General features: G+C 37.3%; 37 protein-coding genes and 4 pseudogenes. 35 read left to right on the top strand and 6 right to left on the bottom strand.

Translation table 11 applies throughout. The annotated features are described in order from the left end of the window. Positions 1 to 88 precede the first annotated feature (88 nt). Positions 89 to 1,318: a tRNA epoxyqueuosine(34) reductase QueG gene (gene queG / locus MT390_RS09405; protein ID WP_166372344.1), complete on the bottom strand. Its 1,230-nt coding sequence runs from the start codon at positions 1,316 to 1,318 to the stop codon at positions 89 to 91. A 555-nt stretch (positions 1,319 to 1,873) separates the two neighbouring features. On the opposite strand from queG, the gene tsaE reads away from it, so the two are divergent. The 13 genes and pseudogenes from tsaE to treC all read left to right on the top strand — a co-directional run bounded on the left by tsaE (position 1,874) and on the right by treC (position 18,170). Further along, positions 1,874 to 2,332 carry a tRNA (adenosine(37)-N6)-threonylcarbamoyltransferase complex ATPase subunit type 1 TsaE gene (gene tsaE / locus MT390_RS09400; protein ID WP_499440808.1) on the top strand — a complete coding sequence of 153 codons (459 nt, stop codon included), beginning with the start codon at positions 1,874 to 1,876 and terminating at the stop codon, positions 2,330 to 2,332. After that, positions 2,329 to 3,495 (top strand): annotated as a pseudogene (locus MT390_RS09395) (N-acetylmuramoyl-L-alanine amidase); the annotation flags it as partial. The gene tsaE and the pseudogene MT390_RS09395, both read left to right, overlap by 4 nt. A gap of 1,563 nt (positions 3,496 to 5,058) precedes the next feature. After that, positions 5,059 to 5,193, top strand: a pseudogene (locus tag MT390_RS09390) (LysM peptidoglycan-binding domain-containing protein); the annotation flags it as partial. A gap of 27 nt (positions 5,194 to 5,220) precedes the next feature. Continuing rightward, positions 5,221 to 7,191 carry a DNA mismatch repair endonuclease MutL gene (mutL, locus tag MT390_RS09385; protein WP_499440806.1) on the top strand — a complete coding sequence of 657 codons (1,971 nt, stop codon included), beginning with the start codon at positions 5,221 to 5,223 and terminating at the stop codon, positions 7,189 to 7,191. A 1-nt stretch (position 7,192) separates the two neighbouring features. After that, positions 7,193 to 8,146, top strand: coding sequence for a tRNA (adenosine(37)-N6)-dimethylallyltransferase MiaA (miaA, locus tag MT390_RS09380; RefSeq protein WP_499440804.1), 954 nt, complete (start codon positions 7,193 to 7,195; stop codon positions 8,144 to 8,146). Between the two features lie 147 nt (positions 8,147 to 8,293). Further along, positions 8,294 to 8,521: an RNA chaperone Hfq gene (gene hfq, locus MT390_RS09375; RefSeq protein ID WP_025565420.1), complete on the top strand. Its 228-nt coding sequence runs from the start codon at positions 8,294 to 8,296 to the stop codon at positions 8,519 to 8,521. Between the two features lie 130 nt (positions 8,522 to 8,651). Then, positions 8,652 to 9,983 carry a ribosome rescue GTPase HflX gene (hflX, locus tag MT390_RS09370; RefSeq protein ID WP_499440802.1) on the top strand — a complete coding sequence of 444 codons (1,332 nt, stop codon included), beginning with the start codon at positions 8,652 to 8,654 and terminating at the stop codon, positions 9,981 to 9,983. Positions 9,984 to 10,120: 137 nt separating this feature from the next. After that, on the top strand, positions 10,121 to 11,299 hold the full coding sequence (hflK, locus tag MT390_RS09365; protein WP_166372350.1) for an FtsH protease activity modulator HflK: 1,179 nt from the start codon (positions 10,121 to 10,123) through the stop codon (positions 11,297 to 11,299). A 2-nt stretch (positions 11,300 to 11,301) separates the two neighbouring features. After that, positions 11,302 to 12,168 carry a protease modulator HflC gene (gene hflC, locus MT390_RS09360; protein ID WP_166372351.1) on the top strand — a complete coding sequence of 289 codons (867 nt, stop codon included), beginning with the start codon at positions 11,302 to 11,304 and terminating at the stop codon, positions 12,166 to 12,168. A gap of 199 nt (positions 12,169 to 12,367) precedes the next feature. After that, complete coding sequence (locus MT390_RS09355) at positions 12,368 to 13,681, top strand: adenylosuccinate synthase (RefSeq protein WP_499440800.1); 1,314 nt, start codon at positions 12,368 to 12,370, stop codon at positions 13,679 to 13,681. Positions 13,682 to 13,769: 88 nt separating this feature from the next. Beyond that, positions 13,770 to 14,735 carry a trehalose operon repressor TreR gene (gene treR, locus MT390_RS09350; protein ID WP_499440799.1) on the top strand — a complete coding sequence of 322 codons (966 nt, stop codon included), beginning with the start codon at positions 13,770 to 13,772 and terminating at the stop codon, positions 14,733 to 14,735. 186 nt (positions 14,736 to 14,921) lie between these two features. Further along, positions 14,922 to 16,361 (top strand): PTS trehalose transporter subunit IIBC, encoded by a 1,440-nt coding sequence (gene treB, locus MT390_RS09345; RefSeq protein ID WP_299661528.1) that lies wholly within the window; start codon positions 14,922 to 14,924, stop codon positions 16,359 to 16,361. Positions 16,362 to 16,469: 108 nt separating this feature from the next. Next, on the top strand, positions 16,470 to 18,170 hold the full coding sequence (gene treC, locus MT390_RS09340) for an alpha,alpha-phosphotrehalase (RefSeq protein ID WP_499440796.1): 1,701 nt from the start codon (positions 16,470 to 16,472) through the stop codon (positions 18,168 to 18,170). A 161-nt stretch (positions 18,171 to 18,331) separates the two neighbouring features. Here treC and ispB read toward each other — a convergent pair whose 3' ends face one another. Beyond that, positions 18,332 to 19,303: an octaprenyl diphosphate synthase gene (gene ispB / locus MT390_RS09335; protein WP_499440794.1), complete on the bottom strand. Its 972-nt coding sequence runs from the start codon at positions 19,301 to 19,303 to the stop codon at positions 18,332 to 18,334. Positions 19,304 to 19,660: 357 nt separating this feature from the next. Between ispB and rplU the strand changes: the two genes are divergently transcribed. From rplU to MT390_RS09310, 5 genes are all read left to right on the top strand, one after another. Beyond that, positions 19,661 to 19,972 (top strand): 50S ribosomal protein L21, encoded by a 312-nt coding sequence (gene rplU, locus MT390_RS09330; RefSeq protein ID WP_025563511.1) that lies wholly within the window; start codon positions 19,661 to 19,663, stop codon positions 19,970 to 19,972. A 16-nt stretch (positions 19,973 to 19,988) separates the two neighbouring features. Continuing rightward, entirely contained in the window at positions 19,989 to 20,246 is a 258-nt protein-coding gene (gene rpmA / locus MT390_RS09325) for a 50S ribosomal protein L27 (RefSeq protein WP_025563510.1), read from the top strand. Positions 20,247 to 20,398: 152 nt separating this feature from the next. Next, positions 20,399 to 21,565, top strand: coding sequence for an Obg family GTPase CgtA (gene cgtA, locus MT390_RS09320; RefSeq protein WP_166372357.1), 1,167 nt, complete (start codon positions 20,399 to 20,401; stop codon positions 21,563 to 21,565). A 309-nt stretch (positions 21,566 to 21,874) separates the two neighbouring features. Next, complete coding sequence (locus tag MT390_RS09315) at positions 21,875 to 22,738, top strand: mechanosensitive ion channel domain-containing protein (protein WP_499440791.1); 864 nt, start codon at positions 21,875 to 21,877, stop codon at positions 22,736 to 22,738. Between the two features lie 241 nt (positions 22,739 to 22,979). After that, positions 22,980 to 24,140: a mechanosensitive ion channel family protein gene (locus MT390_RS09310; RefSeq protein ID WP_499440789.1), complete on the top strand. Its 1,161-nt coding sequence runs from the start codon at positions 22,980 to 22,982 to the stop codon at positions 24,138 to 24,140. 323 nt (positions 24,141 to 24,463) lie between these two features. Here MT390_RS09310 and barA read toward each other — a convergent pair whose 3' ends face one another. After that, positions 24,464 to 27,241, bottom strand: coding sequence for a two-component sensor histidine kinase BarA (barA, locus tag MT390_RS09305; protein ID WP_499440788.1), 2,778 nt, complete (start codon positions 27,239 to 27,241; stop codon positions 24,464 to 24,466). Positions 27,242 to 27,356: 115 nt separating this feature from the next. Between barA and rlmD the strand changes: the two genes are divergently transcribed. Together rlmD and relA are read left to right on the top strand one after the other, a co-directional pair. Further along, positions 27,357 to 28,697, top strand: coding sequence for a 23S rRNA (uracil(1939)-C(5))-methyltransferase RlmD (rlmD, locus tag MT390_RS09300; RefSeq protein WP_499440787.1), 1,341 nt, complete (start codon positions 27,357 to 27,359; stop codon positions 28,695 to 28,697). A 210-nt stretch (positions 28,698 to 28,907) separates the two neighbouring features. Then, positions 28,908 to 31,121 (top strand): GTP diphosphokinase, encoded by a 2,214-nt coding sequence (gene relA, locus MT390_RS09295; RefSeq protein WP_499440785.1) that lies wholly within the window; start codon positions 28,908 to 28,910, stop codon positions 31,119 to 31,121. A gap of 300 nt (positions 31,122 to 31,421) precedes the next feature. Here relA and priA read toward each other — a convergent pair whose 3' ends face one another. Continuing rightward, entirely contained in the window at positions 31,422 to 33,656 is a 2,235-nt protein-coding gene (priA, locus tag MT390_RS09290) for a primosomal protein N' (protein WP_499440784.1), read from the bottom strand. Positions 33,657 to 34,056: 400 nt separating this feature from the next. Here priA and rpmE point away from each other — a divergent pair, with 400 nt between their 5' ends. From rpmE to MT390_RS09265, 5 genes are all read left to right on the top strand, one after another. Continuing rightward, positions 34,057 to 34,272 carry a 50S ribosomal protein L31 gene (gene rpmE / locus MT390_RS09285; protein WP_025563502.1) on the top strand — a complete coding sequence of 72 codons (216 nt, stop codon included), beginning with the start codon at positions 34,057 to 34,059 and terminating at the stop codon, positions 34,270 to 34,272. A 230-nt stretch (positions 34,273 to 34,502) separates the two neighbouring features. Next, positions 34,503 to 35,744 carry a malic enzyme-like NAD(P)-binding protein gene (locus tag MT390_RS09280; protein WP_166372363.1) on the top strand — a complete coding sequence of 414 codons (1,242 nt, stop codon included), beginning with the start codon at positions 34,503 to 34,505 and terminating at the stop codon, positions 35,742 to 35,744. Between the two features lie 225 nt (positions 35,745 to 35,969). Then, entirely contained in the window at positions 35,970 to 40,535 is a 4,566-nt protein-coding gene (locus tag MT390_RS09275; protein ID WP_166372364.1) for an ATP-binding protein, read from the top strand. A 210-nt stretch (positions 40,536 to 40,745) separates the two neighbouring features. Further along, the gene (locus tag MT390_RS09270) at positions 40,746 to 43,940 is read left to right on the top strand and encodes an ABC transporter substrate binding protein (protein WP_499440782.1); all 3,195 of its coding nucleotides are present in this window, start codon (positions 40,746 to 40,748) and stop codon (positions 43,938 to 43,940) included. Next, entirely contained in the window at positions 43,940 to 44,692 is a 753-nt protein-coding gene (locus MT390_RS09265; RefSeq protein WP_499440781.1) for a class I SAM-dependent methyltransferase, read from the top strand. Before MT390_RS09270 ends, MT390_RS09265 begins: the two co-directional genes overlap by 1 nt. Positions 44,693 to 45,019: 327 nt before the next feature. Here the strand turns inward: MT390_RS09265 and MT390_RS09260 are convergent, their stop codons facing one another. After that, positions 45,020 to 46,429: an MFS transporter gene (locus MT390_RS09260; protein WP_499440780.1), complete on the bottom strand. Its 1,410-nt coding sequence runs from the start codon at positions 46,427 to 46,429 to the stop codon at positions 45,020 to 45,022. A gap of 333 nt (positions 46,430 to 46,762) precedes the next feature. On the opposite strand from MT390_RS09260, the gene uhpA reads away from it, so the two are divergent. The 6 genes and pseudogenes from uhpA (at position 46,763) to tnpA (MT390_RS09230) (ending at position 52,780) form a co-directional block, all read left to right on the top strand. Next, a complete protein-coding gene (gene uhpA / locus MT390_RS09255) occupies positions 46,763 to 47,368 on the top strand; it encodes a response regulator transcription factor UhpA (protein ID WP_499440778.1) in 606 nt (201 codons plus the stop codon). Further along, complete coding sequence (gene uhpB / locus MT390_RS09250; RefSeq protein ID WP_499440776.1) at positions 47,368 to 48,882, top strand: signal transduction histidine-protein kinase/phosphatase UhpB; 1,515 nt, start codon at positions 47,368 to 47,370, stop codon at positions 48,880 to 48,882. The genes uhpA and uhpB overlap by 1 nt, the downstream gene beginning before the upstream one ends. A 53-nt stretch (positions 48,883 to 48,935) precedes the next feature. Then, a complete protein-coding gene (gene uhpC, locus MT390_RS09245; RefSeq protein WP_499440775.1) occupies positions 48,936 to 50,276 on the top strand; it encodes an MFS transporter family glucose-6-phosphate receptor UhpC in 1,341 nt (446 codons plus the stop codon). Positions 50,277 to 50,935: 659 nt separating this feature from the next. Next, a pseudogene (gene tnpA / locus MT390_RS09240) lies at positions 50,936 to 51,347 on the top strand (IS200/IS605 family transposase). A gap of 333 nt (positions 51,348 to 51,680) precedes the next feature. After that, positions 51,681 to 52,295 (top strand): HAD family hydrolase, encoded by a 615-nt coding sequence (locus tag MT390_RS09235; protein WP_499440773.1) that lies wholly within the window; start codon positions 51,681 to 51,683, stop codon positions 52,293 to 52,295. A gap of 56 nt (positions 52,296 to 52,351) precedes the next feature. After that, a pseudogene (gene tnpA, locus MT390_RS09230) lies at positions 52,352 to 52,780 on the top strand (IS200/IS605 family transposase). 191 nt (positions 52,781 to 52,971) lie between these two features. On the opposite strand, the gene MT390_RS09225 reads toward tnpA (MT390_RS09230), so the two are convergent. Continuing rightward, positions 52,972 to 53,499: a DUF4136 domain-containing protein gene (locus tag MT390_RS09225; RefSeq protein ID WP_166372368.1), complete on the bottom strand. Its 528-nt coding sequence runs from the start codon at positions 53,497 to 53,499 to the stop codon at positions 52,972 to 52,974. A 371-nt stretch (positions 53,500 to 53,870) separates the two neighbouring features. Here MT390_RS09225 and MT390_RS09220 point away from each other — a divergent pair, with 371 nt between their 5' ends. The 4 genes from MT390_RS09220 (at position 53,871) to MT390_RS09205 (ending at position 57,340) form a co-directional block, all read left to right on the top strand. After that, on the top strand, positions 53,871 to 54,188 hold the full coding sequence (locus MT390_RS09220; RefSeq protein ID WP_166372369.1) for a hypothetical protein: 318 nt from the start codon (positions 53,871 to 53,873) through the stop codon (positions 54,186 to 54,188). 108 nt (positions 54,189 to 54,296) lie between these two features. Next, the gene (locus MT390_RS09215) at positions 54,297 to 55,214 is read left to right on the top strand and encodes a manganese-dependent inorganic pyrophosphatase (protein ID WP_166372370.1); all 918 of its coding nucleotides are present in this window, start codon (positions 54,297 to 54,299) and stop codon (positions 55,212 to 55,214) included. 157 nt (positions 55,215 to 55,371) lie between these two features. Continuing rightward, positions 55,372 to 56,712 (top strand): UDP-N-acetylmuramate:L-alanyl-gamma-D-glutamyl-meso-diaminopimelate ligase, encoded by a 1,341-nt coding sequence (gene mpl, locus MT390_RS09210; protein ID WP_499440771.1) that lies wholly within the window; start codon positions 55,372 to 55,374, stop codon positions 56,710 to 56,712. Between the two features lie 19 nt (positions 56,713 to 56,731). Next, the gene (locus MT390_RS09205) at positions 56,732 to 57,340 is read left to right on the top strand and encodes a flavin prenyltransferase UbiX (protein ID WP_499440940.1); all 609 of its coding nucleotides are present in this window, start codon (positions 56,732 to 56,734) and stop codon (positions 57,338 to 57,340) included. Positions 57,341 to 57,671: the final 331 nt, after the last annotated feature.

The following is a 57,671-nucleotide window of genomic DNA, read 5'->3' as shown; positions in this document are numbered from 1 at the left end:
TTAGCTAACAATAGAAAACCATTTAAACGGTTTTTTATTGTTATTTTATTTGCTGTCTACCATTAAAAATAAGTGCGTTACTTTAATACTAAGCGTCTCTTGGTAACCCTTTTTTTACCGCATTAATTAAACGTTTATTTAAACGGTCAATATTGATTGGCATGTTTTGCTGTTGCTCGGTTAATGCCCATTGAATATGTTCATTAACTATCTCATCATCACTTAATTCAAGTTTATTTTGTAAAGCGGTAATAGTCTCGATACTGCTTGGCGCATTACCTAAAGCAACTGCGATATTTCTTAACCAGCGCTGGTGCCCAATTCTTCGAATTGGCGACCCTTCCGTATTTTTTAAGAAAGTAGTCTCGGACCAATTAAATAAGGTTATTAGTGATTGGTTTTGTAAAAAGTCTTTTGCTTGATAATCCGATTCTTGGGTTGTTTCTGCAAAGCGATTCCAAGGACAAATCAACTGACAGTCATCACAGCCGTAAATACGATTCCCGATCGCTTTACGAAACTCTACTGGGATTACACCATATAATTCAATGGTTAGATAAGAGATACAACGTCTGCCATCAACGACGTAAGGGGCTACAATTGCTTGAGTCGGGCAGATTGTCATGCAGGCGACACATTGCCCGCATTCTGCTGTTTGTGCTTGGTCCGTAGGTAAAGGTAAATCAATTAATAGCTCGCCAATAAAAAACCATGAACCTGCATCTTTATCAAGTAATAGTGAGTGCTTACCTGTCCAGCCTAGCCCCGCTTTTTCTGCCAATGGCCTTTCTAATATCGGTGCGCTATCAACAAAAGGGCGAAAGCCTAAGCCGCTAAATTCACTTTGTATTTTATCGCCGAGTTGTTTTAATTTTTTACGTAGCACCTTATGGTAATCTCTGCCTAGAGCGTAACGGCTGATATAAGCGAGATCTTTATTCTCTAAGTTTGAGGCAAATTGGGCTTCTTCTGGCAAGTAATCCATGCGTACTGAAATAACGCGTAAAGTACCTGGCAATAATTGATCGGGACGGGCACGCATCATGCCATGTTTGGCCATGTAATCCATTTCGCCGTGGTATTGGTTATCTAACCAAGTTTGTAAATTAGCTTCTTGATCTTTTAAGTCAATATCACTAATGCCTACTTTTTGAAAACCCAAATCCTTCCCCCATGATTTAATTTTTTTAGTAAGCGCCCTAAGTTCTGTTTCAGAAAGTTTGGGGTTTTTAGTCGCGGAAACGTCATCTGAAGGAGTCGATGAAATAGCATTTGAGAGTGGCTGCGATGAAGAAGCGCTTGGTTGAGTATTTTTCATGGTTAGCTTTAATCAAAAGGTGAAAAGGATGGGCTAAAATCTTTGTATAAAGGTGAGTTTAACACATTCTGGTAAGTATTTTGATAGCGCACTTAGGTTACTTTGAAATCGTCTAATTATTATTTTATAGTCTTGTTTTATAATGTCTTTATCTGAATAAGCAAGATTGCATTAATATTAATGATGTGGCGCTTAATTGTGTCTATCAGTTTTTATGTATGGGTCCTGTCCTGTTATCGAGTTTAAATGCCTTATTCTGATTATTGTTAAAAGTCTTAGCAATATCGTTAAAGAATATGCAGTTAAGGCGGATGCGGTGAAGAAAATGTAGTTAAAAATAGACATGTTGGTTAGCTTTGTTTAGCACCAAGTGAACTTAAATAGTCTATGATAATAATGTTTTTTAGCTTGTGGTGGCTAGAGGTGGTATGCGGGATATGCTTTCTGGTACTATTGGAAACGGTAGCTTTATGCCATTTATTTATTAAGTGACTCTTTTTAGAGAGATCGTTAATAATGAGAACTATCAACTATATTGGAAGTCAGTAAAAAGAAATGTCTACTTTATTAAAAGAAAAACTACAGGATGCAGAGCAAACGGTTTTGTTTGGTAAGCGTTTAAGTAAAGCCTGTGAACTCGCTACCTGTATTTATTTACATGGAGATTTAGGCGCTGGCAAAACAACATTAACGCGTGGTTTTATTCAAGGCCTAGGTCATCAAGGTAATGTTAAAAGCCCTACCTATACTTTAGTTGAGCCTTATGAATTGGCAGATTGGCAAATTTATCATTTTGACTTGTACCGTTTATCGGACCCTGAAGAGTTAGAGTTTATGGGGATTCGAGATTACTTTGGTGATTCAAGTCATTGTCTAGTTGAATGGCCTGAACGTGGCATTGGTTTTTTGCCGCCTCCAGATTTAGATTTAACATTGACCTATATTGATGACCAACGTGAAGTCACTTTACAAGCGAATACTGAAATTGGATTAAGAGTATTGAAAAATTTATGATAGTGCAGGAAAAAAAGCCCGGTTCAGTTAAGACTTTCTCGTCTTCAATCAGATTAACACGGTTAACATCAGTGTTATGTTTTTTGTGCTTTGTATTTATATTACAAAGCATTAGTTTTAATGCCTTCGCTGCTCAAAAAAATGAGCTCAAAGGGGTACGAACTTGGCCATCTCCTGATAATACGCGTATTGTATTAGATCTTGCTCAAAAACCCGACTATGAAACTCATTATCTGACGCACCCAGACCGTCTAGTGGTGGACTTAAAAACTACTAATAACAAAGCGAACTTAAAAAAGATTAGCAATAAAGGTGTTTTGATCAAGAATATTCGTGAAAGTGCGAGTGGTGAAAGTGGTACATTCCGTCTAGTTGTTGATTTAAAAAAAGCCAGTAAAGCGAAAATTTTTAGTTTACGACCAGCAAAACCCTATGGCCATCGTTTAGTCATCGACCTGCCCACTCTTGTTACTAAGGTACCCAAAAGTATTGCTGCAGTGCCAAATGGTCGCGATATTATTATTGCTGTTGATGCAGGACATGGTGGTGATGACCCTGGTGCATTGGGTAAGTATACCTACGAAAAGAAAGTCACTCTACAAATTGCTAAACGTTTAAAAACCAAAATTGATGCACAAAAAGGGATGCAGTCTTTTTTAATTAGGACCGGTGATTATTTTGTTAATTTGAATAAAAGGTCTGAAATTGCACGCAAAGGAAAAGCCGACTTCCTAGTTTCTATTCATGCCGATGGTTTTACTTCAAGCCAACCTAGAGGGGCATCCGTATGGGTATTATCAAACCGCAGAGCAACCACTGAGTTAGGTCGTTGGATGGAAAAACACGAAGCACATTCTGAATTGTTAGGTGGTGCTGGTGATATTATTCAAGACTCCGATAGTGTGCCATTTTTGAATAAAATGTTATTGGATATGTCGATGGGTAATACCATGGGCGTCGGTTATACGATTGGTGACTTAGTGACGACGGAGCTTTCTAAAGTCACTCAAATGCATAAGAAAAAACCAGTGCATGCAAGTTTAGCCGTGCTTAAATCGCCAGACATTCCTTCTATTTTAGTAGAAGCCGGTTTTATTACTAACCGCACTGAAGAACGTTTATTAAACCAAGCTGAGTTTCAAAATAAAATTGCGAGTGCTGTTTATAAAGGTATTTATAAGCATTTTAATGATAAACCACCTCAAGGCAGTCTATTCGCTCAGAAAAAACGCGCGATTAAACATACCGTAAGAAGCGGAGAGTCTTTATCTGTTTTAGCAAGACGCTATAGCGTAACGAGTAATGAACTTAAATCGTTTAATCATTTAAAATCTAATTCATTACGAATTGGCCAAGTGTTAAGTATTCCACCTAATTATCAAGTTGCTGCAAATGAACCAACGAGTCAACAGAATGCAGCGCCGGTCAGAAGAAAAGCACAAACTCATGTTGTAAAACGTGGTGAGTCATTATCTGTGATTGCAGCCAAATACCAACAAAGCACAAAAACACTAGCTGAATACAATCAATTGCGTTCGACAACCTTAGCTATTGGGCAAAAGATTAACATTCCCGGAGATGTTCAACTTAGTGTTGCATCAACCACCGCAGTGAATGCGCCTAAACCTATGACTCAACGAGTGCTACAAAAAGAGCAACTTCATCAAGTTAAACGGGGAGAGTCTTTGTCTGTGATTGCTAGTCAATATGATAAAAGCATTGCTCAGTTAATGTCTTATAACAAGTTACAACGTTCATCTTTACAAGTTGGACAAAAAATTAAGATACCCGGTGTCTATATTGAAGTCGCAGCGACTGCAACACCTAGTGTACAAGCACCTATTGTTAATACTCCCGAGATACATAAAGTACAGCGTGGTGAGTCGTTGTCTGTGATTGCTAGCCAGTACAATAAAAGTATTGCTGAAATTAAAGATTATAACGACTTAAAAACGACCACCTTGTTTGTTGGCCAGCAGCTAAAACTTTCTAAACAACAGAAACCTGTATTAGCTGTCGCTGAACGAAAACAGTCACAACAAAAAAATAAAGTTGTAAAAGCGCAAACGCATAAAGTGCAACGTGGTGAGTCTTTATCTGCAATCGCACAAAAATATGCATCCACAACGGCGCAACTAATACAATATAACAACCTTAAAAGTACGTCTTTATTGATTGGTCAAAAAATAAAAATTCCAGGTAATCAACAACAAATTACTCAACGACCGGATCTTATTTACCGTGTTAAAAGTGGTGACTCGCTATCGGTGATTGCAAGTCAATATGATATGAGCACAAAAGCATTAAAAGATTATAATCAATTAAGATCTAGTAGTTTACGTGTGGGACAAAAAATTAAGGTACCCGGAACGATGACGACGGCTGCTGTTAAAAAAGTTGTAGTGCCTACTCAGCATAAGGTCAGTAGTGGTGAATCATTGTCTGTGATTGCTGAAAAATATGATCGTACTTCAAAGCAATTTGAAGTCTATAACAATTTAAGTTCTTCACGTTTATTAGTCGGGCAGGTGTTAAAAATTCCAGGTGCGAATTATGTCGCTCCATCTGTACCTGAATCGCATAAGGTGAAAAGTGGTGAATCGCTGTCTGTCATCGCTTATCAATATGGAACAACGTCAGAGCAACTGAAACTGCATAATAAGTTACGCTCAAGTACCTTATTTGTTGGTCAAGTATTAAAAATTCCGACACAAAAAGTACAACAAACAGAGCACAAAGTGCGAAGTGGAGAATCTTTATCGGTTATTGCTCAACGCTATGGCACTACGACGACTGCCATTAAATCAACCAATAATCTACGTTCTAATTCACTGGCCGTTGGGCAAGTGCTTACTATCCCTATCAGCTAGTACTGCGAGTGTAAAAGCATGTCTATTCAAATATTACCGGCACGTTTAGCTAACCAAATAGCAGCTGGAGAAGTGGTCGAGCGACCAGCTTCAGTGGTTAAAGAGTTAGTCGAAAATAGTTTAGATGCCGGAGCAACGCGGATTGAAATCGAGATTGAGCAAGGCGGTGCTAAATGTATTCGTATTAAAGATAATGGTAATGGGGTTAGTAAAGACCAACTTACTCTTGCTTTGAGTCGACATGCAACCAGTAAAATAAGCCACCTTGACGACCTAGAAGCGATTGTTAGTTTAGGTTTTAGAGGAGAGGCGTTAGCCAGTGTCAGTTCAGTGGCTCGTTTAACGTTTACTTCAAAACCCGCGGATCAAGATCAAGCTTGGCAAGCCATTGCGGAAGGTCGAGATATGCAAGTAAATGTGCAGCCTGCGGCTCATCCTCAAGGTACTACTGTCGAAGTATTAGATCTGTTTTTTAACACTCCTGCTCGTCGCCGCTTCTTAAAAACTGAAAAGACAGAATTTCAACATATTGATGAATTAATAAAACGTATTGCGCTTAGTCGTTTTGATATTGCAATTAGTTTGAAACACAACAATAAAATGGTACGACAATATCGTGCCGCTCCACAACAAAGTCAGCAAGAAAAACGTATTGCAGCTGTTTGTAGTGAACAATTTATTCAACATGCTGTTTTTTTTGAACATGCAGATCAAGCATTAAAAATTTCAGGTTGGGTATCGGATCGTTTATCGCCAAGAGCTTTAGCCGACGTGCAATATTGTTATATTAATGGGCGTATGATCCGCGACAAATTAGTTAACCATGCAATCAAACAAGTTTATGCTCACTTCTTACCGCCGGGTATGTTTCCTGGGTACATTATTTATATTGAATGTGATGCAAAAGAGGTCGACGTTAATGTCCATCCTGCTAAGCATGAGGTCAGGTTCCATCAAGCGCGTTGGGTGCATGATTTTATTAGTAGTACGCTGAATAGCACACTAAATGATAGCTCGTTATTAAGCCATCAGAATGACTTAACTACATCAGCTGCCGGACATGACTATCAAGCACCTACTAGTATCAGTGATACTCAACCCACAGGTGCAACCAGTAACGCTGCTAGTGTAAGTAATAGCGGTAATAGTCATAACAATTATCACAATCAAAATAACCCTCATTATTTAGATACGGGTACGAATAACCGTGTTGGGCAGGGCAACCAAGGGGCATCAACTGGATCTGCCAATCCTCATTACTCACCTGCAGTGCAGAGGCCTGGACTCGATCACCAACAAGTAGAGGCCTACTGTGATTTTGTTGCTGAAGCTTACCAACAAAATATCGTTTCTCCTGCAACGCATAACTCGTCGTTGAATAAAAACGTAGATGTAAAAGTCGCCAATGTAGTGTCCTCGATCGGTGCAGATTATTTATTGTTACAACCGTTACAACCCGAGTTGATGGCCTTATCTAACAATGGTTTGCTATTAATGTCATTAAAGCAGGCCAATGAGATCGTAGTTAGCGAGCATTTAGTGACTGCTTGGCAAAATGGTGAAGTTATCTCTCAACCTTTATTATTGCCAGTGCGATTTAAATTAGATGAAACAATGCAACAAGTGGCACAACAAGCTGAAACCTTATTAAATCGACTTGGTTTTAGTTATAAATTTCAATCTCAATTTTTGATTGTTAGTCAGGTGCCAGCGCCTTTCAGGCATTCACCTATTGCGGTTATTCTGCCTGCTTTATTTGATTTATTAAAACAAAGCCATGCAGCAGCGATAGATGACAATGATCAACAACAAGTTGAATTAATTTGCCAACAATTAGGGGCATTATTAGTCGCCAATGAAATGGCAATCACTCCTTCATTAACGCAAATAGAAACATTGCTAACGTCGTTAATGCCATTATCCGCAACACATTTACAACGCTGTTTCAAACAACCCGATTTGTCGTTGTTATTACAAGGTATTCAGTAGCATGTCCGATACAAGCATTTCTCCTTTTCCGCTCGCTATTTTTTTAATGGGGCCAACCGCATCTGGCAAAACTGATTTAGCTATTAAGCTTGCACAACAATGCCAATGTGAAATTATCAGTGTAGATTCTGCACTAATTTACAAAGGGATGGATATTGGGACAGCAAAACCAAGTGCCCAGGAGCAGGCGCTCGCACCGCACCTATTAGTTGATATCATTGACCCTAAAGACAGTTATTCCGCCGGTAATTTTCGTGATGACGCGTTACGTTTGATGGGAGAGATTGTCGCGCGTGGTAATACGCCTTTATTAGTCGGTGGAACCATGCTTTATTATAAAGCCTTAGTTGAAGGATTATCTCCTTTGCCTAGTGCAGATATTGAAATTCGAGCGGGTATAGAGCAGCAAGTCAAAGAAACAAGCTGGCAAGCATTACATGATGAATTGCGTACCATCGACCCGGTATCAGCTGAAAGGATCCACGTTAATGACCCACAGCGTTTAGCGAGGGCTATTGAAGTTTATCGTATTAGTGGCAAGAGTATGACTGAGCTGACGGCCATTAAAAGTGATCCTATCCCCTTTAATATTAAACAGTTTGCAATTGCACCTCTAGACAAGTCAGTACTACATCAGCGAATTGAAAAGCGTTTTGATTTAATGCTCGCAGCGGGCTTTGAACAAGAAGTACAAAGTTTATATCAGCGTGGAGATTTGCATTTAGATTTACCTTCAATGCGCTGCGTTGGTTATCGTCAAATGTGGGAGTATATTGAAGGTAAACTGGATTATGAAGAGATGCGTTTTCGTGGTGTAGTGGCGACGCGACAACTCGCTAAAAGACAAATGACTTGGTTGCGAGGTTGGAAGCAAGATATTACTTGGTTAGAAAGTGCTGATGAGAATAACTTTGAAAAAATAAAGTCGGTTTTATTAAAACTTAGATTCAAATAAGAAAAGCATGATTAAAACGTTAGTTATTGAAATAACAAAGAGATAGAAAGAGGTACGGATCAAAATTTTAGGTTTTCAGTCGGTTTTTTTTGATCCCTTCGTTATACTGCAGTTCAGTGATAATAAAAAGAATAATAAGGACTATACATGGCAAAAGGACAATCTCTTCAAGACCCATTCTTGAACACTCTGCGTAAAGAGCGTATTCCGGTCGCTATTTATTTAGTCAACGGCATTAAATTACAAGGTCAAATAGAGTCTTTTGATCAATTTGTTATTCTATTAAAGAACACAGTGAGTCAAATGGTTTATAAGCATGCAATTTCAACTGTCGTTCCTTCTCGCGCCGTTCCTACCATTGCGCACGAAGAATAATTTATCAATTTTGGTAACATTTATGATAATGGCTTGCCTGCAGGCAGGCCATTTTTTTATCTAATCATTTTATAGCTGTGGTAGGATGAAGATCTATTTATAATTCTTACTTAATCTATTGGAGAGTTAATTGTTTGAACGTTACGAAGCCGGTGAACAGGCTGTTTTAGTCCATGTTTCTTTTTCAGATGAAAATAATAAAGAAGATCTTGATGAGTTAAAACTGCTCGTCAGTTCTGCCGGAGTTAATTCAGTTGCAACCATAACTGGCCCACGTAAGTCACCCCATGCACGTTTTTTTGTTGGTACAGGTAAAGCACAAGAAATAGCTGATACTGTACGCACAATGGAAGCTGATATTGTTATCTTCAATCATGCTTTAACACCAGCACAATTACGTAATATGGAAAAGATTTGCGAATGTTTAGTGCTCGATAGAACGGCACTTATTCTTGATATTTTTGCACAACGAGCAAGAACCTATGAAGGTAAGTTACAGGTTGAGCTTGCACAGTTACATTATATGTCGAGTCGCCTGATTCGAGGTTGGTCGCACCTTGATAAACAAAAAGGCGGTGTCGGAATGCGCGGTCCAGGTGAAACTCAGCTGGAAAGTGATAGACGTTTATTAAGCGCGCGTATTACCACTATCAAGTCACGTTTAGAAAAAGTATCTAAACAACGCGAGCAGGGACGTCGTTCTCGCTTACGCAATGAAGTGCCAACGGTTTCATTAGTGGGTTATACCAATGCTGGTAAATCTACATTATTTAATCAAATTACCGCTGCAAAAGTGTATGCCGCTGACCAACTTTTTGCTACCTTAGACCCGACATTGAGAAAGATCTCTGTTGATGATGTAGGGACTTGTATTTTAGCGGATACGGTAGGGTTTATTCGTCACTTACCGCATGATTTAGTTGCTGCTTTTAAAGCCACTTTGCAAGAAACTCGTGAAGCGACATTACTATTACATGTTGTGGATTGCTCAGATGAAAACTATTTAGCGAATATTGATGCCGTTGAACATGTTTTAAATGAAATTGATGCCGGTGAAGTACCGTACTTAATGGTGATGAATAAAATCGATGCATTAGAGCAAGCCGAACCAAGAATTGATTACGACGAAACAGGTCAACCTATTCGAGTTTGGTTATCAGCTCAAAAAGATATTGGCGTTGATCTGTTATTCGATGCATTATCAATGTTGTTATCTGGAAAAATTCGTTCTTTACAGTTATCTATACCGCCTGCACAGGGGAAATTACGCGCTCTATTTTATCAATTAGAGTGTATTGAAAATGAAGAATATGCAGAAAATGGAAATAGTGTTATTAATATCCGTCTTAATAATACCGACTGGCAACGTTTGATCAAACAGGAAGGTAGTTATATCGAAGAGTTTGTAGTGGATAGCAATTACCAAACTGTTGCAGAATTAGATAAGGAAGAGTGGACCTAATATGTCATAAACTCTTTATTATTAGCGTGAACATTGTTACATTGCAGTAACAGTTTGAGTGTTTGGTAAATTCTTTTAAATGATTCATAGTTAAACAGATTTTATTAATTCAATTTATGAGTAAATCAGGAGCTAACATGGCTTGGAATGAACCGGGAAAAGATGATAAAAAAGATCAGGACCCGTGGAACAAAAACGGCAAAAAAAATGAACAAGGTCCTCCCGACCTAGATGTTGTTTTTCAAAAGATATCTGGTGTTTTAGGCGGTTTGTTTGGTAATAAATCAACACAAGGTCCTAGTGGCAGTGGTAATGGCGGAAAATTTATCGCTATTGCTATCTTAAGCATTATCGCTATTGTTTGGTTTGCAAGCGGTTGGTATACGGTTAAGGAATCTGATCGAGGTGTCGTGTTACGTTTTGGTGCTTACCACTCTCAAGTTGATCCTGGTTTACATTGGAATCCAAAATTTGTTGATCAAATTATTCCGATTAACGTTGAGGCTTTCCGTACCATGCCTACAACAGGTTTCATGTTAACTGAAGATGAAAACATCGTACAAGTTTCAATGGAAATTCAGTACCGAATTGTTGCACCTGAAAAGTATCTGTTTAGTGTGACTAATGCTGATAATAGTTTATTACAAGCGTTAGATAGCTCTTTACGTTTCGTTATTGGTCATTCAACCATGGATGATGCATTAACAACGGGTCGTGAAGTGGTTCGTCAAGAAACATGGGAAATGTTGGATAAAATCATCGCTCCTTATGATCTAGGTATCCAAATTGTTGATGTTAACTTACAACAAACGCGTCCACCTGAACAAGTTAAAGATGCCTTTGATGATGCAATTGCAGCACAAGAAGATGAAGAGCGTTTTGTCCGTGAAGCCGAAGCTTATGAGCGTGAGAAAGAACCGATTGCACGTGGTCAAGTGAAACGTATCGAACAACAAGCTCGTTCATATGAAGAAGGTATTATATTACAAGCGCAAGGTGCGGTAGCAAAATTCAATCAATTATTACCAGAATATCAAGCTAACCCTGATGTTACTCGTCAGCGTTTATACATTGAAACGATGGAAAGAGTACTTAGTAATAGCTCTAAAGTCTTAATTGATAACCAAGCTGGCGGCAATTTAACTTTCTTACCTCTTGATAAGTTAATGAGTAATCCTGACAACGGCTCATCTCGTTTACCGGTTGAAACCGAAATTGAAACTCGTTCTCGTGCCGATGAACAAGCAGATCTCGATGAACGCGCAACAAGTAGCGAACGTGCTACGCGTGGCACTCGAACTACTGGGAGAGACTAATCATGAAAAAATTCTTAATACTGCCAGCCATTCTATTTTTGGTTTTTGTAAGCAGTGCATTTGTTGTGACTGAAGGTCAAAACGGTATTGTTTTACAATTTAGTAAAGTGAAGCGTGATAGTGAAGATAAACCGGTTGTATATGGCCCTGGTTTACATTTTAAAGTCCCGTTTATTGATGCTGTTCGTGTGATGGATACGCGTATTCAAACACTTGATGACCAACCTGACCGTTTTGTAACTTCAGAGAAGAAAGATTTAATTATCGATTCTTATGTGAAGTGGCAAATAGACGATTTGGCTGTTTATTACCTAGCAACAGGAGGTAATAAATTACAAGCTGAAGCGTTACTAAAACGTAAAATTAATAATGGTCTACGTAACGAGATTGGTTCACATACGATTAAAGATATTGTATCTGGTAAACGTGGTGAAGTGATGGAAACAGCACTGAAACGTATGGCGCGTTCATCTGAGTTAGGTATTAAAGTTGTTGATGTTCGCATCAAGAAAATTAACTTACCTGATGGTGTAAGTAACAGTATTTACAAACGTATGCGTGCTGAGCGTCAAGCTGTTGCAAGAGAGCATCGTTCAGAAGGTCAAGAGAAGTCTGAAGTGATCCGCGCAAACATCGACCGTAAAGTATCAATTATGTTGGCTCAAGCGAATAAAGAGTCTGCGGAGATACGCGGTCGAGGTGATGCTCATTCATCAAAGATTTACTCTGAAGCTTTCTCTCAAGATCCTGAGTTTTATGCCTTTATGCGTAGTATGCAAGCTTACCAGAAAAGCTTTGCAGACAAACAAGACGTGATGGTGTTAAGCCCTGATTCAGATTTCTTTAAATACATGGGCTCTCAAAAATAAATTTTGATGTGATTCATTTATTAAGGTATTTGATTTAATAAACTTATTGAGATAGTAGTAACTCATTGTAAAAAGGCCGATTTATCGGCCTTTTTTTGTTTTTAAATATATAAATGCGGATTAACTAACAAAGATATTGATTCAACTGTTTAAACTTTGCTAAAATCCCCGTTCAATTCGCTAGAGATATGTGATTCTGATGGGAAAAAATGTAGTAATTCTTGGCACTCAATGGGGTGATGAAGGTAAAGGTAAAGTAGTAGATCTACTTACAGACAAAGCGCAATGGGTTGTTCGCTATCAAGGTGGGCACAATGCGGGTCATACACTAGTAATCGATGGAGAGAAAACAGTACTTCATCTGATTCCATCAGGCATTTTGCGTGAAAACGTAAAATGTGTCATCGGTAATGGTGTGGTATTAGCACCAGATGCATTGTTCAAAGAAATGAACATGCTTATCGAAAGAGGCATTCCTGCTAAAGAACGTCTTTCAATCAGTGAAGGCTGTCCTTTAATCCTTCCTTACCATGTAGCATTAGATGTAGCACGTGAAAAAGCGCGCGGCAATAAAGCAATTGGTACAACTGGTCGTGGTATCGGTCCTGCTTATGAAGATAAAGTTGCTCGTCGTGGTTTACGCGTCGATGACTTATTCGACATGGAAAAATTCGCTGTTAAATTAAAAGAAGTTGTTGAATATCATAACTTCCAATTAGTTAACTACTACAAAGTAGAAGCAGTGAGCTATGAAGATGTATTAGCACAAATGACTGAAATAGCACCGCTATTAATTAGTATGGTTATTGATGTGACAGACGAGCTAGATAAAGCTCGCTTACGTGGTGAGAATATCTTATTTGAAGGTGCTCAAGGTACATTACTTGATATTGACCATGGTACTTACCCGTACGTAACTTCTTCAAACACGACTGCAGGTGGTGTTGCTACTGGTAGTGGTTTTGGCCCAACACATCTTGATTATGTGTTAGGTATTGTTAAGGCTTATACCACTCGTGTTGGTTCTGGCCCTTTCCCTACAGAGCTTTACGATGGGATTGACAAGTTAGATCCTGCTGGTCACCACATGGGTACAATTGGCCATGAGTTTGGTGCAACGACAGGGCGTTTACGTCGTACAGGATGGTTTGACGCCGTTGCTATTAAACGTGCTGTGCAATTAAATAGTATTACTGGTTTTTGTTTAACTAAACTAGATGTTCTAGATGGCTTAGAAGAAGTTAAAATTTGTACTGGTTACACTATGCCTAGCGGTAAAGTAGTTGATGTACCGCCTATGTCGGCAGACGGTTATGAGCAAGCAGTACCTATTTATGAAACAATGCCAGGTTGGTCTGAAGTTTCATTTGGTGTAACAACTTATGATGCATTACCAGCGAATGCTAAAGCTTACATCAAGCGCTTAGAAGAAATTACTGGCGTGCCAATGGATCTTATTTCTACTGGTCCAGATCGTAACGAAACAATTATTCAAGTTAATCCATTTAACTAATTGATTTAGTCAATACAATATTTGTTTTAAAAAGCCCTCTATATTGTAAAATATAGAGGGCTTTTTTGTATTAAGGGAAATAGCAGTCATGGTTAAAAAGTTAACTATCATGGATATTGCTAAACTAGCGGGTGTTGGAAAATCAACGGTATCACGTGTTTTAACAAACGATCCTAAAGTAAAAGTAAGTACACGTGAAAAAGTACAGCGTGTTATTCAAGAGTCTGGGTTTATTCCTTCTAAATCCGCACAAATGATGGGAGGAGGCACTAGCAAGGTGATTGGGATCATTGTCTCTCGATTATCATCTGTCTCTGAAAATCAGGTAGTAAGTGGGTTATTAGACATTATTTATGCGAATGGTTACGACGCTTTAATCATGGAAGGGCAATTCAGTGCAAGTAAAACAGATGAGCACTTACTTGTTCTTCAGAAGCGCCATGTTGACGGGATTATTCTATTTGGCTTTAGTGATTATGATTTAACAGCATTAGAGTTATTAGGTCAGAAAGCGATTGTCATTGCTGTTAATAGTGATGTTATTTCATCGGTTGGTTACGATAATGATGGCATGATCCAGCAAGCGATGATTCACCTTCAGCAATTAGGAAAGCAACACATTAGCTATCTTGGAGTGAACCCTGAAGATAAAACAACAGGTTTAATGCGACTTAATGCTTACTTGGATTATTGCCAAGCGCATCAGTTAGCTAGTCGTTATGAGACCGGTGAGCTGAGCCATCATAGTGCTTATGATTTGACTGATTCAGTGTTAACTGCTGAAACCCAAGCCATTGTATGCGCTAGTGATACCTTAGCGATTGGTGTTGCAAAACGATTACAAGAACTTCAGCGTTATGACGTGATTGTTTCCGGAATAGGCGCATCAGATATGTTACCGTTTATTTTTGAGAATACATTCAGCATTGACCCAGGTTATTTTCAAGCAGGAAAAAGTGCAGCTGAATTATTATTCAAACAGTTATCTGGGGAACAGAAGGTAACGCACCTTGTTCAAGCTGCGACAATACATATGGGCCTAAAGGCTGAATAATTAACGCTCAAAAATAGTATAAACTGATATCACTCGCGCATGTTGGGAGTGTTCCCATTTGTTTCGTGATCATAACCACATTCTAAGTCGGCTCTTATTTTATTTATCTTCTTCATTGGTTATCATTTGACCAGTTAATGGGAGCGCTCCCATTTTGCGTGGTTAATTACTAAAATGGACATCATTATGAGTAAAATTAAAGAACAAGATATCGCCTCCTTGATTGAGTATATAGGTGGAAAAGAAAATATCGCTAGTGTTAGTCACTGTCTTACAAGGCTTCGTTTTGTTTTAAATAACAATGATGCTGCGGATATTAAAAAAATTGAAAGCTTAAAAATGGTAAAAGGTTGTTTTACTAATGCAGGGCAATTTCAGGTTGTGATCGGGACAGAAGTTGATGATGTTTATAAAGTTTTAAATAAACTCATTGGCCACAGTGGTGATACTAAAGAGCAGAGCAAAGTCGCTGCTCGTCAAAATATGAGCCTGTTAGAGCGAAGTATCTCGCATATGGCTGAGATTTTTGTTCCTTTATTACCCGCTATTATTACCGGTGGTTTAATTTTAGGTTTCAGGAATATCATCGGTGATATTCGTATGTTTGATGGGAAAACCTTAGTAGAAATAAGCACTTTCTGGGCTGCAGTACATTCTTTTTTATGGATAATAGGCGAAGCTATTTTCCACTTTCTACCGGTTGCTGTGTGTTGGGCAACGGTTAAAAAGCTAGGTGGAACACCGGTTTTAGGAATCGTTTTAGGTATTACACTGGTCTCTCCGCAATTAATGAATGCTTACAATATTGGGTCTCAAGTCCCAGATGTATGGGACTTTGGTTTCTTTGTAATAGAAAAAGTGGGTTATCAAGCGCAAGTCATACCCGCTATATTTGCAGGGATGGCATTAGCTTATATTGAAGTTAACCTTAAACGTATTATTCCAGCGTATTTATATCTTGTGGTGGTGCCTTTTATCTCTTTGTTGGTCGCGGTTATTCTTGCGCATTCAATCATAGGCCCTATCGGCCGTGAAATTGGTAATTATGTTGGTTATGCCGCCAAAATAGCGATGACTGGCGACTTTGCGGTAATAGGTTCAATGATTTTTGCTTTCTTCTATGCGCCTTTAGTGATCACTGGTATCCATCACACCACTAATGCGGTGGACTTGCAGTTAATGCAAGACATGGGTGGTACGCCAATTTGGCCGCTTATTGCACTATCTAACATTGCTCAAGCTTCAGCCGTTGTTGGCATTATTTGGGTGAGTAAAAAGGCTAATGAACGTGAGATTTCAGTACCTGCTGCTATTTCTGCTTTTCTTGGAGTAACTGAGCCTGCGATGTACGGGATTAATATTAAATATAAATTTCCAATGTTGAGCGCGATGATCGGTGCTGCGGTTGCTGCTGGAATATGTGGTAGTGCGGGTGTGATGGCTAACGGTATCGGTGTGGGCGGTTTACCTGGCATTTTGTCTATACAACCACAGTTCTGGATGGTGTTCTTTGTCGCTATGTTAGCGGCCATTATTGTGCCAATTATATTAACCATCGTGCTTTATAAAAGAGCTGAGAAAAACCATAAGCTTGAAGGGCAAGAAGAAGCGGCGGCGGTGTCTTAATAGTTCTTCTTTAGGTTGATTTGATCTTCAACTTTAGCTTTTTTCTTTAAATAATTAGCAATTTCAAATAATAGTGGATGATTTTTTCATTCACTTAACGAGTACTCTATGAAAAATTTACACAACGAGTGGTGGCGTAAAGCGACTATTTATCAAATCTATCCTAAAAGTTTTTGCGATAGTGGCGGCAAAGGAACAGGCGATATTCAAGGTATCATTAGTAAATTAGATTATTTACAGACTTTAGGCGTTGATGCTATTTGGTTAACACCTATTTATTGTTCTCCAATGATTGATAATGGCTACGATATTTCCGATTATTACAATATTAATCCTGATTTTGGTGATATGGCAGATTTTGATATGCTGCTGTCTACTGCTCACCAAAAAGGGATCCGTATTATTCTTGATATAGTGGTCAATCATACTTCTACTGAGCATCAATGGTTTCAGTCTGCACTCGCAGATAAAAACAGTCCTTACCGTGATTACTATATTTGGCAAGATCCAAAAATGGGTGCCGAGCCTAATAATTGGCAATCTAAGTTTGGCGGTAATGCGTGGAAGTTTGATCAAAAAAGTGGTCAATATTATTTGCATTTATTTGCTGAACAGCAAGCAGACTTGAATTGGGAAAATCCAAAAGTACGTGCAGAAGTTGAGAATATTATTAGCTTTTGGGCTGAAAAAGGTGTCGATGGATTTCGTTTAGATGTGATTAATTTAATTTCTAAGCAACCCTCTTTTCCCGAGGATGAAAGCGATGGCAGAAAATTTTATACCGATGGGCCGCGTGCGCATGAATATCTGCAGCGATTAAGTGAGTCTGTCTTTAATAAGTATGGTTCGGTTACCGTCGGAGAAATGTCTTCAACTAGCCTTGCGCATTGCCAACAATATTCTGCAACCGATGCAACTGAACTGTCCATGGTATTTAACTTTCATCATCTTAAAACAGACTATAAGGATGGTGATAAGTGGACCAATGCACCGTTAGACTTGTTGCAATTAAAACAAATATTTAATTACTGGCAACAGGGAATGCATAATAAGGGGTGGTCTGCTCTTTTTTGGTGTAATCACGATCAGCCGCGTATTGTTAGTCGATTTGGTGATGATAAACAATATCGTGTGCAATCGGCTAAAATGCTAGCCAGTGCCTTACATATGCTGCAGGGAACACCTTATATCTACCAAGGTGAAGAGATTGCGATGACCAACCCAGGGTATCAATCAATTAGCCAGTATCGTGACCTTGAGAGCATTAATATGCATCGAATCATGCTTGAACAGGGGAAAACTGAACAACAAGTGATGGCTATTTTAGCTAATAAATCACGTGACAACTCACGCACACCTATGCAATGGAATAAAAAAGAGCAAGCTGGATTTAGTGATGTGCAGCCGTGGTTAGAAGTGGCGAGTAATTATCTTGAAATTAATGTTGAAGCTGCTCTGCTAGATCAAAATTCGGTCTTTTATCATTACCAAAAATTATTGATATTACGTAAACAGTTAGATGTTATTTGTTGGGGGGATTATCAGGATCTTTGTCCGGAGCATGAACTGCTATTCTGTTATCAGCGCACAACCCCTGAACAAAAACTATTATGCATTAATAATTTCTCCTCAGAGCAAGTGTCTTATGCTTTGCCCGATTCACTTTGTTTGGAAAATACAAAGGTTATTATTGCTAACTATAGCGAATCCGAACAAGTGGACAGTAATGGGCGAGTAATAAATAGTTTGTTAAGTAAAGAGATCACGTTACGTCCTTTCGAAAGTTTAGTGTTGTTGGAGGAAGTATAAGAGAAGTTTAGATCAAGTTTATAAGAGGTTGCTACGGGAGATATCTCTCGTAGCAATTTTTTTACTGCGGTTGGGGTGATAATTACAGTACTTATCTTATTATTGCATCGTGGACGAAGTTAACTTAAATATTATCTACACACTATTTATGTTAATCAGTATCAACTAACTCGGTTTGCAGCTATATGTGCAAGGCTGATCAACGCTTGTTTATATTCGCTTTCAGGTAAGATAGCAATTGCATCAATGGCTTTATCCGCTTCTTGCATTGCACGTTGTTTTGTATATTCAAGTGCCTTCGTTTCATTCAGTGCTTGCATGATTAAATCAAAGTGTTGCATACCATTGGCTTTTTCAATTGCTTCTCTAATCAAAGCTCTTTGAGCTTCTGTACCGTGTTGCATTGCGTACAGTAGTGGTAGAGTTGGTTTGCCTTCTGCTAGGTCATCACCTGTATTTTTACCCATCTCCTGCGCATCAGACGCATAATCCATGACATCATCAGTTAATTGGAAAGCTGTGCCTAAGTAAGTCCCGTAATTAAGTAACGCATCTTCTATCGCTTGAGGTTGTTGGCCTAATACGGCAACTAATTGCGTAGCCGCTTCGAATAGTTTTGCAGTTTTAAAGTAGATCACATCCATGTAGGTTTTTTCAGTGGTATCGGGATTATTACAATTCATTAATTGCAATACTTCTCCTTCAGCAATGACATTGGTCGCGCTGGCTAAAACATTCATGACTTTAAAGTTCTCAAGCTCTGTCATCATTTCAAAAGAACGGCTATATAGAAAGTCCCCGACGAGTACGCTTGCTGCATTACCAAATAAAGCGTTGGCTGTTTTCTCGCCGCGGCGAAGGTCTGACTCATCAACAACATCATCGTGTAATAACGTCGCAGTATGGATGAATTCAATAATAGCCGCTAACTTTGTAATGTTAGGAGAATAGACATTAATCGCTTGTGCCGCTAATACAGTAATAAGTGGGCGAATACGTTTACCACCACTATTAATGATATAGAAGCCGAGTTGATTAATTAACGCAACATCAGAGCTTAACTGTTCAGTAATCAATTGATTCACCTGAGTCATACTTGTTGAAGAAAGCTGCTGAATTTGTTTAATATCCATGCGTAAAAAGTCCCATTGGATGTCTTGAAAATAGTGCGTGTATTATTGCCGTTTATTGAACATATCTCAACACCCGATGGCGATTAACAAAGGCTTAAGCGTAATTTATTAGTGATCGACATGCTTAACGACTATTTAATTGATTTTTAATGTTTTATTTTGCTGATTTTTGATGGTTTTTTGGGCTTTTTTTGAGCGTGTAAATTTAGCAATAAACTAATTGTAATTTTTTAGCCAAAACTGATTGCCAAAGGGCGAATGTCTCTGTAGAATCCGCGTCCATTGTGATTAATTAGTGCGCTCTCGATGTTATGTTTGAAATAAAACAACACGAGATGCCTGAACGGAGTAAGAAACATGTACGCTGTTATCCAGAGTGGTGGCAAGCAACACCGTGTTGCTGTTGAACAAACTCTTCGTTTGGAAAAACTTGATGTTGAAGCTGGTGCAACTGTAGAATTTGATAAAGTTCTATTAGTAGCAAGTGCTGAAGACGTTAAAGTTGGTGTTCCATACGTTGAAGGAAGTAAAGTTACTGCAGAAGTAGTAGCTCACGGTCGTGGTAAAAAAGTTAAAATCGTTAAATTCCGCCGTCGTAAACATTCGCGTAAACAAGCTGGCCATCGTCAGTGGTTTACTGAAATTAAAATTACTGCGATTAACGCTTAATTAGGAGTTATTAAAAATGGCACATAAAAAAGCTGGTGGTAGTACTAATAACGGTCGCGACTCAGAAAGTAAACGTCTAGGCGTTAAACGTTTTGGTGGCGAATCTGTTTTAGCTGGTAATATTTTAGTTCGTCAACGTGGTACTAAATTCCACGCTGGTCTAAATGTTGGCCTAGGTAAAGACCACACACTATTCGCTAAAGCGACTGGTACTGTTAAATTCGAAAAGAAAGGCATGCCTTTACGTTCATTCGTGAGCATTGTTGCTGAATAGTTTTTTCGAAGCAAATTTTAAAAAGCCTCGCAAATGCGAGGTTTTTTTTTGTCTATCTATTTCTATTGAAAATAAAAAATGTGATCTATGATCAATAGAAATGGGTATAATCATCGTTACTTAAGTAGCGAATATGTTTTTTGGAGGTTGTAATGAAGTTTGTTGATGAAGCAAGAATAAAAGTTGATGCTGGAGACGGTGGCAACGGTGTAGTCGGCTTTCGTACTGAAAAATATATTCCTCGTGGCGGCCCTAATGGCGGCGACGGTGGTGACGGTGGTGATGTTTACCTTGAAGCTGATGAAAACCTAAATACTTTAATTGATTTCCGTTTTGTTCGTTTTTATAACGCAGAACGTGGTGAAAATGGTCAAGTTTCTGACTGTACGGGTTCTCGTGGTAAAGATAAAATCATCAAAGTGCCGGTCGGTACACGTTGTCGTGATGATGATACTGGTGAGATTGTTGGTGACTTAACTAAAAATGGTCAAAAGCTAATGGTCGCTAAAGGCGGTTTTCATGGCTTAGGTAATGCACGTTTTAAAACGTCTACTAACCGTGCGCCTCGTCAAAAGACAGAAGGGACAGCTGGTGAAGTACGTAACTTATTATTAGAGTTATTATTACTTGCCGATGTAGGCATGCTAGGTCTACCTAATGCCGGTAAATCGACATTTATTCGAAGTGTTTCTGCTGCAAAACCTAAAGTAGCTGATTATCCATTTACTACGTTAATACCTAACCTAGGTGTGGTGAGTATGGGACATGGTAATAGTTTTGTTATTGCTGATATTCCTGGATTAATTGAAGGTGCTTCTGACGGTGCAGGTTTAGGTACACGTTTCTTACGTCATCTGGAGCGCTGTCGTGTGTTATTACACATGATTGACTTGTTACCGGCTGATGCAAGTGATCCGGCTGAGAATGCCTTAGTTATCTTAGAAGAGCTAAAAAAACACAGCCCTAAACTAGCAGAAAAGCCACGTTGGTTAATCTTTAATAAAACTGATTTGTTATTAGAAGATGAAGCCGAAGAAGTGATGCAACGTGTTAAAGACGCGTTACAGTGGGATGGACCTGTTTATAAAGTAGCTGCTATCTCTAAGACGGGTACTCATGACGTGTGTAAAGAGTTGGTTGCTTACCTTGAAGAGTTACCTACAGAATTCACACCAGAAGAAGAGCGTCAGCAAGTTGAATTCCAATGGGATGATTACCATAAAGCAGCCATTGACGCTGTTGAAGGTGCTGTGCATATTGACGACGATGATGATGACGAGTGGGATGATCATCCAAACATCGTGTATGTTAACGAATAATAATTAATCACTTAATCACTTAATTAACTGATTAATTGAATGACCAATAGTCTGCTATTAAAGCTAGGTTATTGGTCATTTTTGTTTTTGTAACAATAAACCTACCCTATTATTTACCTTATTTACCTTATTTACCTTATTTACCTTATCCATAACATTACCTTCGGTTTTCATTTATAGCTTTGAGCGCATTCATTTTTGTTGAGTATCTATTTGAAAAAAGTCATTCGGCTGTTGTTTCTAATATAGTTATCAGTATTAATGAAGTAAGTGTTTACTGGGTTATCAAATGACATTTTAGGAGTTATCATGTCACTACAAGAGCAACCAATGATAGGCTCGTTAAAATCAGAAACTAGCTTTATTGAACAAAGTATTAACTGGTTTAGCGAGCACCATCAATTGTTTATAAGTTATATTTCTAATATTGTCATCGCAATATTAATTATTATTGTGGGGGTGAAAATAGCGCGAGGGTTGTCAGTTTTTTTAGCAAAAAGGTTAAAAAGCAAAGCAATAGACATGACCATCGTAGATTTTCTGTCCGCAATTACCTATTACGCATTAATTATTATTACATGGATTGCTGCCTTAGGGCATTTAGGTGTTCAAACTGCATCTTTGGTCGCGATCATTGGTGCCGCTAGTTTAGCAATCGGCTTAGCACTTAAAGGTTCATTATCTAATTTTGCTGCTGGTGTGCTGTTAGTGGTGCTTAGGCCTTTCACTGCAGGAAATTTTATTGAAGCTGCTGGTACTGCAGGTACAGTTGAATCTATTCAGCTTTTTAATTGTGTATTAAGAACTGGGGATAATAAACTTATTTTTGTACCAAACTCAGCTATTTTGAAAGGCAATATCGTCAATGTTTCGCGCAAACCTGAACGTCGTATCGATTTAATCATCCGCGTTAGTTATCAGGCCGATTTGAAACAGGTGAAACAGTTACTGGAAACAACAGTACTAGCAAATGAGAAGGTATTAAAAGAGCCAGGCTTACAAGTTGCGGTCTCTGAGCTTGCTAGTTCAAGTGTTAACTTAGTGGTACGTCCTTGGGTGAAATCTGCTGACTATTGGTCTGTTCGTTTTGCTTTAACTGAAAGCATTAAAAATGCGCTATATAGTGCCGAAATTGATATTCCTTATGCGCAGCTATATTTACATAAAAAGTAATCTGAACTGTTCTTGAGACAAGCAGACTAATATGCTCATCGCTCCTAGATGTTATTCTATTGAGGTATTAATATCTGGCTATTTAATATCTGGTTAATTAATATCTAGACAGAATTGAGTCTCAAGGTGAGTTTTCTTTTGTTAACTGTGCATTGCAAGGCATCAAGGGTCGTATCAGGGCTTATTTTTTATCCCCTTATCACCACCATTTATAATAATGTTTTTTCTTTTAAGGAGTCATATGATTGAACAGGCTGAAGTCTATGTAAGTACTTGGTTACTTTCATTAAATATTGGTAACTGGGTTGCTAACTTTGCTTTTATGTTATGTCTTACAATGATATTGCAACTAATTTGGCGTTACTTTGCAAAAAGAACTGAAAATGTAATTTCTAAAACTTCAAATAATTGGGACGATATTGTTTTTTATGGGGTGAATAAACCCATTAATTGGGTGATTTTGTTAATGGGCACCTCTATGTCATTAAGGGTCGTTGCCGAAAGTGAAGAATTGGTTATCTCTGACTACTTACCTGTGGTGCAAAAGGTGGCAATTCTCTTTATAGTGGGGTGGATATTCTGGCGCTTAGTCTATAAAGCAGAACATACCTACGTTGCTGATGATGCAAAAGATACAACCACAGTGACTGCATTGGCTAAATTAGCAAAACTTTCCATTATTACTATTATCACATTATCTATTATTCAAACCTTAGGGGTCAGTATTTCTGGTGTGCTCGCATTTGGTGGAATGGGTGGATTAATAGTTGGTATGGCAGCCAAAGATTTATTATCAAACCTATTTGGTGCGACCATGGTTTATATGGATAAACCCTTTAAAGTTGGTGATTGGATACGTAGCCCAGATAAATCTATTGAAGGGACAGTAGAGGAAATCGGTTGGCGTGTAACGCGTATTCGCACTTTTGATAAACGTCCTATTTATGTGCCAAATAGTCTATTCACTACGATTGTTGTAGAGAACCCATCACGTATGACTAATCGACGCATTAAAGAGAACTTTGGCCTACGTTATAAAGATATTAAACAAATCGAAGAGATCATTAAATCGGTTAGAGAAATGTTGGAAAATCATCCCGATATAGATCAATCTCAAACATTGATTGTTAACTTTGATTTATTTAATAACTCGTCTCTAGACTTCTTTATCTATACGTTTACTAAAACAACGAATTGGGTTTTATTCCATGAGGTTAAGCAGGATGTATTATTAAAGGTTGCAGATATTGTGATACAGCATGATGCTGAGTTTGCTTTCCCTACTCGTCAACTACATCTTAATAAAGACGATCATAAAATGCTTTTTAATGATAACCATAGGCACGAAAGTAGTCAGTACGATAAATATGACAAATATGAGAAGCCTGAAACGGCGAAATAAGGCTGTTAATTAATAGTTTTGCTTGATAGCCAATAGAGGAGCTTAGACTTCTCACTTTTGCTATAAATCTAGCGATAGTGAGTGGTTTACCGATACGTTAACACTATGTGGTAAAGCTAAACTATTGTGGTAAAGCTAAACTATGTTAATAGGGCAAAGGTGTAATAAAGAAAAATGACCGTTTAGATTTAAACGGTCATTTTCTTAACTTACGAGGCTGTAACAAAAACGCTGCAAGCTGCCTTTATCAATGAAATACTATGCACTCTATGCACACTATACTCACAAATAACAGATGTGATTGTTTATCTATTATGTTGATCTTATTTTAAATAGGCCTGCGCTTCTTTTTCAACGTTATCAAGTTCGTCTAGTAGCTCTAATAATTCAGGTTCTAAATGATGTGCTTTAACCCCTTGCTTAAGCTCTTTTTCGATTAACCCAGCAATATTCTTTAATTTGGGTACGCCACTATAGCTACAACCGCCATGAAATTTATGAATGATGGTAACAAACTGCTCATGGTCGCCTTCTTCTTCAATAATTAGGTTTGCGGCGTTTCTGATGTCTGCAAACTCATTCAATAACATACTTAACATCTCTTTGGCTAAATCAGTTTTTCCAGCTGATTGCTGTAATGCAAGTGTCCAATCAAATGATTTTTTTTCTATAATAGGCAATGTTGGAGGAGGTGTTGGTGATGTTTCTTGATCCGATAAAGGATCAATAACTTTAGCATTCGGCGCCCACTTATTAATAATTACCTGTAAAGCCAATTCATCAATTGGTTTAGCTAAACAATCATCCATACCTTTTTGTAGCAGCTGTTCTTTTTCACCTGGTAAAACATGTGCTGTGACGGCAATAATCGGACTTTCTTGATTTAAAGAGTTCTTTTTGATTTCTGCACAGGCACTAACACCATCTAAAATTGGCATCTGGATATCCATGAAGATAATGTCAAAAGGTATTTTCTGTGCTTGTTCTACGGCTTCTCGTCCATTATGACAGGTAGTGACTCGATTAACGCGATCGCTTAGCATCGCTGAAATGAGTTTTAAATTGGCTCGGTTGTCATCAACGGCCATCACGTTGATGTCTTTACGCTGCAATGGCGCTGAAACTTGCAATGTGGTGGGCGTCGTTTCATTAGACACTAAAGCATTGGCAAAGTTTTTATGATTAATCGGTTTACTTAAGCAATGGGTGATACCGGTATTCATTAATTGTTCATATACACTGGGATCACTGGAATTGAGTAACACTATAATATTGTCAGTATATTGCTTCGCTTGTTCTATATGATTTAATAATGGACGTATATCTTGGTTATTGCTGTGCCCGATGACAACGCTGTCATAGCATTTATTGAGTGCTTTTTTCCATTGCAGATCGGTCTCAGTAAGGGTGGCGTTTGTTTTCCATTGCGTTAGTAACTGTGTACAAGCCCTTGCCGCATATTCATTCGATTCATAGGCTAATACACTGCGGTTTGATAATCTAGTCAATGGTAAAGATTCCAATGAGGCTCTTGTATTCTTTTCTATTTCAATAACAAACCAGAAAACTGACCCTTGATCAGGTGCGGACGTAAGATCGATATGGCCTTTCATTTGGCGAACTAGCTTTTGTGTGATCACTAATCCTAAACCGGTACCACCATATTGACGAGTGATACTACTATCTGCCTGTCCAAAGGCTTTAAAGAGTTGTACTTGTTGCTCCTTAGAAATACCGATCCCCGTATCAGAGATAACAAATTTTAGCTTGATGTTGTTCTCTTTACTGCAGTCTTCCTCAATACGTTGAATATTAACGTCAATATTACCTTGTTCAGTAAACTTGACGGCATTACCTATTAAATTGGTTAACACTTGTTGTAAACGCATTGCGTCGCCGATTAACTCTTGCGGTACATTGCTATCAATATACATACTTAGTTCAATATTTTTTTCATGTGCACTTTGTGCCAAGAGATGCATCGTTTCGTTAATGCAATCACGAATATCAAAGGGAATGTTTTCGAGGTCTAACTTGCCTGCTTCTAGTTTAGAAAAGTCTAAAATGTCATTAATGATATTAAGTAAATTACCTGCGGAGCGTTCAATCGTTTGTAAGTAATCAACTTGGTTATTAGTAAGTTGTGTTTTCAGTAATTGCCTTGCAAATCCAATCACTCCATTAAGTGGAGTACGTAATTCATGGCTCATATTGGCCAAGAATTCAGATTTTACTGACGCTGCTTGTTGTGCTTCTTTACGGGTAATATCTAGTTCAATATTTTGTACTTCCATTTGATCTAGCGTTTCTCGCAACTCACTGGTGGCTAAATCAATACTTTCTTGCATCTCTTCGTGATGTTTAGACATGGCCACTGCCATTTCATTGATACCGTGTTGCAATAGACTAATTTCGCCAGTGTACTCACCTTCTACACGTGAGTTTAAACGTCCAAGACTAATTTTTTCAACGACGGAGGCCATTTCTGAAATAGGGGCGGTAATGCGCTTTGCTTGTCTGAAGGCTAAATAAACACTACCTAATATGCCCATTAATACTACCAGCAGGGAGATTGCAGCATCGCGATATAGTAATAATTCAACTTGGTCTCGATTTATCTCTAATGCCACATAGCCGACCACTTTGCGGGGTTGATCAAAGGTTAATTGGTACTCTAAAAAGTTGGTTTCATCAATAATGGGACTATGAATAATAATATTGTTACCGATAGTGCTGATCTGCGGTAAATCTGGAATAGGTTCATCGACGGCTAACCTCAATTGTTTATAATCTCGGTGATAATTACTGATCACAAACAATTCATTGTCAGCGGTAAATATCGCAATGCTCTTGATCATGGGGCTATTTTTACGGTGTGTCGCACCAATTAAACGGCGTAAAATAGTTCTTGTTTCATCTTGCATTCCATATTCACTGGCAATCGATAATGCATCTGCAATATTAAGAGCGCGATTAATTAAGAACTCATCGGCTTGTTGAAAGCGATGAAATGAAAAGTAACCGGCTAATAACCCTCCAATCAATACAGTAGGAAGGATGGTATAAGCAATAACTTGTGCGCGTAGGCCGTATTTAGTCATAGGATAAAGTCTAATTTCAATGGAGTAATGAATGCTTGCATGTTTTATGTGACAATAGTGTACCGATAAACGTAATCGCTATCATGGCATAGCTTACTTCACCTGTGAAATATTTATGGCCCAGTTCTTCAAAGCATCGCGCACAAACAAGCAAAATAACAAAGTAATTAAACATTGTCAGATTGATAAACTCGATCATCAAGGTCGAGGCATGTTATTTCATCAAAACAAACCTCTGTTTGTAGCAGGTGGATTGATCGGGGAAGTATTAGATGTTTCCATTGAGGAAGATAAAAAGCGTTATAAAAAAGCGACTATTCTCAACATACATAAAGCCAGTGAACTGCGTATAAACCCGCATTGTGAACACTATCAAGAATGTGGCGGTTGTCACTTACAACATATTGAGCAAAATGCTCAGATAGAGATAAAACAGCAAGGTGTATTAAGCTTATTTGAACGTTTTGCTAAACATAAACCAGAACAATTAGAAGAAACTTTGCAATCGGATGCCTGGGCCTATCGCCGTTGTGCGCGTTTTGGTGTGCTCTTTGATAAAAAAACTAAAAAAGTACAAATGGGGTTTCGTCGTTCGAAAAGTAGTGAACTGATTAATCAACAAATTTGTCCGGTATTAAAACCTGCATTGTCGCAATTAATTTTACCCATTAAAGCCCTGTTAAATCAATTACAAGGTAAAGCGGCGCTTGGCCATGTTGAGTTAGTAGAAGCAGAAAATACGGTGGCGGTTTTATTGCGCCATCTTAAACCGCTTTCTGAACAAGATGTACAATTGATTGTCGCTTTCTCTGAACAACATCAATTACAGTTTTATGCTCAAAGCAGCCCAACTACAATCACATGCTTAACGACTGAGCAACAATTATGTTACTCATTACCAGAGCAAGATTGCCAGTTTGGATTTAACGTTGATGATTTTCTGCAAGTAAATGCCGTGGTTAACGAAAAAATGGTCAAGCAAGCAATGAATTGGCTTGCATTAAAAGAAACTGATCAGGTATTGGATTTATTTTGTGGGTTGGGTAACTTCACGCTACCTATTGCAAAAATTGCTAAACAAGTGGTTGGAGTGGAAGGTATTCAAAAAATGGTTGACCGTGCCACCGATAACGCCAAACATTGCCAAATAAATAATGCGCAATTTTATCAAGCTGACTTAAGTGACCTGAACGCGTTAAATGCACAATGGTCAAAGCAAGATTATAACAAAGTATTGTTAGATCCTGCGCGAGCAGGTGCTGCGGAATGCATGGAGTTTGTCGCCAATAAAAAACCTACGCATATTGTCTATGTTTCCTGTGATCCGGTGACTTTAGCGAGGGATAGCCAGTTGCTTTTAGATCAGGGCTATAAACTCGATAAATTAGGCTTAATCGATATGTTCCCACAAACTGCACATGTCGAATCGATGGCATTATTTATCAAAAATAAGTAATATTTACAGGGTAATAAAGTTTTGAATCAAATGAGAGCACAAGATTCAGTCTCTTTATCATTGAGTATGTTTTAGTATTATTAGATTCTACTGAGGCCGCATTAAAATTAGTATTTAAAGTCTCAGTTTTCAAGGAACATGTTAACAGTGTTTTAGCTATTCATTGGTTGCTTGTAATCGAAAGATACAGTTGATTTTTTGGAGTATTAGATGGTTTCAGTTCGTGATACACACTTTTACCAAAGTGCATTAAATGACCCTGAGAAATGGGTGACAACCTTTGGTTTAAGTAAACAAGATCAAAATAATTTATTTGATAATTACAATAAAGTCAGTGAATTATGTGACTCTGAACAGCAAATCGTTGCTTTGCAGCTTGGCTGTGAAATGGTTGAAATATTGGTCACTCTAAACATGGACATGGATACTTTAAATGCAGCATTAATCTTTCCTCTACTAGCTCAAGATGTTTTAAGCACTGAAAAAGTGGATGAATTGTGGCCAAAGCGCATTGCCAAATTAGCAAAGGGTGCGATGGAAATGGAAGGTATCCGCGCTTTACAAGATAGAGGTGGCAAAAAAAGTGCTGAGTCTCAAGTTGATAACTTGCGTCATATGTTATTAGCGATGGTAGAAGATGTTCGTGCAGTAGTGATTAAACTTGCTGAACGTATTTGTTATTTGCGCCAGGTTAAAATTGCTGATGAAGAAACAAAAGTACAACTTGCTCACGAAATATCAACTATTTACGCTCCTTTAGCGAACCGTTTAGGAATAGGGCAGTTGAAATGGGAGCTTGAAGATCTCTCTTTCCGTTACCTACAAGCTGAAACCTATAAAAATATTGCTAAACAGCTTGATGAAAAACGTATCGACCGTGAAAACTATATTCAAGATTTTGTTGAAACCGTTAAATCTTCATTACAAGAGATGAACATAACGGGGACTGCTTATGGGCGACCTAAGCATATCTACAGTATTTACCGAAAAATGCAGAAAAAAGACCTTAAGTTTGATGAATTATACGATGTAAGGGCTGTACGAGTTGTGGTGGATAAACTGCAGGATTGTTATGCGGCATTAGGCGCTATTCATACTAAATGGCGACATATCCCTCGTGAATTTGACGATTATATTGCTAACCCTAAGCCTAATGGTTACCAATCTATCCATACGGTTGTTTTAGGCGATAGTGGTAAGCCTGTTGAGGTACAAATACGTACTCAACAAATGCATGAAGACTCTGAAATGGGGGTTGCTGCGCATTGGAAATATAAAGAAGGCAGTGCTGGTGGGAAATCAGCAAGTAATTACGAAGAAAAAATAGCCTGGTTGCGTAAACTCTTAGCATGGCAAGAGGATATGAGTGACGGTGATGATTTAGTTGAGGAAATTCGAAGTCAGGTCTTTGATGACCGTGTGTACGTATTTACACCAAAAGGTGAAGTGATTGATATGCCTGCGGGCTCGACGCCACTCGATTTCGCTTATTATATTCACAGTCAGATTGGACATCGTTGTATCGGTGCGAAAATTGCAAATCACATTGTTCCATTTACTTACCAATTAAAAACCGGTGACCAAGTTGAAATTCTTACTCAAAAAGAAGCGAATCCAAGTAGAGATTGGTTAAATCCACAGCTTGGTTATATTAACGCGCCACGTGCTCGCCATAAAGTAGCGACTTGGTTTAGAAAGCAGGATCGAGATAAAAATATCATTGCAGGACGTGAGTTGTTAGAAGTTGAATTGGTTAAGATCAATTTAAAGCTGGCCGATATCACACCTGCGATCTCACGCTTTAACGTGGGTACTGCTGATGATATTTATGCGGGTATTGGTAATGGTGATTTACGTATTAATCAATTGGTACATTTTTTAGATGGCTTTTATCATCAAAAAACCCTAGAGCAACAAGATGCTGCCGCGTTATTAGAGTTACAAAACCGCAAGACACAAGTTACCCCTAAAAATACCGGCAAAGATATCATTATTGATGGTGTGGGTAACTTAATGCATAACATTGCAAGGTGTTGCCAACCTGTACCTGGCGAGGAAATTGTCGGTTATATAACGCAAGGGCGTGGTATTTCTATTCACAAAAGTAACTGTGAGCAATTAGCTGACCTAGAAGAAGCGCATCCAGAGCGTATTATTAGTGCCAATTGGGGCGATTCACAGTCATCAGGCTATACGCTAACGCTGCGCTTAATTGCAGACGATAGAAACGGGTTGTTAAAAGATATCACCACGGTACTATCCAATGAAAAGGTAAATTTATTGGGTGTACACAGCCAAACTAACACTAAAACATTAACCGCTATTATTGACCTGTCTTTAGAGGTGCAAAATAATAAAGAGATTAATAAATTATTAGTGAAGTTAAAGCAGCTTAAAGATGTATCAGACGCCCATCGTTTATAATGTAAATGGTTAACATGGGAAGTCTGGTGTTTACTGTTACCTCATAATGTTCAGGAAAGGCCATCATGAGGTAATAAGCTTAAAGTGACGCTTAAAATTGCTGAAGAAAGAGTCCTCTTAAGCACTAAACTAAGCCGACGAGCGTAGACGAGATAAGTGCAGCAGCTGCTAGTTAAATGATCAATGCAGATCAGAATTATTGAAAGTAATCTCTATAACATCGTGTATTAATGTGCCAATGAGGAGTCTTCACATTACCAATACAATAATGGTAGCTCTTGATATAAATAGATACTTGGCTTAAATAAAATCAATCGGATCAACATCAATTGACCAACGTACCTTTCGCCCCTCGGGTATTTTTTCAAAATGGGCTAATGCAATATTTAATGTTTTAGTCACCAAAACTCTTTGTTCACTTTGTATCAGTAATTGAAAACGATACTTTCCTGCACGCCTTTCCATTGACGCAGCTATCGGACCTAATATCAGCAAACGGTCACTGACCTTATTATTCAATGCAATCTGATTCAATGTTTGTTTACAGAGCGTTAAAAAGTTCTCTGCCTGTGTTGCATTTAATGATTCAGCTCTGATCAACGCTTGATATGAAAATGGCGGTAACTGTGCCATTTTTCGTTCTTGTAAAGCGCTGCGAGAAAAATCACCATAACCATTATTCACTAACTCTTGTAATAGGTTATGTTCAGGGTGAAAAGTTTGTAATACGACTTGCCCTTTTTTTTCTGCTCGGCCTGCTCGACCTGCTACTTGCGTAAATAACTGGCCCAGCCTTTCACTCGCCCTAAAATCATTACTAAACAGAGCTCCATCGACATCTACCAATGCCACTAACGTAACATCTGGAAAATGATGTCCTTTGGCCAGCATTTGAGTACCCAGTAATATTTTATATTTCCCACTGTTAATATCGTTGAGATATTCGTTAAAGCTATCTTTTTTACGCGTATTATCGCGATCAATTCTTACTGTTTTATGATCTGGAAATAACTGCGTTAATGTTTCTTCCAGTTGCTCTGTCCCTACACCGGTAGAGTGCAAATTGGTAGAGCCACAATCATGGCATTGTTCGGGTACTGGATGTGTCGCCATACAGTGATGACAATGTAGATAGTTTGCACTTTTATGATAAGTGTAAAAAGCATCACACCGCTCACATTTTGCCAACCACCCACATTCATGACACATTAAAACAGGAGCGTAACCACGGCGATTTAAAAATAAAATAACTTGATTGTTTTTATCAAGATGTTGCTGCATCAGTTCGATTAATTGTGGTGATAACCCTGATTTAAGCGGTAAACCGGTCAGATTAATCAAATCATTTCTAGGTGGAGTTGCATTGCCTGCGCGATGTGTCAAAAACAGATGGTGGTAACGCCCTGATAACGCATTATTAAGTGATTCAAAAGCAGGAGTCGCCGACCCGAGTAGAATAGGAATATTTTCTTGAGAGGCGCGTTTGATCGCAAAATCTCGAGCGTGATAACGAAAGCTATCTTGTTGTTTAAAAGAGGCATCATGTTCTTCATCTAAAATAATTAACCCAAGGTTTTTAAAATCACTAAAAATGGCACTTCGAGTCCCAATCACAATCGCAGCACTACCTTGCTTAGCGTGCAGCCAAGTTTCTAGTTGTTGCTGTTCGTTTAATGCGGAATGTTTCAAATAGATGGGGACATTAAAGCGCGCTTTGAAGCGTTTAATGGTCTGTGGTGTTAAGCCAATTTCTGGCACAATAATTAATGCTTGTTGACCTTTTTCTAAGACCGCTTTCAATATATTAAGGTAAACTTCTGTTTTGCCACTGCCAGTGATCCCTTCTAACAAATAGCATTTAAATTGGTTTAATTGTTGCGTCACACTGGTGATCGCAATCGCTTGTTCAGTGCTTAACTGAGGTTTTTGCTGTAGCTCTCGTAATGATTCTGCCCACTCAATATTGCTGGCAGGGATTTCTTCATATCGTGTGACCAGTTGCTTTTCTTGTAGGCTATTTAATGTCGCTCGGCTGACATTGTTCTCTTTTAATTGGTCATAACTGAGTGCTGATACTTGTAATAGTTGTGCGGCTTGATATTGCTTTTTTGCTCTTGTTAGCTGGCTAATATCACTATTAGCTTGTTTCAATTTCCAATATTCTTGCGCTTTAAAGGTGGCGGGTTTTCCTTTGCGTAATAAAGTAGGGATTGCTTGTTGGAATACATCGCCAAAAGGGTGCTGATAATAGACTGCTGCCCAATTTAATAACTTATATAAGCTATCACTTAATAGTGCTTGTTGATCCAATAACTGTGAGATGGATTTTAATTTTTCGATAGCAAAGTCAGATTGCGCAGGTGTCGCAGTGATCACGCCCACTTGTTTCCGATGACCACCACCGAAAGGTACTATCACACGACTGCCAATTAATGAGGTGAGGTCCTCTGGGTAGAGGTAGGCTGGAAGTAAGTAATCAAATTGCTTATGTAAAGGAATTGCCAGTGCCACTCTGCAAATTATTAATTGAGTCATAGAAGATCTGTTTTAAGTGAATACATAATTAGGATTAAACATTGTAACCTGTTTACGAGAAGGGTTCTGTTTAAGTATTCTAAATTAATCAATTTATACTTATCTACATTTTATTTTTATACCTATAATCTATGCTTCTCGTTTATACCTACCATGTACTCTCCTAAGGGCTTGATGGTTTTGTATCTGCATGATAATAATAAGAAAATAATGAATGTCATTAAGCTTTTTTAATGCTGGGAATAAAGTTGTTATTTTTGGTTATTTTAAGTTGTACTTTTATTATCCATTACTATACAATCCGCAACCTGAAATTTAATGAAAATACGTGTGGTACTTTGTTGAGTGAAATAATTCATTCAAGCTGAGCAGCGACACGGCCTAAATAGAGGTTTTCCCAATGAGAAAAGAAATTCACCCAGAATACAAATTAGTTACTGCTACTTGTTCATGTGGTAACGTTATTAAAGTTGGTTCTACGCTTGGTAAAGAAGAGTTAACTTTAGATATTTGTTCAGCTTGTCACCCATTCTACACTGGTACTCAACGCGTTGTTGATACTGGCGGTCGTATTGACAAGTTCAAAAAACGTTTCGGTGCTTTATCTTCTAAATAAGATAACTACCACGTTTTTAAAAAGCACCTTAGGGTGCTTTTTTTGTATCTGTAAACCTGAAATTTACTTTTTTTCTAAAAATTGCCTTCCAATACAACCTTACCCTGTTTGAGCTGCTACAATACTGCTAATTAGCTCTGTGATTTTGGTTAAAATTTGACTATCATCACACTTTTATTTTTATGCTTATCTTTTATAAGCAATTTAGCCTATTCGAATGGAATTTATAGATGTCAGATTTTCGCCAGCAAGCCCTTGATTACCACGCTTTTCCTAAACCAGGAAAAATTAGCGTAGAGCTTACAACTTCAGCTGAAACAGCTGAAGATTTATCATTAGCATATAGTCCAGGTGTTGCCGAGCCGGTGAGAGAGATTGCGGCTAACCCTGATGATGTTTATAAATATACAGCTAAAGGTAATTTAGTTGCTGTGATCACTAATGGTACTGCTATTTTAGGTCTAGGTAATTTAGGCCCGTTAGCTTCAAAGCCTGTAATGGAAGGTAAAGCATTACTCTTTAAACGCTTTGCGAACCTTGATGCGGTTGATATTGAAGTAAAGCATCGCACACCAGAAGAGTTTATTAATACTGTCGCTAATATCGCAGATACCTTTGGTGGTATTAACCTTGAAGATATTAAAGCACCTGAGTGTTTTGAAATTGAAAAAGAGCTAAAGCAACGCTGTAATATTCCTGTTTTCCACGATGACCAGCACGGTACTGCAATTGTAACTGCAGCTGCAATGATCAATGCGTTAGACATTCAAGGTAAAAAAATTGAAGAGTCGAAAATTGTCTGTATGGGCGCTGGCGCAGCAGCCATTGCTTGTATGGAATTATTGATTAAATGTGGCGCATTGCGTGAAAAGATTTACATGTTGGATCGTAAAGGGGTTATCCATACTCGTCGTGACGATATCAATGAATATAAACAACGTTTTGCCAATAATACTGACCAACGCACTTTGCAAGATGTTATTTGTGGTGCAGACGTATTTGTGGGCGTATCTGGCCCGAATGTATTAGGTGCTGACGATGTTAAACTAATGGCTCCGAATCCAGTTATTTTTGCTTGCTCAAATCCAGATCCTGAGATTAACCCTGATTTAGCACACTCAGTACGTGATGATTTAATCATGGCGACAGGACGCAGTGATTACCCTAACCAAGTTAATAATGTACTTTGTTTTCCATTCATCTTCCGTGGTGCTTTAGATGTTCGTGCAACGGATATCAATGATGAAATGAAAGTCGCTGCTGTTAATGCAATTCGTGCGATTGCAAAACTGCCAGTACCAGAGTCTGTACTTAAAGCAAGTGGTTATGAATCACTCGATTTTGGTAAAAATTATATTATTCCTAAACCTATGGATCCTCGTCTATTGAAAAGTGTTGCTGGTGCTGTTGCACGTGCTGCTATCGCAACGGGTGTCGCACAAATCGAACTTCCTGAAGATTATATGCTTTAAGCTTGACTTCACAACTTGACATAACGATTCCTATTTTGTTGTTTTTTTACACCCAATAGAAGAGAATAGTTATATATTCAAGCTAATATCTAGCTCAAGCTTCACAATATGCAACTTATTCGCAAATGATTTATATTGATTAGAGTTCAATAGTGGAATCAAATGCTAATAAGTTGTAAATTACGACATTTATTTTTTCCATCACTTTCTTGTAAGGGTAATTATATGACAGGAAAACCTTCATCTTCTCAGTTTGAAGTGAATAATATTGCAGATCCGCTATTTATTCATGCTGAGCAAATCGCAAAAGACTTTTCTCTATTTCCAGATAATTCATTACCGTCAAATACAGATGGTGTAGAAGGTCTTATTGATAAGCAGCGTATTAAATCAAATCTGGCTACTATCAAAAAATTGGATGTTGATGCTTATATTGCACGTACGGTAACACCGGCTGAGAGTAATAAGCGACCTGGTTCAAAAACTATTATTGAAGGGTTTAACGGTAAAATCATTACCGAACAACTAAACGGAGCCTTTTATTCTGCAGAAATGGAATTGGATTTTGGCGGTTACAGCCGTCGTATTGGTCTAATTGCACAGGAGCGTAGTTCAAATAATGGTGCTTGGATGCCTGAACACCATCTAGCAGCAAGTAAAGCGATCCGTAAGTTTGCAGATATGTCATTACCGATTGTGTACTTAATCGACACGCCGGGAGCTGACGCTGGAGAAGCGGCGAATAGTCAAAACCAAGCGCACAGTATTTCACAAATGATCACTGAAAGTGCCAATGTTGATGTTCCTACTATCGGTATAGTGGTGGGTGTCGGTTATTCTGGTGGCGCTATTCCATTAGCAACGGCTAATATATTGTTATCGGTACGTGATGGTATTTTTAATACTATTCAACCTAAAGGTTTACAAAGTATTGCGCGTAAATACAACTTGTCTTGGCAGGAATGTGCTCAGTCTGTTGGTGTATCACCAGAAGAGCTTTATGAAATGGGCTGTATCGACGGTATTGTTGATTACTCGCCTGTTGACCAAGATGAGCGTCAACACAACCTTCAGAAAGCGATTATTTCTGGTATTTTATCGATTGAGTCAAAATCAGTTGAATTTGTACGTAAGCATCCTGATATTTTAGAACATTATAACCGTAGTCTTTCGCGTTACCTTGAACCTTCAAGCAAGCTACTAGCGATAGAAAATGCAACGGATGCTCAGCTATTAGCTAAAAACCCAACGTCACATAATAATGCATTTGGTACTACTTACCGCTACATGCGTTACTTGACGTTACGCTCTCGTATTAAAGCGATTCAAAAGAACGAATATGGCCGTTTATCTAAATTAACGGTACCAGAAGGTGATTTGAAAGCCCGTATTGAAGCAGATCGTAAGCAAGTATTCTTAAACTGGTTAGAAAACCCAGATAAGTTAATTTACGATGATAGACTGAATAAAAATTGGAAAACATTCCTACAAAAACGTGAAGATAAAGGTGTTGAGCGTAACGTAATTACTAAGCTTATCTTAGGTGAGCCAAAAGCAAACTATGATAACGCACGTAGTACATTAATGATCAACCTAACTTGGTCATTGTATAACCGTTGGAAAACCAGTGCTGAAAATAACTTTCATTCTCTAATTAAACATTTAGAAGATGAAAAAACGATGCCAATGACGGATTCATTTCCTGAATTAGCAGAGCTTGATATCATTGATGTTGTTTCACACACTGAAACGCGTGAATGCTTCATTATACATTGTCGTCATATGCTGGTGTTTAACGCACTTTATGACAATACAATGGGCAACTTAGCCTCTATTGCTAAAGAAGCAATGGCGACAAAAGAACTTTCTCGTCAATCGGTTTCATCATTGGTGCGTAGTTCATTAAAGACTGCACTAAACAAAGTCAGTGATGATGATTACGAGCAATTAAAAGTTACTTTTAATGCATGGTTACAATACTTCACCGAGCAGTCTGAGCGTGGTGAAATTCTTGCTAAAGTGGAAGAATGGAAGAGTATTGGTGCGCCACAAATGAACTCTAGTTTATTTGTTATTTTGACCTACTTGTTCGAAAAACTATTACCTGAATACTACAACAGTCGTGATGACGAAAGCTCTTACAATGGTGCAATTAACCCTGTAAGAATCGGACGTCGTAAAGATTTCTGGAACCGTTTAACAATGGGTTATCAAGATCTATTGATTCAAGCTGTATTACGTTCAGAAAAAAACAAAAAGAATAATTCTCATGAAGCGATTATTCAGAAATTCTTTACTAACTTCAAAGAGTCTCGTGCTGACTTAATGACAGCAAACCTATTAGAGTTCCCTGGTTTCCGTCTATCTGTAGAAGATGCGTTAGATAGAAACATCAAACCATGTGGATTGATCACGGGTACGGGTGAGTTTAAATTAGAAAGTGGCGAAACACAGCGTGTTGGTGTTGCTGTTTCTAATCTATCTTTCCAAGCGGGTGCTTTTGATATGGCCAGTGCAGAGAAGTTCTGTGCACTATTGGTTAAATGTGCAAAACAACATTTACCTGTTGTGGCTTTCATTAGTTCTGGTGGTATGCAAACTAAAGAAGGTGCTGCAGCACTATTCTCAATGTCAGTAGTTAATGACCGTATTACGCGTTTTATTCGTGATAACGACTTACCTATTGTTATGTTTGGTTACGGGGATTGTACTGGTGGAGCACAAGCAAGTTTTGTAACTCACCCAATGGCACAAACTTATTACCTTTCTGGTACTAATATGCCATTTGCTGGTCAAATGGTTGTACCTGCGTATTTGCCATCAACGTCTACATTATCTAACTACTTATCACGTGTACCTGGTGCTATGGATGGTTTAGTTATCAACCCATTCTCTGATGACTTGAATGACAAGTTACGTGATATTGATGAAAACATGCCAATGCCTGTTATCACTGTTGAAGAAACAATTAACCGTGCATTGTCTGGCTTTATACCTGTCTGTGATATCGAAGAAGAGAAATTCTCTAAATCTGATCCTCGTCAGTTAATGCATCCCGTTAAAAAAGTATTAATACATGCGCGTGGTTGTACTGCTGTTAAATTGATTCGTATTGCCAAAGCTAACAATATTAATGTTGTTTTAGTGGCTTCTGACCCTGATATGACTTCTGTTCCTGCAGATATGCTAGGTGAAGGCGATAAACTAGTTTGTTTAGGTGGTAATACTTCAGATGAAAGTTACTTAAATGCAAGCTCAGTAATAAAAGTAGCTGAATACGAACAAGTTGACGCATTACACCCTGGTATTGGTTTCTTATCTGAAAGTCCGCATTTTGCAGACTTATGTATTAGCCATGATATCAACTTTGTTGGTCCAAGCATGAACAGCATGCTAACGATGGGTAATAAGTCAAACGCAATTAAAACAGCACAAGCTAATGGTGTGCCTGTAGTACCTGGTTCTCACGGTATTTTAACCGGTGCAGAACAAGCTTTAGATATTGCTAATAATATGGGTTACCCAGTTTTATTGAAAGCAGTAAACGGTGGTGGTGGTAAAGGTATTTTGGTTATTGAAAAAGCTGAAGATATGTTTGCTGGCTTTAACCAAGTATCTGCTGAAGCACGAAGTGCATTTGGTAATGGTGACTTATACCTAGAGAAATACATAACTTCTTTACGTCATATTGAAGTGCAATTATTACGTGATAAATTTGGCAATACTAAAGTATTAGGTATTCGTGATTGTTCAGTGCAACGTAATAACCAAAAAGTAGTTGAAGAGTCTGCTTCAACTATGTTGCCTGAAAAATTAGAAAAAGAAGCGCTTAAGCATACTGCTGCTCTTGCTGATGCAGTAGATTACATGGGCGCAGGTACGGTTGAGTTTATTTACGATTTAGATGCAAATGACATCTACTTTATGGAAATGAATACTCGCTTACAAGTTGAGCATCCAGTAACTGAAGCAACATCATGTATTGATATTGTAAAAGCACAGTACGATATTGCTTCTGGTTGTGACATTTCTGAGCTGACGCCACAGAAAAAAGGTTATGCAATTGAAGTGCGCGTAACGGCTGAGAAAGCTGGCTTAGATTCTGATGGCATCATGCAGCTATTGCCTTACCCTGGTAAAGTTTCTGAATGTATCATTCCTGAGCAAGACGATGTTGAAGTGATGTCGATGATTGCTACGGGGAAAGAAGTTTCTCCATACTACGATAGTTTAGTGGCACAATTTATTTGTCATGGTGAAGATCGTAACGATACTATTGCTAAGTTACTTGAGTTCTTAGATAAAGTAAGTATTAAAGGTATCGCGACTAATATTCCATTATTGAAACGCATCCTAAAAGATGACACTTTCATAAATGGTGAATACGATACCACTTACTTACCTAAATTCATGGCTAAACTTGACCAACAAGTGATGATAGATGAAATGGAAGCGTCAGCTGCCTCTGGTCTTGAAGGTGTTGCTGAGTCTATCCAAGTTGATGGTAGTAATGAGCTGAAAGTAATTGCACAAAGTGCTGGTATTTTCTACCGAGCGTCTTCACCAGCTGAGCCTGATTTTGTATTAGAAGGTGACATTGTTAATGTTGAACAAACATTAGGTTTAATGGAAGCAATGAAAATGTTCTCACCTCTAACGCTAGCAAGCTTTAATCGTAAAGATGCAGTGCTTTATGATGCAAAAACTAAGTTCCGTGTAGAGCGCATTATCAATGCAAATGGGCAACAAGTATCAAGCGGTGATTTGTTATATATAATTACCCCGCTTTAAAGTTACTTTGTTACAAAAAACCAGTCGTTTGACTGGTTTTTTTTGCCTTAATAATCTGTATTTAATCAAAATAGTGTAATAAAAACAGCAAGTAATATAGTTTTAAGTGGATAGTTATTCACTTATAGACTACTTTAATTTATCAGGCTGATTTAGTATTTAAGTAAAATAATACATTCAGTGATCATATATTTTGATTTGGAAATTATATTGACGTTCTTTAAAGCTACCTTTGAAAAAATCATGTTTGTGGGCATTTTCTTATGCTCATGTGTTTATGCTGATAATGCGCTTTCTAGTGAAGTTTTAGTATTGCATTCAGGTTATCAAGGTAATGAACAAACCCGTGAAATTCAAAAGGGCATTGAAGATAAATTTAAAGATAGCAATATTTCTTTGTATGTATCATACCTTGATAGCAACCAAGTGATGGGAGAGCAAGCCCTGATACAGCAAGTCGATTTTTTATCTAGAAAGTTTGATACCAGAAATTTTGATGCGATTATCGTTAGTGGTGAAAATGCATTAAAGCTAGTACAACAATACGGGGAAAGGTTGTTTGTTAACACGCCCATTGTTTTTACTGGTATTAAAAATAGCGATACTTCACTACCAGCCTTTACGCATAAAATATCTGCGATTGTAGAATCAGAAAATATTTTTGAAACAATGCGCCTATCTACACAATTATTTCCGCTAACAACGGATATCTACCTTATTACTGGCCGTACGCTTGCTCGTCAAATCTCTGAACAAGATATTCAACAATTATCACTACGGTTAGAACCCACCCTAAACATTCTTAATAACGAGAGTGAAACATCTTTATTAAATAAAATTAATAATATCGCTAGCGACTCTGTGATTATATTTGATGACTTTTCTCGTGATAAAGACGGCTTCTTTATTAATCGCACTGAAGTTTTAAAAGCAATAACAGCTACGGCAAGAGTGCCATTATTTGTTATTAACCAACATGATTTGATGGAAGGAGTCATTGGTGGTGTAGTGACAAGTGGCTTTGCGCAAGGTCAAGCCGCTGCTGATAAAGTATTGCAAATAAAACTCGGTGCTAAGATAGAACATTTACCCGTCCAAGTTATTTTGAGTAATAAGTATATTATTCAATATCCAGAGCTATTACGTTGGGGATTACAGGAAAGTGATGTCCCGATTGGCTATCGTATTATTAATAAAAAAGAGAATAAATATAAAGCAGATTTTAGTTTGTTAACCCTATCATTTATTATCCTTAGCTTTCTTTGTCTATTTTTTTGGGGATGGCGTAAATATTTAAAGTTAGTACAGAATACTGCTTTAGTTGAAACTAAACACGATCGCGTCATCAATATTTTTAATATCTCCTACGATTTTATTTTTATGCTTGATTTGGTTGGTGAAATTAAAATGGTCAATCAAACTGCTTTAGACTTTGTACAAATGCAAGAAGGGGAAGTGACGGGAAGCCTCTTATGGGACACTCTTTGGTGGCAAAATGATGCTGAGAGTAAGAAAAAATTAAAGTCTGCCATGGGGCAAGCAAGGGTTGGTAAAACAGCGCGTTTTGAATGTGGATTAATTGATAAAAATAAATTAAAGCATGCTTTCGATGTGTTTATTCAACCGGTAAAAAATGAAGTATTACATGGTAACGAAACAACCTCAATTATTGTAGAAGCTAGGGACATTAGTGGTATTAAAGCGGTTGAAGAGGAAGTTGAAAAAGCGAACAAGCGTTCTAACTTATTATTAGATGAAAGTCCTTCGATGTTGTTAATGCTCAATGCCCAAGGGTTAATTTTATCCTGTAATAAATTTGGCTGTAATTTGTTAGGTTATTATGACGGTGAATTAATTGGCCGTAACCTTGTCACCCTGTATTCAGAATTAGTAAATCTCACAGATTTAAAAAATTACCTAGCAGAATGTGAAGAACAAGAAGGCATGTTGTTATCTCGTGAAGTATCTTATTCGACAAAGAATGGCCGTAAAATTTGGATCAATGAACGTGTACGAAAAATCGATGGTCATGATCAATACTTTTTAGTGTGTGAAAATATCACTGAGCGCTATGAACTGTCTAAAGAGTTAAATTATCGTGCATCACATGACTATTTAACTGGATTGAAAAATAGATTGTTTTTTGAAAGTCAATTAGACAAAAACTTAGATAAAATAGACACGCATAAATCACCTTGTTGTTTGATGTATTTGGATATGGATAAATTCAAAATTATCAACGATACCTGCGGGCATCACGCCGGCGATGAAGTATTAAGACAAATTGCGACTATTCTCAATGAAAGTGTTCCTGCTAACGCAATGGTTGCTCGATTAGGTGGTGACGAGTTTGCTATTATTTTTCCTCAAACCGAACTTGACGTTGCTAATAAATCGGCAGAAAAGATAATCTCAGCAATCGGCAAACATTATTTTTTATGGGAAGGTAATCATTTCTCATTAGGAGTTAGTATTGGGCTTGCTGAGTTTACAGAACTTGGTCGTGGTGGTGTACATGCATTAAGTTGTGTTGATAGCGCATGTTATACCGCAAAACAATCTGGACGAAATAGGATCCATATCTACGAAGAAGATAAACAGGAAGAACTTCGTCGTGAAGATGTCGTGTGGGTTAATAAAGTACAAGATGCGTTACGAGATGAGTCTCGATTTTGTCTTTATGCTCAATTGATCAAACCTGTGAGTGGCAGCGATGATTACCTACATTATGAAATATTAACTCGGATGATAGACGAAAATGGTGAACTTGCTCCGCCTGCAAAATTTATCCCGATAGCTGAGAGTTACAATCTAGCTGATAAAATCGATATGATTATTATCACTAAAACCATTAACTGGTTAAAAAATCATCCTGAGCATGTATTTAAATTAAATATGTGTTCTATTAATTTATCTGGTCAGTCACTCGGTGATCCAAAGTTTATTGAAGATCTTGTAACGCTATTAAGTCATTCATCACTACCGTTGGAAAAACTTTGTTTTGAAATCACAGAAACCGTGGCAATAGGCAACTTTAGCAATGCAGCTAAATTAATTAATTCATTAAAAAAATTAGGTTGTAAGTTAGCATTAGATGACTTTGGTACTGGCTTATCGTCATTTGGTTATCTTAAACGGTTGAATGTTGATTACCTGAAAATAGATGGGGTTTTTGTTAAAGACATGGCAAATGATGCTCAGGATTTTGGTATTGTTAAAACGATCCATGAATTGAGTCATTTATTTGGTAAAAAAACCATCGCTGAATATGTAGAGAGTGAAGAGATTATCGAAAAATTAAATGAAATTGGTGTCGATTTTGCGCAGGGCTACCACTTAGGCAAACCTGTGCCTATTGATATGATGGCGTTATTATCAGAGTCATTGTATGAGGATGATTTTTAATGGATATCACATTAGTCTGTAACGAGAATATTCTAGCACCTAAAGCTAAAAAATTACGCGAGAAATGGGGTTTTACCGCTCTTCGAAGTGAATTATTTCAATTACGATTATTGCCGGAGCATTTAGCACTTGAGCAGTTGGATGATAGCCAACAAGGTTTAGTCTTTGTTGACTTTGCTTCTGGTGCCGTCGCACATCGTAGGAAATTTGGTGGCGGAAAAGGGCAGTCAATTGCTAAAGCCATCGGTGTTAAAGCAGGTGTTACATTACATGTAATTGATGCAACAGCAGGTCTAGGACGTGACGCTTTTGTGCTTGCTTCACTGGGCTGTAATGTAGATATGGTAGAGCGTTCGCCAGTTGCGGCTGCTTTATTGGAAGACGGTTTGGAGCGCGCTTATTTAGATGCTGAAATTGGCGAGTGGATGCAACAACGTATGCGCTTAACCCATGCTAGTGGATACGAGTATTTACAACAACATCAAGCTGATGTTGTGTACTTAGATCCGATGTTTCCGCATAAAAAGAAATCTGCACTCGTCAAAAAAGAGATGCGCGTTTTCCAGGGAGTAGTCGGTGCTGATTTAGATGCCGATGATTTATTAGATGTTGCCTTAGCAGCTGCTAAATATAGAGTAGTGGTGAAGCGACCTGACTATGCACCGTTTTTGAATGATAAAAAACCAAGTATGAGCATTAAGACAAAGAAAAACCGTTTTGATGTGTATGTAAAAAAAGCAATTGGTAGTTAGTGCAGACCGCATATACTTAATGTGATAATAATATAGCTACAACCATACTTTGACATAAAATTTAATAATGTAGTTTGATTACATTGTTCATCTAAGGTCGGTTGTATTTAGGTCTTTAAAAAATAAAAATGTCGAAATAATAGATGATACTTACGAGCGAAATTGATTGTCACATTCTGAACTGTTTTAATACGTAGTGTACAAGTTAAATTACAGTTCATAAAAAATCCGATATTAATTACTAAGTATCGGATTTCAGAACTTTTTAAGGCACTCGTCAGACTGTTATTATTAAATAACAATATAGTTTAGCATTCCATAAACATCTTAGGTACGAAGAGTTTGAACAATATCGTTTTCTAATAAGTTGTTGTTTTTACGACTTTGTAGATAGAAATACAGCATTGCCAGGAGCATTGATGCAACTGAAGCCCCTACCCAAAATGTAATTGCTGTAGAAAAGTCATATACGGTTTTTTCAGAACCATCAATGATCATAACAGATGAAGTGATCAATGACCCACTCAACCACTCTTGGCAACCCGCACCAATGTAACTAAAAATACCAATGACACCCATAGCTGCCCCAGCTGCTTTTTTACCTGCAATATCTACTGCAATTAAACCGCCTAATAGAACTAATAAACCACCAGTTGCAAAACCAAATAAACCCATACCTAGCTTATCAGCCCAAAAATAGTTATCTGGGCTATAGAAAACCAAACACATACCGATTGTTTGAAGCAAACCATAGAAAATAGTTACCGGTCCACGTTTAGAATTGAATAAAGTATCAGATATCCAACCAGAGCTAATAGACCCAAATATACCAACTCCAGCATATATCGACATTACACCACTAGCACCTAACAATTCATAACCTTTTTGTTCTTGCAAAAATAGTATTGCCCAGCTATTGATCGCATAACGGCTAACATACATTAACGCACTACTTATACCAACTAGCCATACTAGCGGGTTTTTCAGTACAGCCAGTTGTTGTTGACCTGTAGTTTTTGAATTTGAGGGAGCTTCAATTTTCTCTTCAGTAGGTTCGTTTATATCTGAATCAACTGGTGGAAGACCATATGTTTTAGGTTTATCAGAAAGCATAAAATATAAAAATAAAGAACCGACAGCCGCAGCCGCAGCTGCCCCGACAAATCCCCAACGCCACCCGAAAGCACCAACAAGAAGAGCTGTACATACAAAGCTCAAACCTTCGCCAATATTATGACTTATACTAAACCAGCCATATATAGTTCCCATTCGCTTCTTAGGAACCCAATTAGTCAGAGAAGCTATCGCGGGTGCAGCCCCCATAGATTGAAACCAACCATTCGCCCCCCATAGCACAACAAACAACCAAAATGCAGAAGTAAAGCCAAGAGCTAAATTTATCAAAGCCGATATAAGTAGACCAAAGGCCATGAAGCGCTTTACATTTGCACGGTCAGCCAAAAAGCCATTAGTAAACTTACCAAATGCGTATGCAAAGAACAGAGCAGAACCAATTATCCCTAGCTCTGTAGTCGTTAAAAACCCTTCATCTAGCATTGGCTTTTTAACAACAGACATACTTAATCGAGCTACGTAAAACAAACCGTAACCAATTGTTGTTCCAAATATAGCCATCCACATATGGCGTGAATGTTCTTTCCGTATTTTCTCTTTGTTGGTTACTTTATTCTTACTAGCCGAACCAGCTTTAAAAAAGTTTATAATGTTCTTAATCATGGTTGTTAACCTATTTGTTTAGACTTAAGAAATAATTTATTCCTTGTCATTAATAGACATGGAATACCAAGTAAAACCTATTAAAATTTACAGAAATAGGTTTTTTTAGATGTTTACCAAGGTGTTAAATAAACAAGTAATGTTGAAATAAGACTTTAAATCTAAATTAAAATTATCAATTAGGAGGATTTCCTAGTTTTTCAGGCAATTTTTCTTTGTGTGATGCATAGCCTGTTTTTTTTGAAATAACGCTTTATAAGTGAATTCACCTTGAGGAGCTTAATTTTTAAGAGTATGTTTCTTGGCTAATTATTTAATATTAGAAGATCAATTATGATTAAACTCGCCCTTATTGACGATCATGTAATTGTGCGCTCAGGATTTGCACAGTTACTTTCTATGGAAAAAGATATTGAAGTCGTAGGTGAATATGGTTCTGCCGATGAAGCGAGTGATGGACTAGAAACTAACAATGCTCAGATCTGTATTTTGGATATATCTATGCCAGATAAAAATGGATTGGAATTGCTTTCTGAAATATCAAATAAGATAGATTGTATTATGCTAAGTGTTCATGAGTCAGTGACAATGGTCGAAAAAGCTTTCGGACTTGGCGCAAAAGGATTTCTTAGCAAACGCTGTAGTCCTAATGAAATGCTTCTTGCGGTGAGAACAGTAGCAAAAGGTCGTCAATATTTACCCCCTGAATTAGCTATCAAATTTGCCAATAGATCCCGAATTGATTGTTTTAAACAGCTAACAAAAAGAGAGCATCAAGTTGGGGAGTTGCTAGCCCAAGGTCTAGATATCAAGAACATAGCAATAAAATTAGGGTTAAGTCCCAAAACTGTGCATATTCATCGAGCCAACGCAATGGATAAGTTGAATGTGGAAAATAATGTAAAACTTGCTAAATACTTTGATTTAGAGTGGATCTAATGAGTGGGTATATAACTACTTTGGTTTATACTTGGCTTCTTATTTTGTGCTGCCTGTTTTGTCTTTGGGTATTATCTAATCACTTTGTAGAACTCTCTGAATTTGCAGTTCTACTCTTTCCATTTGGTTTTAGAATTGGTGTTATTTTACACTGTCCCAAAAAATATTGGGTTTCTATTTACGGAGCTGAACTAGCCTTAATTGCAGGGCTCATTGTTTTGTTTAACAGCTCAGAATGGGGGTTCCTGATAGGAGCAAGTCTTATTAGTATTCCTATTCTTAATGTCGCGCATAATCACTACAATGGTAGTCAATGGAAACGCCTACGCATTATAGGTTTGGTTATTCTTGTATTATCTATGACCAATACTATTTGTTATGCGTTATATTACGATGACTTATGGAGTGCTTTTTTGTGTAGTATTACAGGAGGTATAATGCTTGCTCCTAGTTGCTATTTGATATGGAGTTATTTATTTCAAAACTCATGGAATCAATTGACTGCTGACTTTATAAATGAACAGTTCGACTTGCGAAATCGTCATCTTTTTCTCTATTTGTTGCTCTTTGTTGTGAACGTCTTTGCTCAAGCAGGATTACCAGAAGAGTTGCGTAGATTTGCACCATTTTGTTTGGCAATCCCGATAGTGTTATTAGCATATCGTTATGGTTGGCAAGGTGCGCTATTAGCAACTTCATTTAACAGTATTGCGCTAATGGTGACACAAACAAATGCCGGACATTCTATGGATGATTTACTTTTATCCTTATCTGCTCAAACCCTTACTGGGATTTTATTAGGGGTAGGGGTACAGCGTCAAAGGGATCTAAATACTCAATTAATGCAAGAGCTTGATAGAAATAAAAGCATAGCAAAACAATTAGTAAAAGCTGAAGAGGATGTACGCCGTGATATAGCAAGAGAGCTTCACGATGAAATCGGTCAAAATATTACAGCAATAAGAACTCAAGCTAACATTCTTCAACGTATTGATAATATAGTAAAAAAGCATAATCACGCACAAACGATAGAGCAACTATCACTTAATATTTATGATACTACTCGAGGGCTACTAAATCGTTTGAGGCCTAAAGTATTAGACGAACTTGGTCTTGAAGGTGCCATTCGCCAGTTAATCACGGAGCTTGAATTTAGCTCTCAAAAAATCGAGACATTTATACATTATGATATAGCAGAGCATTATTTAAATGATACGCTCAGTGCCACTTTATTTCGTATTTGCCAGGAGTCATTAAATAACATAATAAAATATGCTCAAGCATCAGAGGTAACGATTTCATTATTTAAAAAAACTATGGATAAGGAATCTAAATATTATTTAATTATTGCTGATAATGGTATTGGTTTAAAAGAAACAGATAAAAACCATGGTTTTGGATTAGTTGGTATTCAAGAAAGAGTTCAGGCCTTAGGTGGAGATTTTAGTATTACCTCGCATGAAATTGAACAGAAATACGGCACAAGATTAACCGTAATACTGCCATCTTTTTAACTATTATCTACTTTTACTTTTATTGATATGATTTGGGAAGTTAACATAAACTGATGATTAGTATTTTAAAAACAAACTCAGATATTCCTCTGATTGAGAGTAAATCTAAAATAGATTCATTGTATCAACACTGGCGACTTCATATGTTATTTAACCTATATGTTGGATATGCGGGTTTCTATTTTACGCGTAAGAGTTTTAACTATGTCATGCCTGCATTAATCACCGATTTTGGTTTGGATAAAGCTGATATTGGATTTATAGGCACACTCTTCTACGTTACATATGGACTTTCTAAGTTCTTCTCTGGTTTCATCTCAGATAACTCTAACCCAAGATATTTTATGGGGATAGGGCTCATTGTAGCGGGTATTATTAATATACTTTGCGGATTTTCAAGTTCTATTTCCATGTTTGCTGCATTATGGATATTAAATGCCGTGTTTCAAGGGTGCGGATGGTCTTCTTGCTCTAAATTATTGACTACATGGTACTCGCGATCAGAAAGGGGAGTTTGGTGGTCAATATGGAATACAGCACATAACGTTGGAACCGTATTTTTAGCGATATTAATAGGTTATTTGACATTGCATTATGGCTGGCGCGAAGGAATGATTATACCTGGTATTTGTGGTGTATTGATTGGCATATTTCTATGTTGGCGTTTACGAGATAAGCCAACCACAATGGGTTTACCTACAGTAGGAAAGTGGCGAAATGACAAATTGGAACTTGCTCATGAAGCCCTTGGACAAGAACTAAGTTATCGAGAAATAGTTAGAGAATACGTTTTTTCCAATAAATATATTTGGTTATTAGCTTTTAGTTACACACTTGTTTACATTGTTAGAATTGCAATCAATGACTGGGGGAACCTGTACTTAACAGAACAATATGGTTACGACTTGATCACAGCAAATTCCGTGTTAGTAATGTCTGAGGTGGGAGGTTTTGCTGGCGTTCTTGTCGCAGGAAGAGGAGCCGATTTGTTATTTAATGGTAATCGAATTCTAATTACTTTACTTTTTTCTATTGGTATATTTTTCTCCGTAACTGCACTTTGGCTAATGCCTACAAGCATATATATCCTGCAGGCAGGGTGTTTTTTTACTATCGGATTTTTTGTTTGTGGTCCGATCATGCTTATTTGTATGGCGGCTGCCGAATGTTCTCATAAAAATGCGCCAGGTGCTTCTACAGGATTTATAGGTCTGTTTGCTTATATTGGAGCTGCTATAGCAGGCTATCCACTAGCACTTGTTATCGAAAATTATCAATGGGACGGTTTTTTCATAGTCATTGCAATAGCCTCTGCCGCAATTGGCTTAGTATTGCTACCATTTTTAAAAGCACAACTGTCGGCAGATACCTTAGATATTAATGAATGTAAGTAGTAATACTAAAGGAATAAATGATGTTTTATATGTCGAACAGGAAAAATTGTCGCTAATAATATCTGAGTTTCAGAGGAATAATTACTCTCACTGCAAAACTCACAACACAGTTAAGTGAGGTTTTAACAATCTAGATTGTTCACCTTTTTAGTGTTATGTAATAGCTATTGCATCCGATCCCTTGATCGGTTTACCTCATATTATGAAGTTTTTTAAATAGAAAAACTTTTTGTTTGATTTATTCTTTTTCATATAAAGGCTTGGTGACTTTATTTAAATCAGGATTTCCGAACCAATCATTTCCTTGTTACTATCAATGCTTAACTTTATGTATTACAGCATTAGCTGATAAATATATGTTATGAATTATAAAGGGCTAATAGTTAATTTTTCACATGTTTTAGTTATGACTAAAGATAGCTAATCATTTACTAAGCCAGCAAATGCAGCCCATCCCTTTTGATCAATATCATCAGTAATTTTAGTCATAACTTTGCTTATTAGTCTACACCGCTTAATAAACATCAAATAACATAAAATCCAGAACCATCTATTTCAAGTTATTAGCTTAAATTTATTAGTCACCTAAAAGGTTAAAATCATCGGCTCTAGTCGGTCAGCTTTAGCTATAATCTCCTTATTAGTGTTAGGAGGTTGTTATGGATTATAGATACGGCAGCCATACAGTTTTTAAAATTCAATATCACTTTGTTTTTGAGACTAAATATAGATGTTAAGTATTACAATGTGATGTTGGTTTAAAAGTAAAAGAATTAGTTCGGCAACATGCCTTTTAAATTGAGATTTTAAAAGGCATTGTGAGTAAGGAGTATGTTCATCTATTAGTTTCAGCGCCACCAAATATGGTACCCAGTGAAATAATTAGGAGAATTAAAGGGCGTTCATCCGCGAATTTCAAAGTTTCCCTGATCTTAAAAGAGATATTTGGGGGGCCATTTCTGGGCTAGGGGAAATTTCTGTGTGACATCAGGAGATGTTACCGAAGAAATGATTAAAGAATATCTAGAGCACCACTTTGAAATTAAAGGTGACGAAAATTCCGAACTTTAGTAGGTGGTTATTGAATTGTTGTAATGCTTTAAATTTCAATGTGTTATGGGGCTCTAAATAATTGCAATCTCAATATTCACAAAATATTATTTGACTTTTTGATGTTGAATAAATAACCAAGCAAAATATACTTTAAAATTCAGCAGTTCAAGGTGAAATTGCTTTATTAAAAATTTTTTAGTGGATATGACATAAAAAGTTAGATACAACAAAATTTTCCTGCAAAACTAGGAAATTGTCCTAAGTGATAAATAGGATGTAGATTTATACTCTTTTAAATAGATAATAATTTTTATGATGCTGATACATCAAAATTAGAAGGAGTTTTTAACAATGATAAAAAATATAATATTTGATCTCGGAAGAGTATTGATTAACTTCGAGCCAGAGACTTATTTAAAAGAACTTGGAATAGATAAGAAAACTAGAGAAATTTATTTATTTGATATATTTAAGGGAGAGGAGTGGCTAGATCTAGACAGAGGAATAATAACTGAAGAGCAGGCTATAAATAAAATAGTTGCCAAAGGAAGAATAAAAAAAGAGGAAGTAAGGGATATTTTGGATGCCAGAGTAGTTTTTTTTACAGAGCTTAGTCACAATACCCCTCTGGTAAAACAACTCAAGGATAATGGCTATAAGTTATACATACTTTCTAATTTTGCAAAAAAACCATTTGAAGCGATCTTTGAAAAATACAATTTTTTTAAACACTTTGATGGAAAAGTAGTTTCATATGAAGATGGATTAAATGTTATAAAACCTGACTCAAATATATACGATACTCTCTTAAACAGATATGATCTTCTTCCTGAAGAAACTGCTTTCATCGATGATACCCTTGTGAATATAGAAAAAGCCGAAGAGTATGGAATTACTGGTATCCATCTTCCTGACCACACGGAACTTAAGCGAAAACTCATTGAAAAAAGTTTATTAGTTACCTAAAAGGTTAAAGCCATCGACTTTAGCTATAATCTCTCTATTAGTGTTAGGAGGTAGTTCTGGATTATAGATACGGCAGCTATACAGTTTTTAAAATTCAATATCAGTTTGTTTTTGTTACTAAATTTAGATACCAAGTATTACAAGGTGATGTTGGTTTGAAAGTAAGAGAATTAGTTCGGCAAACATGTAATGCCTTTGAAATTGAGATTTTAAAAGGAGTTGTGAGTAAGGATCATGTTCATCTTTTAGTTTAAGCACCACCGAATATGGCACCCAGTGAAATAATGAGAAGAATTAAAGGGCGTTCATCTGCTAAATTATTTGAAAGTTTCCCAGATCTTAAAAAGAGATATTGATGTCGTCATTTCTGGGCCAGAGGATATTTCTGTGTAACATCAGGAGATGTTACCGAAGAAATGATTAAAGAATGTCTAGAACACCACTTTGAAGTTAAAGGTGACGATAACTTTAGAACGGAAGGTTAATTCAACGGGTCTTTGACCCGTATCCGGACTTTAGTCCGTAAAACTAAACCACCTACTTTAGTAGGTGGTTGTTGAGTTTATGTTTTTGAAAAGAGAACCCAACAAATTTGGTTGGACAGTATTGTTGTTACAGTAACTCCAAACACTGCACAAAAAAGCTATTAGATTATTTTAATTACCCTGAACTAAGATTATTTAGTTTGTGGTGGGTAATCGCTGAGCATTAGGGTAATTTCTTTAACAATAAAATCATTTCGTTGCTGTGCTGACATTGTCTCAGTCAATTTATTTTGAGAAATAGACTGCCATATTATCGATTTGCTAGCAGGGTTTATAAACTCAAGTACTAGTTTATTATAGTGGTTTTCATTGTAACTAGAGGGGGTACTCATACCAATGCCCGCTCGACCGAGGCCAATCCCAAAACCGAAAGTACCACCATTAGATTCGATCTCTGTAGTCATTTCTAGCCGATAGTTTATTTGTAAGTCAGCACTTTGTGTTTCTGTCTGGCTAAGCCCTTTTACTTTCAGTTGGGCTGCGGTTTCATTTTCTATTCGTTTGCTATCAATGCTTGATACACTCTTCTCAGGTGAAGTAACAAAAGTAAATGTTTTATATTGAGAGAAGTCATGGCTTAGAGCATAGTCAGACACTGGAGTCGCCGTACAGGCAAATAGAAAGGAACATAATAAAAGTGGGGTAATAAAACGCAGCATATAAAACTCCTATTAAAAAATGTAATTAATAATAAACCATAATAGTGTTGTTAAGTGTTGTAATGCTATTAATTTGTGAAATGGATTATCAGTCTACTCAATTTCATTACCTGAGCCAATGTTGTTAATTGTAGTGAAAAATATATTTGAGACGTTTTTTGCTGATAATATAGGTTATAACATATCTTGGATTAAGATCATAAGGAACACCTCATTAACAACCTACTACTATAGTACTAGAGGGTTCCATGAGTGCTGCTTTGCATATGGGCAGTGTCTAATTACGGATATTTTTAATCATGGGAACGGTGTATAATTACTCCATGATATTTTTATTTTGTAGGTTTTTATCTAAATATAAGCTAATAGCGATGATGATTTTATCATCCTTTAGCCTTAATATTTTTGCAGGTGAAGTCTCTATTACTCAAAGTAATACATTAATTAACAACCAAGTGTTTGAACAAAAACAAATAAGAGCATTAGAATATAAACAACGAGAAGAGCAACGGGTATTAGATAATTTTCAGTGGATATACTCTCTTCCAAGCGTTTGTCTTTTGTATCAAAAACAATATTTAATTTATCGGTGTGGCAAAATACTGTTTTATAGAGGGTATGAGTTTAATGGCTTTATTAAATATAGGCTGCTAACTAAAAACGAAACCTTGAAATTAAAGCCATACTAAATCAAGATAACAATTTATGCTTAAAATTATCAGTAGAATCAGGTATTCTGCTGATAATTGAAATGACCAACCCCAATTAACTTATTTAATAACATAGTGGATATACCGATGATTGTATTAGGACACCAAAACCCAGATTGTGATAGCTTATGTAGTGCTATCGGCCTTGCAAGTTTATTTAATAAAATGGGCAAATCAGCAACCCCGGCTTTACAAGGTGAGCCCAATCCTGAAGCATTATTCTTATTACAGCAATCAGGTTTACCACAACCTGAAATACGTACTGAAGTAGCGGGCGAAGAGATCTTTATAGTTGATTATTCAGATTGGGGCCAAGGTACTGCTGATATGAAAAAAGCAACGATCTTAGGGATTGTTGATCATCATAAATTAGGCGACATTACCACATCGACACCTTTAGAATGTTGGATTTGGCCTGTCGGTTGTAGTGCTACAATTGTTTACAATATGTATAAATTTAATAACCAAGTACCTGATGCACCAGTTGCCAAAATGATGATGGGCGCAATTATTTCTGATACGGTAAACTTTCAAGGTCCTACTTGTACTGATATGGATGTTGTTGCTGCTAAAGAACTCGCTGAAATTGCTGGTGTAAGTGATATTCAAGCATTTGCTGAAGCACAATTCGAAGCTAAATCAGATATTACTGCTGAGTCTGCTGCTGATCTTATTCTTCGTGACCAAAAGGTATTTGAAATGGCCGGTGAGAAGTTAGCCATTGGTCAATTAGAGTTAACTTCATTAGAAACAGCATTTTCTAAAAAAGGTGAAATGTTGATAGAAATGGGGCAATTACAAGCAGATAAAGGTTACCATTCAACGATTGTGTTACTAACTGATATCAATAAGCTAGATACAACTGCTTTAATCATCTCTAAAGATGCAGAAAAAGTAGCAAAAGCTTTAAACAGCACAGTGGTCGATCATATGTTTGAATTACCAGGTGTTGTTAGTCGTAAAAAACAAATTATTCCTTTCTTACAAGCTGCATTTGAAGGTTAAGTATATAGCTTAAACTTTATTAAAAAGAATGCTGAAAGGCGAGTCTCATAATGAGTCTCGCCTTTTTTATTGCCAATTTTTAATTTTCTTACAATCACTTAAGTTTAATATTTGATAACATCCCTTATATTATTCCTATTTCCAATATTGAGGTTTCATGCATATTCATATTCTTGGTATCTGCGGCACGTTCATGGGCGGTGTTGCGATCCTTGCTAAATCCTTAGGTTATAAAGTCACTGGTTCAGATAAAAATGTTTATCCACCAATGAGCACGCAGTTAGAAGAGCAAGGGATTGAACTTATTCAAGGCTTTGACCCAAGCCAATTAGACTGTAAACCTGATCTTGTGGTGATTGGTAATGCAATGAGCCGTGGAAACCCTTGCGTAGAAGCGGTATTAGATAAACAAATACCTTATATTTCAGGCCCGCAATGGTTGTTAGAACATGTTTTGAAAGACCGTTGGGTATTAGCAGTTGCAGGCACGCATGGAAAAACATCAACTTCTAGTATGCTCGCTTGGATTTTAGAGTATGCCAACATGCAGCCGGGTTTTCTAATTGGTGGTGTGCCAGAGAATTTTGGTTTATCTGCTCGTTTAGGTGAAACACCATTTTTTGTTATTGAAGCTGATGAATATGATAGTGCATTTTTTGATAAACGTTCTAAGTTTGTGCATTACCATCCAAGAACATTAGTTTTAAATAATCTTGAATTTGACCACGCCGATATATTTGATGATTTGAATGCAATCAAAAAACAATTCCATCACCTCATGAGAACAGTGCCTAGTAGTGGGCGTGTATTTATTCCCAATAAAGATGAAGCGTTAATGTCTGTTAAACATATGGGATGTTGGAGTGAGGTAGAATATTTAGGTGAAAATTGGTCTGCGCAAAAAGTCAAAGAAGACGGTACTCAGTTTGAAGTAAACCTAAACGGAGATAAACAAGGTCAAGTGAATTGGAATTTAATGGGCGACCATAATGTTGATAACGCATTAGCTGCGATTGCTGCTGCTAGACATGTTGGCGTGACGCCTGAGATCTCTATTCAAGCATTGGGCGAATTTAAAAGTATTAAACGTCGCATGGAAATTAAAGGCAAAATTAACAATATTACAGTATATGACGATTTCGCCCATCATCCTACCGCAGTAAAAACAACCTTAGCAGGTCTTCGTGCGAAAGTGGGCAACGAAAGAATTATTGCAGTGTTAGAGCCACGTTCAAATACGATGAAATTAGGTATACATAAAGAAGCATTAGTTAACTCATTAGCTTTAGCGGATAGTGTTTATTGTTTTGAAGATAAAAGTATTCAGTGGTCTATGAAAGAGTTGTTTGCAGAACAAGGTAAAGCAGTAAATATTGAAACTGATATAGATAACTTAGTGGATCAATTAGTTAAGCACGCTAAACCTAGCGATCATATATTGATCATGAGTAATGGTGGATTTGCGAATATTCACCAAAAATTATTAGACAAATTATAGGATGAACATATAGATGACTATGCAATATAACGATACCGTTACTTTAGGTGTAACGGGGGCTTCTGGCAGTGGTTATTTTTTACGTTTATTACAGTCAATGGTAAATGCAAACGTGAAAGTATATTTAATTTTATCTGAAGCGGCACAAATAGTATTAAAAACCGAAGTCGATGAAGACTGGCCGGTCGATATTGTAGCGTTGAATGAATTTTTGAGCACTCGCTTTAATAGTAAACAAGGACAAATTACGGCATTAACGTCAAAAGACTGGTTTTCTCCTGTCGCATCAGGATCGTCAGCGCCTAAAAAAATGGTTGTTTGCCCTTGTAGTTGCGGAACACTTGCTTCAATTTCACAAGGTTTATCAAATAACTTAATGGAACGTGCAGCCGATGTTGTATTTAAAGAGAGAGGGCAGTTAATTGTAATGCCAAGAGAAACGCCTTTTTCCACCTTACATTTGAAAAATATGCTCACTCTTTCTGAACTAGGAGCCACTGTTATGCCTTTAGCTCCTGGTTTTTATCATCAACCAACAACTATTGAAGAGTTACAAGATTTCATGGTGGCGAGAGTAATGGACCATTTAAAAATTGATCACCAAGCAAGTAAGCGCTGGTGTGAGTAAATAATAAGCAAAAAGGTATGCGTTTGTTTGTTATTTAAACGAATTTTTTTAAATACTAAAAATAATGATTTATTTGCAATAAAACGCTTGCTTACCTTTTCAAGATCCCTATAATGCGCATCCACAGACACGGGACGGAACGCAAGTTACCCAGCGAGTTTGAGAATAGTTTTTAACGTATTAACGCTTCGTGGTTCGCTTCGGAATTAAGTTAAATTAAAACGTTGACAATGTTCGAAAGGCACGTAATATACGCCGCCTAGCCGCAAGGCACGCTCTTTAACAATTTAATCAAACAATCTGTGTGAGCACTTGTTGTTGATGTGATTTC

Source organism: Vibrio sp. 2-Bac 85 (genome assembly GCF_037546705.1).
In the GTDB taxonomy this organism is placed as follows: Bacteria; Pseudomonadota; Gammaproteobacteria; order Enterobacterales; family Psychromonadaceae; genus Psychromonas.
Note: the sequence above shows the minus strand (reverse complement) of the source record. Positions and strands in the feature narration are given on the sequence as shown.

Coding starts and splice junctions, on each gene's coding strand:
- queG (WP_166372344.1), bottom strand. CDS start 1,318: ATGAAAAATACTCAACCAAGCGCTTCTTCATCGCAGCCACTCTCAAAT.
- tsaE (WP_499440808.1), top strand. CDS start 1,874: ATGTCTACTTTATTAAAAGAAAAACTACAGGATGCAGAGCAAACGGTT.
- mutL (WP_499440806.1), top strand. CDS start 5,221: ATGTCTATTCAAATATTACCGGCACGTTTAGCTAACCAAATAGCAGCT.
- miaA (WP_499440804.1), top strand. CDS start 7,193: ATGTCCGATACAAGCATTTCTCCTTTTCCGCTCGCTATTTTTTTAATG.
- hfq (WP_025565420.1), top strand. CDS start 8,294: ATGGCAAAAGGACAATCTCTTCAAGACCCATTCTTGAACACTCTGCGT.
- hflK (WP_166372350.1), top strand. CDS start 10,121: ATGGCTTGGAATGAACCGGGAAAAGATGATAAAAAAGATCAGGACCCG.
- hflC (WP_166372351.1), top strand. CDS start 11,302: ATGAAAAAATTCTTAATACTGCCAGCCATTCTATTTTTGGTTTTTGTA.
- MT390_RS09355 (WP_499440800.1), top strand. CDS start 12,368: ATGGGAAAAAATGTAGTAATTCTTGGCACTCAATGGGGTGATGAAGGT.
- treR (WP_499440799.1), top strand. CDS start 13,770: ATGGTTAAAAAGTTAACTATCATGGATATTGCTAAACTAGCGGGTGTT.
- treB (WP_299661528.1), top strand. CDS start 14,922: ATGAGTAAAATTAAAGAACAAGATATCGCCTCCTTGATTGAGTATATA.
- treC (WP_499440796.1), top strand. CDS start 16,470: ATGAAAAATTTACACAACGAGTGGTGGCGTAAAGCGACTATTTATCAA.
- ispB (WP_499440794.1), bottom strand. CDS start 19,303: ATGGATATTAAACAAATTCAGCAGCTTTCTTCAACAAGTATGACTCAG.
- rplU (WP_025563511.1), top strand. CDS start 19,661: ATGTACGCTGTTATCCAGAGTGGTGGCAAGCAACACCGTGTTGCTGTT.
- rpmA (WP_025563510.1), top strand. CDS start 19,989: ATGGCACATAAAAAAGCTGGTGGTAGTACTAATAACGGTCGCGACTCA.
- cgtA (WP_166372357.1), top strand. CDS start 20,399: ATGAAGTTTGTTGATGAAGCAAGAATAAAAGTTGATGCTGGAGACGGT.
- MT390_RS09315 (WP_499440791.1), top strand. CDS start 21,875: ATGTCACTACAAGAGCAACCAATGATAGGCTCGTTAAAATCAGAAACT.
- MT390_RS09310 (WP_499440789.1), top strand. CDS start 22,980: ATGATTGAACAGGCTGAAGTCTATGTAAGTACTTGGTTACTTTCATTA.
- barA (WP_499440788.1), bottom strand. CDS start 27,241: ATGACTAAATACGGCCTACGCGCACAAGTTATTGCTTATACCATCCTT.
- rlmD (WP_499440787.1), top strand. CDS start 27,357: ATGGCCCAGTTCTTCAAAGCATCGCGCACAAACAAGCAAAATAACAAA.
- relA (WP_499440785.1), top strand. CDS start 28,908: ATGGTTTCAGTTCGTGATACACACTTTTACCAAAGTGCATTAAATGAC.
- priA (WP_499440784.1), bottom strand. CDS start 33,656: ATGACTCAATTAATAATTTGCAGAGTGGCACTGGCAATTCCTTTACAT.
- rpmE (WP_025563502.1), top strand. CDS start 34,057: ATGAGAAAAGAAATTCACCCAGAATACAAATTAGTTACTGCTACTTGT.
- MT390_RS09280 (WP_166372363.1), top strand. CDS start 34,503: ATGTCAGATTTTCGCCAGCAAGCCCTTGATTACCACGCTTTTCCTAAA.
- MT390_RS09275 (WP_166372364.1), top strand. CDS start 35,970: ATGACAGGAAAACCTTCATCTTCTCAGTTTGAAGTGAATAATATTGCA.
- MT390_RS09265 (WP_499440781.1), top strand. CDS start 43,940: ATGGATATCACATTAGTCTGTAACGAGAATATTCTAGCACCTAAAGCT.
- MT390_RS09260 (WP_499440780.1), bottom strand. CDS start 46,429: ATGATTAAGAACATTATAAACTTTTTTAAAGCTGGTTCGGCTAGTAAG.
- uhpA (WP_499440778.1), top strand. CDS start 46,763: ATGATTAAACTCGCCCTTATTGACGATCATGTAATTGTGCGCTCAGGA.
- uhpB (WP_499440776.1), top strand. CDS start 47,368: ATGAGTGGGTATATAACTACTTTGGTTTATACTTGGCTTCTTATTTTG.
- uhpC (WP_499440775.1), top strand. CDS start 48,936: ATGATTAGTATTTTAAAAACAAACTCAGATATTCCTCTGATTGAGAGT.
- MT390_RS09235 (WP_499440773.1), top strand. CDS start 51,681: ATGATAAAAAATATAATATTTGATCTCGGAAGAGTATTGATTAACTTC.
- MT390_RS09225 (WP_166372368.1), bottom strand. CDS start 53,499: ATGCTGCGTTTTATTACCCCACTTTTATTATGTTCCTTTCTATTTGCC.
- MT390_RS09220 (WP_166372369.1), top strand. CDS start 53,871: ATGATGATTTTATCATCCTTTAGCCTTAATATTTTTGCAGGTGAAGTC.
- MT390_RS09215 (WP_166372370.1), top strand. CDS start 54,297: ATGATTGTATTAGGACACCAAAACCCAGATTGTGATAGCTTATGTAGT.
- mpl (WP_499440771.1), top strand. CDS start 55,372: ATGCATATTCATATTCTTGGTATCTGCGGCACGTTCATGGGCGGTGTT.
- MT390_RS09205 (WP_499440940.1), top strand. CDS start 56,732: ATGCAATATAACGATACCGTTACTTTAGGTGTAACGGGGGCTTCTGGC.